The sequence below is a fragment of the Flavobacterium sp. Arc3 genome (assembly GCF_041431375.1).
Taxonomy (GTDB): Bacteria; Bacteroidota; Bacteroidia; order Flavobacteriales; family Flavobacteriaceae; genus Flavobacterium.
The window spans coordinates 57,672-115,342 of sequence record NZ_JASMRI010000014.1 but is presented as its reverse complement, the minus strand read 5'-3'; the positions used below and the strand labels follow the sequence as shown (position 1 = coordinate 115,342).

Here is a 57,671-nt window from a genome sequence, read left to right as displayed (position 1 = left end):
CCGCAGGACGCTACTCCAGAAATAAAAACAATTTGTACTTACATTTCACATATAAATGGTGGTAAAGGAGCTGCTCGTGATGTTATCGAGCAGGTTATGAAGGTACAAGGAAAATGGATGTCTTATTTTGACGGGAAACTTGATTAATAGAAACAACCAAAATTGAAGTTCCAAATTCCAAAACTTTCTAAAAGACCGTAAATCAAGTATGAAATACCTGAAAATCATTAGATACCAAAACTTATTGATGCTTGCTTTTATGCAATTGCTCTTTAGGTACGGTTTTTTGAAATTGCAAAATATACCTCTGGCATTAAGCGATTGGCAATATGGATTATTGGTACTAAGTACCGTTTTAATCGCGGCAGCCGGTTATGTTATCAATAACATTTTTGATCAGGATACAGATCTAGATAATAAACCGCATCAGGTCATCATTGGTAAAAGTATTTCTGAATCTAGAGCCTATAACATTTACGCCGCGCTTAATATCAGTGGAGTTGCAATAGGTTTTTATTTGTCTAACGTAATTGTTAAGCCCTCCTTTGCAACTATTTTTATTTTGATCGCTGCCAGCCTTTACATCTACGCAACGAGTTTAAAGCAAATGATGATATTAGGCAATATTATTGTAGCGCTACTAGTAGCCTTTAGCGTTGTGATTATTGGTGTTTTTGACTTATATCCTGCGATTGACGCAGCGAATCAGCTTGCAATGGCCAACTTGTTTTCTATACTTTTAGATTACGCCTTATTTGCATTTATAATTAATTTTATTCGGGAAATAGTCAAGGATTTAGAAGACATACAAGGAGACAACAACCAAGGAATGAAAACCCTAGCCATAGTTCTAGGAATAGAAAAAACAACAAAAGTAGTTTTTGTATTAGCCGTGCTATCAATAATCACGCTCTTCGTTTATACTAAAACGTATCTCGTGGCTAACGATTTATTTATTGCCACACTTTATGGCCTTTTATTTGTTTTAGCCCCCCTTATTTTCTTTACTATCAAAATTTGGACAGCTAAAACTAAAGAAGAATTTCATACCTTGAGTACCCTACTAAAATGGATTTTATTTTTCGGAATTCTATCTATAGTGATCATCACCTTAAATATAAAATACAATGCTTAAAGATAAATTAAAACAATACAAATTGATTCTGGCATCTGGTTCTCCCAGGAGACAGCAATTCTTTAAAGACCTAGAATTGGATTTTGAAATTCGATTAAAAGAAATCGAAGAAATATATCCACCACATCTAAAAAGAGAAGAAATAACAAATTATTTGGCCAACTTAAAAGCCAGTGCTTTTGAAGGTGGATTGCAGGAAAATGAAATACTTGTTACAAGCGATACCATTGTTTGGCATAACAACAAAGCTTTAGGGAAACCAACCGACAAAGAGGATGCTTTTGCTATTTTAAAGTCACTGTCTAACGCTACTCACGAAGTAATTACATCTGTTTGTTTTAAAACTAATTCAAAGACAGAGCTACTATACGAGGTAACAAAAGTTACTTTCAACGAACTCAGTGATGATGCAATTAATTATTACATTGAGAATTTTAAACCTTTTGATAAAGCCGGAGCTTACGGAATACAGGAATGGATTGGTTTCATAGGTGTATCAAAAATTGAAGGTTCTTATGCTAATGTGATGGGAATGCCTGTAGACAAGGTTTACGAATATTTAAGTAACTTAGCTTAAAACAGAAAAACATGTCTTTTTTTAACGATTTTACCAAAGAAATAGTTGCGAGTGGGATTCTAATACTACTTGTTTTTACCTTGCGAATAATCATTTCAAAACTAGTCAGACGTTTTGCAAAGATGACCCATATTATAGAGCATCGCACTAATTTAGTTGTAAAATACCTGCATATACTGGTCAATATTCTGGCAATAATTGCTTTGATACTAATCTGGGGAGTTCAACCTAAAGATATTATCATTGCTATTTCCTCCATCACCACGGTGGTTGGTGTAGCGATGTTTGCTCAATGGTCTATTTTGAGTAATATTACTTCAGGTATTATTCTGTTTTTTAACTTTCCCTTTAAAATAGGAGATGTAATCAGAATCCATGATAAAGATTTCCCCATCGTCGCTGAAATTGAAGATATAAAAGCATTCCATGTTTCTTTAAAAACGAAAGAAGGCGAAATGATTATTTACCCAAATAACTTACTTTTCCAAAAAGGTATTTCCATAATGAAACATCATTTTGATGATAAAGACTTTATTGAGTAGATATATTCTAAAGTTAAGGGCTACAAGTAGCAATTATATAACAAATAATAAAAAAACTATAACCTAAAATTATAGTAAAATTTTCATATTTGTTTCTTAAAGAATTAATACTTTACATTAGAATTTCAATCCCAGAAATATGAGCAATACTATCAAATACCCCTTTTACATTAGGCTAGCCTTTTCATTAATTAGTTTAATAAGTATTACGTATATTTTCTTCATTGGAAAAGGAGTCATAATCCCCATATTAATGGCTTTTTTGTTTGCTGTTTTACTATTGCCTATAGTTCATTTCTTGAGTGATAAAATCCGAATCCCACATGTACTTGCCGTATCTTTAACAGTCCTCTTTTTTGTATTAGTCATAATTGCAATCCTTGCATTCATTTCGTACCAAGTTAGTGACATTGCCAGTGATTTTGCCCGCATAAAAAAGAATATCAACCTTTTTATTACAGACATTCAAAGCTTCATACGTACCTATTTTCATGTAAGTGTATGGGAGCAAAAAAAATATATTGCTAATGTAACACAGGATTCTGTAAAAAAAGGCACGGAAACAATTGGGACAACTTTGATATCTGTTACTGATACTATAGTTGATATGACTTTAATACCTATATACACTTTCTTGATTCTTTTATACAGAACACATTTTATTTTATTTTTTGCAAAATTGGTCAAAAAGCAACACCATCAAAAGTTACAAGAAATATTGTCACAAATAAAAGTAGCTATAAACAGCTATATTGTTGGCTTAATTATCGAAATGGTAGTAGTATCAGTTCTAACTAGTATTGGTCTTTATTTCATAGGAGTAGAATATTTCATTCTACTGGGAATTATAACAGGAATTCTAAACCTAATTCCGTACATAGGTATTTTAATTGCTGGTGCAGTTACTATATTATCTTCATTGACAGGAACACCTGAATTATCAGTTATGGTAGGTGTAATCGTTGTAAATGTAGTTGTACAAATCATTGATAATAATATCCTTGTTCCGATGATTATCAATACCAAGGTTGAGATAAATGCATTCGTTTCCATTGTGGGAATTATCATTGGTGGCGGTATTGCAGGTATTGCAGGTATGTTTTTAGCAATTCCATTACTAGCCATACTTAAAATAATATTTGATCGAATAGAATCTTTAGAACCATGGGGGTACCTGATGGGAGATAATTTACCCAAAACATTTATCTGGAGAAATAAAAAACCAGTGACTTCAGAAAAAGAATCGAACAAAAATCACGGACAAATTACAATTTCTGATGATGACATTTCAGAAACAATAACGGAATCGAATACTGATTAAAAAATCGAATACTAGTTCCATTCCTTTTCGACAATAAAACACCGTAGAAGTGCGTTATAGTAAACCAAAAAACATGTTGCGCTTTAATTCTTATTGTAAATATTTTTAAATGCAATCACAACAAAAAATAGTACTGCTTATTTTGATGTTTTTTTGCTGTCAAATTTCTTTTTCGCAAATTAAAAAAACGGAAAAAGACAGTACTGACGTGTACCAAAGCCTACAAACGTATTCCAAAAAAAATAAATTTACTAGATTTTTACACTCAGTAATTTTTGAACCCATCAATTCAAAAAAGAAGAAACAAGTGATTAAGCGACCTCAAAAAAAACGGTCTGTTGAAGGTAAAATAATCCGGAAAATCAATATCGTAACCTTAGATCCTTTTGGACATTCTGACCTTGACACCACTGTAAACCCTCATAATTGGGCCGAAAGAACAGGAAACAGAATACATCTTAAAAGCAAAAAAATAGCCATAAAAAACCTATTGCTTTTCAAAAAAAACACACCCTATGATGCTTTATTAATAAAAGAATCCGAGCGTATCATAAGGTTGCAAAAATTTGTAAACAGAGTCACAATCACTGTAGAAGAAGCTACTGTGCAGTCTGATTCTGTGGATATATCTATTCGGGTGTTAGATTCTTGGAGTACCGTCCCAAAAATTGCAGTTTCAGGCAATAAAACATCATTAGGTATTAATGAAAGAAACTTTTTTGGTATCGGTCATCAGTTGGACTACATATACACGCATCGAACCAGTGATGGAAAAAACGGTAATGATTTAGCTTACACCGTACCGAACCTCAGGAATACCTTTGTTAAAACACAATTTAAATACAAAAATGATCTGGACAACTATTATGCTAAAAGTATAGAAGTGGAACGCCCTTTCTATTCTCCATTGGCAAAATGGGCTGGCGGCATTTATTTAGATCAGCAATTTAGAAAAGATACTTTACAAGGAGCAGATTTAAGCTATGTAACACAAAATTTTAAATTTAGTTCCCATGATTTTTGGCTAGGAAAAGCATTTCAAATTCTTAAAGGAACTACAGTCATTGATCAAAGTACAAATCTAATTTTATCAGCACGATTTTTAAACATCAGTTATCTTGAAAGCCCAAGCATCGAATATGATCCTGCTAATTTCTTTTCGGGAGAACAATTGATTTTATCCGGAATAGGGATTAACACCCGTCAGTTTGTTAAAGATCAATATATTTTTAGAAATGGAATAACTGAAGACGTTCCCACTGGAAGGATTTACGGCCTAACATACGGCTATCAATATAAAAATTCCAAATGGAGGCCCTATTTAGGAGCTCAGGTATCTTTTGGAAAATACCATAAATGGGGATTTTTAAGCACTAATTTTGAAGCAGGAACTTTCTTTAGTGATTCAAAAACAGAGCAGACTACTTTTTCTTTTCAAGCCAACTATTTTACAAAACTGTTGACAATGGGAAATTGGAAATTAAGGCAATTTATCAAGCCGCAAATAATCATTGGAAATAATCGTCAGAATTCAGTAGGTGACCGATTGACGATTAATGAAAATTATGGAATTCAAGGCTTCAATAGCGCAATATATGGTACCCGTAAAATGTTAATGACTTTGCAAACGCAAGCCTATGCACCAAAAGATTTTGGAGGATTTAGAATGAATCCCTATTTTAATTATTCCATCGCCTTACTAGGAAATAAAGTGGGTGGAACAACAACAAGTAAAGCATACTCAAAAATTGGTATTGGTGTAATCATCAATAATGATTACTTAGTCTTTCGTTCCTTCCAATTATCACTTTCCTATTACCCTACAATCCCTTTCCAAGGAGATAATGTATTTACAACTAATGCTTTTCAAACATCAGATATAGGGTTACAGAATTTTGAATTAGCAAAACCCAAAACAGTTGAGTACAAATAATAAAATCTAATACACATTTAAAAGTAGAAAAATACGCAACCTTACAGCTGAGAATTCCTTAATAAAACTGTGAATTTTGTAAAAATAGTGATTAATTATACAATTCCAATTAACAAATTGTCATTACCTTTGTAAAAATAATCAACTCAAATTAAAACCTAACCAAGATGAAAAAATTAAGTTTCTATTTAATGATAATGGTATTATCATTATGCGCTGTTCCCTCTACATTAGTAGCGGCTGAAAAAAACCCTGTTGCAAAAGAAGTTCCTGCTGAAGTACAAACCATGCTTAATCGTTTAGACGAAATCAAAGAAATGGATAAAAGTTCTTTAAAATCTTCAGAGAAAAAAGAATTACGAAAAGAAGTTCGTGAAATCAAAAAAGAATTAAAAAGATCTGGACAAGGTGTTTATTTTTCTGTAGGAGCAATTATTATTATTATTCTTTTATTGATTTTATTATTATAAAAAATCACCATTAAGGTTAGAAAAAAAGAAACGTAAACTACGTTTCTTTTTTTTTGAATAGACATAAATGAATGTTAACAAAAATAGTATGGCACAATAGTTGGCTACAACTATCGTGTATTAAAGTACTAATACCACAAAATAAATATATCAAAATGAAAAAATTTAAATTACTTGCTCTGGGAATAGTTCTTTTAATAGCAGGATCAGCAAGTGCACAAGTTTCTGTGAATATAAATATTGGTAGTCCTCCTTCATGGGGACCTTCAGGATATGCGGAAACAGAATATTACTACCTACCAGATGTGCAAGCTTATTACGACATTAGACAGTCTCAATTTATATATTATGGAAATGGTAATTGGGTACGATCACGATATCTACCTACACAATATAGAAACTATGATTTATATAGTGGATATAAAGTGGTATTAAACGATTACCATGGTAGAACTCCTTATACCTATTATAAAAAACACAAAGCAAAATATTATAAAGGATATAAAGGTCGTTACCAAAAAACAATTGGGCATAGAGAAGACAACCATAAAAATTACAACGATAATGAACATAATCGCGGTAAAGGAAATAAGGACCATGGAAACAATGGTCATGGAGACAAAGGCCATGGAAAGGGAAAACATTAATTTCACTTTCATAGTTATAAAAAAGAGAAACGCAGTTTGCGTTTCTCTTTTTTTTTGCACCTACATTAAAATTTAAACCTATGTTAATAAAATCATCTTGGCACAGTTGTTGGTTTTACGATAAAAGTACTGTGCTAGCCAGTACAATATTAAATATAAATAGAAAAAAAAAACAGAAAAGATGAAAAAATTAAAACTATTAGCCGTTGGAATAATTCTACTCGTATCCAGTTCAATTCAAGCACAAGTTTCAGTAAATTTAAATATAGGTACAGCTCCTGCCTGGGGACCTTCAGGATATGCAGCAGCAGAATATTATTATTTGCCAGATGTTCAAGCTTATTATGACGTTAGATCTTCCTTATTTGTTTATTTTGGAAACGGAAGATGGGTAAGATCACGATACTTACCCAGACAATATAGAAACTATGATTTATACAGTGGGTATAAAGTAGTCTTAAACGGCTATCACGGTCAGAGACCTTATGCGCACTACAACAATCACAGACAAAGATATAGCCCACACTATAGAAGTCAACGTCAAAGAACAATTGGGCAAAGATATGACAATCATAGAGACGCTAAAAGAAGCCATACAAGGTCAGGTAATCATAGATACGCTGTTAACCGTAGATCATCAAATGACCGCAGGTATTCTGGAAGCCACAAAAATTCTGATAATCATAAAAAGTATGATAATCGTAGAAGCAACAGCAATAAGAAAAGTCATGAAAAAAACAGCCATGGAAAACGTTAATCCTAACGATTAACACCGCTTAAAAAAAGGGAACACTATAACAGTGTTCTCTTTTTTTTTTACAAATCTACTGCTACCTATTCAAACAAAGAAAATAAGAAATCTTTTAAAAAAAAATATAATTACTACATTTGGTCTAATTGCAAATTAAATTATAAAAAAATGCTCAAAAATAAAATTCAATATATTTTAATTCTTCTTTTTTGTTTCCAAATTCTATCAGCCCAACAGCCACAAAAACCAAATTCAGTTGAAATTTTCAACCAAATTGAGAAATTAAATTTCTTGGGATCTGTACTCTATATTGCAGCACATCCTGATGATGAAAATACACGGTTAATTTCTTATTTATCAAATGATGTGAAAGCAAGAACGGGATATTTGTCTTTGACGCGTGGTGACGGAGGCCAAAATTTAATAGGGCCTCAATTAAGGGAATTATTAGGAGTCATTAGAACGCAGGAACTACTTGAAGCTAGAAAAATAGATGGTGGTGAGCAGTTTTTTTCCCGTGCCAATGATTTTGGTTTTTCCAAAAACCCTGATGAAACACTTGAAATTTGGGATAAAGAAAAAGTTCTTTCTGATGTAGTTTGGGCCATACGTAAATTTCAGCCTGATGTTATCATAAACCGATTCGACCATCGTACTGCAGGTACAACGCACGGACATCATACAGCTTCAGCAATATTAAGCACCGAAAGTTTTAATTTAACCAATGACGCGACCGTTTTCCCTGAACAATTAAAATTAGTGCAGACTTGGAAACCCAAACGTCAGTTTTTCAATGCTTCGTGGTGGTTTTATGGTAGCCAAGAAAAGTTTGATGCCGCTGACAAAAGTAATTTAACTACCATCAAAACCGGAGTTTATTATCCCAACCTAGGAAAATCAAACCAAGAAATCGCAGCCTTAAGCAGAAGTAGCCATCAATCACAAGGTTTTGGAAGTACAGGAGTTCGAGGTGAAGAATCAGAATATTTAGAACTTATCAATGGAGAGAAATTAAACAACAGCACCGATATTTTTGAAGGAGTTGATACTAGCTGGAATCGCGTTTCTGGTGGAAAACCCATTGGAGAATTACTTGGAGAAATAGCTTCAAAATACGATTTTTCAAATCCCTCAGCAAGTATTTCTGATTTGACCAAAGCTTATTTAATGATTCAGTCATTGAATGACAATCATTGGAAAGCATTAAAAATGGGCGAGATCGAACAAATAATTGCGGCTTGTTCTGGTTTATACCTTGAAGCTGTATCCTTGAATCAGGAAGCTACTCCTGGTAGTGTTGTGAAACTAAAGCTCGAAGCCATAAACAGAAGCAGCATTGATATGCAATTACTAAGCGTAACCACCTTGCCTAACCAGAAAAATACGGTATTCAATACACCTTTAAAAAACAATAGTGATGAAAACATAACGCTTGATTTTCAACTACCAACAACAATAGAATACACGCAACCCTATTGGTTAAAAGAGAAAGGAACCGTCGGGATGTACACTGTTGCTGACCAGAGAAACATAGGTATTCCAGATATAATCAGAGAAGTAAAGGTGATCTTTAATGTTCAAATTAATGGAATAAAAATTCCATTTGAACGCGCTGTCGTTTACAAATACAATGACAATGTAAAAGGTGAAATGTATAATTATCTTGATATTGTACCCGAAGTTACTACAAGTATCCTAGATCATGTTTCGTTCTTTAACAATGGAAATAAAAAACCAATTGCCGTAAGTGTTAAAGCAGGAAAAGATAACATAAAAGGAAATTTGCAATTAGAATTACCAGGAAATTGGTCAGTTTCGCCAGAATCTATTCCCTTCTCCTTAGATAAAAAAGGAACGGAACAAGTGTTTTACTTTGAAGTAACTCCGCCAGCAAAGCCTGATGAAGCTATTGCTAAAAGCGTTGTTATAGTAGATACTAAAAGATATGATAAAGATCAGGTCATAATAGATTACCCTCATATAACCAAGCAGCAGATATTGAAACCTGCGGAAGCAAAATTTATTAAGTTAGACCTTAAAATAAACAATCAAAAAATTGGTTACATTATGGGTGCCGGCGACGAGGTTCCTGAAGGACTTACGCAGATGGGGTATAAAGTGACCTTATTAAATCCTGATGAAATCACGCCAGCAAAACTAGAGTCATTTGATGTTGTTATCACGGGAATTCGCGCTTATAATGTGCTTCCTTCATTAGAAAACAAACAAAAAATCCTTCTTGATTTTGTGAAATCCGGCAAAACAATGATTGTTCAATACAATACACCTGACGGGTCACTTCCTGCTGATATTGCACCTTACCCATTAAAAATATCCCGTGACAGAGTAACCGAAGAAAATGCCGAAGTCCGATTTCTAGCCCCTAACCATCCTATTTTAAATTATCCCAATAAAATCACCACTAAAGATTTTGAAGGTTGGACTCAAGAACAAGGTTTATATTATCCTAACGAATTTGACAACACCTTCACTCCTATTTTGTCTTCTAATGACAAAGGAGAAAGTCCAACAAATGGAGCCTTGCTAGTTGCGCCTTATGGAAAAGGATACTATATTTATACCGGATTAAGTTTTTTTAGAGAATTGCCAGAAGGAGTATCAGGAGCTTATCGCCTTTTGTCGAATATGATTTCGTTGAAAGCGCCAATCACAGTTTCTTCACAAAACTTAAAAAACTAAAGAAATAAATATGGAACCAAAAAAAACAAAACCTTGGAAAAAGGATTATACAATGGTACTTATAGCTAATGCTATTTATATTTTAGTTTTTTATCTAATAATGAAATTATACTCTTAAACTATGCAATTATTCGATTGGATTGTACTTACAGGCACCTTACTTTTTATTGTGGTTTATGGCGCCTGGAAAACCAAGGGAAGTAAAAATGTGGAAGAATATATTCTCGGCGGCAACGAAACGCCCTGGTATACTGTGGGCCTATCGGTTATGGCGACGCAAGCCAGTGCGATAACCTTTCTGTCGACACCTGGACAGGCTTATCATGACGGAATGGGTTTTGTGCAGTTTTACTTTGGTTTACCTATTGCCATGGTGGTCATCTGTCTGACCTTTATCCCCATTTATCATAAATACAAGGTCTTTACGGCCTATGAATACCTGGAGAAAAGATTTGATTTGAAAACGCGTTCCCTCGCCGCCATTCTGTTCTTGTTCCAGAGAGGTTTGGGTACCGGCATTACCATTTATGCCCCCGCAATCATCTTATCGGCCATATTAGGATGGAATCTTAATTATATGACCATTGCCATAGGAGTTCTGGTTATCATCTATACCTTTTCAGGGGGGACAAAAGCGGTAAACGTGACCCAAAAACAGCAAATGTTCGTGATTATGTCGGGAATGTTGATCACTTTTTTTCTCATCCTTCACTTTCTGCCCAACGAAATGACATTTAGCAATGCTTTGCATATTGCCGGGGCAAACGACAAGATGAATATCGTCAATTTTTCCATTGATCCGGAAGAAAAATACACCATTTGGAGTGGGATAACGGGCGGTTTCTTTCTGGCACTCGCCTATTTCGGGACGGACCAGTCACAAGTGGGTCGCTATCTGTCCGGCAGATCGGTTCGTGAAAGCCAAATGGGTTTAATTATGAATGGGCTTTTAAAAGTACCTATGCAATTTTTTATCTTGTTGACTGGAGTTATGGTTTTTGTTTTTTTCCAATTCAATCCTGTACCTTTAAACTTTAATCCTAACAATAAAGTTACTGTCGATAATTCGCAATATAAAGATGAATATCATGCTTTAGAAAAGAAGTTGGATGCCCTCTCCGAAGATAAAAAAGTAATAAACCTGCTGTATATCGATCAGCTCAACCAAGATTACGATAATCCGATTCTGCGAAAGGAATTGGTTGGGCTGTCGGCAAAAGAAAAAGAATTGAGAGACCGTGCTAAGGAAATCATTCTAAAAGCGGATAGCAGCAGCGAAACGAATGATAAAGATTACGTCTTTTTCCATTTTATTTTAAATTACCTGCCCAAAGGACTTATCGGACTCTTGCTGGCCGTGATTATATCGGCAGCGATGTCTTCAACGGCTTCCGGTCTTAACGCTTTAGCCTCCACGACAGCCATCGACATTTACAAACGTAACCTGAAGGAGGAGAAATCAGAAAAGCACTATCTCAACGCGACAAAGTTTTTTACCTTGTTTTGGGGCGTTGTAGCCATTCTTTTTGCCAGTGTCGGTACCCTATTCGAAAACCTGATCCAACTGGTCAACATCGTCGGTTCAATTTTCTACGGAACGGTACTGGGAATTTTCTTAGTCGGATTTTACATCAAATTCGTCAAAGCCAAAGCCATCTTTTACAGTGCCCTGGTCAGCCAAATCACCATTTTCTTTATATACTACTATGCCATTTTTGTTTTCCCTGCCGGCGAAGCCAAGCTGGGTTATTTATGGCTAAACTTCATTGGGGCAATGCTTACGATCGTGCTGTCTTCCATACTTCAACTGTCTGTTTTCAGAAAAGAAAAAGCATAATATTTTATGACTATCGCCTAGATGAACTAATAATTATTTAGTTATGAATTTTCACTAATTCTGTAATAGTTAAAATATATTTTTACTTATTTTTTTAAACTAAAAGTGTAATTCGTAGCAGAAAATAAAACCTGCATACCATTAAAATTTCGCCATAAATTTCACTAATTAATTTGTAGAATCTAAAGCAAAATATTAAAGTGTATCGTTTGAATTCTAATTTAATACCAATGAAAAATCCCGTCTGACAGTACTTGTCGAGACGGGATTTTTTATAATAAATAAGACGTTTTTTTATTTACTCCATTCAGAAATACTATCTTTATTCATCTTAACATAATCATTATTACCAGCTGCTTCCGCTGCTTTAAGAGATAGTTTTGCAGTTTCAATAGCTCCTTTTTTATCTCCTTGTTTTGCCAGAATCAATGATCGTTGACGTAAAAAATAAAATGGTTTATCGGCACTTAATTCTAATGCTTTATCAATATAGGTTCTCGCAGTGTTAATATCTCCGTTAGATTGATAAAAATACTGAGCGGCTGAAAAATAATCTCCAGCTGCAGGACCAGCCAATACTTTTTCTATACTAGCAATTGCATTTTTTTGACTAGGTACTTCAAATTTTAAAGAAACACGAGAATTTTCCCAATACATTTCTAAGTAAGCGAAATTTGTATCTAACCCATTTATTCCAATTGTAAAACTCTCCACTGCTTTTGGTACAGCTTCTTCTTTTACAACGGTACGCAAGGCTACATTAGCTTCGTTAAATTCTTTTGGAGTCCCCCAATTGTCTGTCGCAGTATAAAAAATAACTTCCCAACTTTGAATATTTGGAATAGTATATAGAGCATATTTTCCTTTCTTCAATGTTTTACCATCGATGATCACGTCATCACTAAACGATATTGTAGTGTTTTCATTAGCTCCTGTTCTCCATAGCTCACCAAAGGGAACCAAGTTACCAAAAACCGCTCTACCTCGTGCAGATGGTCTCGAATAAACAATTTCTACATCAGTAAGACCTACAACTTGATCAATAGTTGTCTTCGGACTTGCCTGTGGTGTTTTAATTTGTGCCTCAAGTGTAAATTGAGTGATAATGATAGCTAAAGCAATTAGTATTTTTTTCATAAGATGGTGATTGTTTGTGATTTTCAAAATTACAAATTCAGATAGTGTTATATGTTAATTATTCCCTAATTTGGATTGAATAGATGCAACTTTTTCGAAATCTAATTCCGAAAAATGATTTATTATCACATCTGCTTCAGATAAATCTTGCATTTTAGAATGAATGCTATTGTATCCTATGCAATATATTCCGGCCGCTTTAGCCGCTTTTACACCGCTATTACTGTCTTCTATAATTATACAATTGTCTTTTGGAGCGATAGATAAAGAAGCGGCATGCACAAATATTGCTGGATCTGGCTTCGATTTTGGAAAGTCCTCGCCGCTCACAATATGAGTGAAGTAGTTATGCAACTTAAAGCGCCCAAAAACACGCTCAATAGTTACTTTTGAAGCAGATGAAGCTAAAATTAACTGCATTCCTTTAGCATGAAAATCCATGATTAGCTTTTCTACTCCTTCCAATAATTCTAAATCTTCTTTATTGTCGAAAGCATCATTGAAAATAGCTCTTTTTCTTTGAATCAAATCTTCAACATCGTGTTCTAAATTAAAAATGGCTTTTATTTTTTGAAAAACATTACGAGTCGAATTTCCCGTAAATGAAGTAAATTGCTCTTCAGTGACATTAATATTTAATTCGTTAAACTGCTGAAAATAAGCATAACGATGTACCGGTTCGGTATCTACAATTACGCCATCCATATCAAAAATTACGGTTTGTATCATTTGTTTGAGTTAGAGGTTTGGAAAATGAGAATAAATAGTGATTACTCTTTTTTTAATAAATAGCGAATCACGGTTTCAGCAGCGTATAGTCCAAATAATCCAGGCATATAGCTATTAGTTCCATAAAAAGATCTTTTAAAATTAGAACCATCAGTCATTTTTAAACTGGCGTCATCTTGAATTTCAGATGAAAAAACCACTTTTAATTTATCAATTTTGACTTCTTTTAAACGCCTGCGAATTGTTTTTGCCAAAAAACAGTTTACAGTTGTACTGATATCAGACACTTTCACTTTGGAAGCTTCCATTTTTCCTCCAGCACCCATACTACTTATAATCTTTACTCTTTTTCTTTTGGCTGCAATGATTAAATTCAATTTAGGAGTTATACTGTCGATACAATCTAAAACATAATCAAATTCTTCGCTCACAATTTCAAATGCGCGTTCTGGCGAAAGAAATTCTTGTACACGTGTCAATTTCAATTCTGGATTAATATCCATCAAACGATCTCCTACAATTTTAATCTTTGCCTCTCCTACGGTAGAATGCAGTGCTGGTAATTGCCTGTTTATATTAGTAATATCAACTACATCTCCATCTACGATTGTCATGGTGCCCACTCCTGCTCTAGCCAAAAACTCAGCTGCAAAAGATCCTACACCACCAAGACCTACAACTAATACATTAGCATTTTGTAGTTTATCTAATCCTTCTTTTTTAAATAAAAGCTCCGCTCTTTCTGTCCACTCTGCCATTGCTGTTTTTTTTGTTTAAAAGTTCTAAGAAACTTCTCCTTTTGAATATTTGCTATTTTAAATCAAGTCCGTTTTAAAAACGGCTTGAAAATTACTGCTTATTTGTTTTTGGATTTTCTCCAAATTTACGCCCTTATACTTAGCCGCAAGAGTATATACGACATCTATATTTTCTTCAACAGTATCCGTTTCTAAAAAAAATCGATTATTTGGAATACTCGTAAAAACCGATTCCAATTCTGGATTCCTTAATAAATATTTTCCAAACGAAATATAAAATCCATTATCTACTAGTTGTTTAGCCAATTGTTGCTTTTTAGAATAGCCATGAATAATCATTGGAACTGAAATATTAAGTCTCTTTTTAGTATCAATTACTTCTTGAAAAGCTGCTACACAATGAATAACAATAGGTTTATTGTATTTTTGTGCCAAAAGCAATTGCTTCTCAAAAACCATTTGTTGCAACTCCAATGGTATTTCTATTCTTTTGTCTAATCCGCATTCTCCAATGGCAAGACAATTCGTTTCTTGTAGTTTACTTTCTATAATTTCTAAATCTGCTTCTACACGATCCTCCACAATATACCAAGGGTGAATCCCAATAGAATAAAACGGAATCGAAGCGTCGAACTCCTGTGGATATTGATTCACTAATTCAAGTACATCAGCTTGATTAGTGCATTTATGAGTATGGAAATTAAAGAATTTCATTAATCATGGAATTTTTTAACGCCCGCTTTTATTTCGACATTCAAATCATTTTCTAATGGAACCTTAGGACAAGAATAGATATGATTGTAAGCACAATAGGGATTATACGACGTATTGAAATCAATAGCAATCGTGTTGTCTTTAGGTATTTTTAAATCAATATACTTCCCTCCTATGTAGCTTTCGTTTCCAGAAGTAAGGTCTGAAAAAGGCAAAAACAAATAATCTTTGTATTTTTTCTGTTTGGAAAGTTCAATATTACGGTACACATTAAGTTTCAAAGCTTTTCCGTCAAGGGTAAATTCTACTTCTCCATATTTCACATAGACTGGTTTTCTGTCTGTTGACGTTTTCATCTCAAATGGTTTCTCCTTATCTGTTCTAGTAAACTTGGCTACAACAAAATATTTTTCGTTTATTGGATAAAAATCTAAGGTCTTGAAACTTGCTAAATCTCCTTTAGTTAAAGGACTTGTCTTAGCTGCTGCATATTCCCCATTAATTTCTTTTTGAAATTTCTCTGTAGAACTGATTTTAAATTTTTCTTGAGCAAAACCAAAACTTAACTGCACTAAAAAAAGCACTAACAAACTATTTTTCATCTTTTTCATTTTAGCAAAAATAGTTTAAAAGTTACAAAGGCACAAAGACTTAAACTTACAAAGTTTTTTATCTTTGTTGTCTACAACCAATTAAAATGTTCAAAACCGCTTTTAGTCGCTACATTAACAACTTCAAAGGATTTTCAAGAGAGATTTGGATTCTTACCATTATCACGTTTATAAACAGAGCGGGAACTATGGTACTTCCTTTCTTGTCTAAATATTTAAAGGAAGATTTACAATTTTCTTATGGTGAAGTGGGATGGATTATGGTCGCTTTTGGAATGGGATCTATGTTAGGTTCCTGGTTAGGTGGTAAACTTTCTGACAAAATAGGTTTCTACAAAGTAATGGTTTTTAGCTTATTCAGTAGTGGTGTTTTCTTTTTCATTCTACAATATATCACCACTTTTTGGGGGCTTTGCTTAGGGATGTTTAGTATTATGACTTTGGCTGATATGTTTAGACCTGCGATGTTTGTATCACTAGGTGCCTATGCAAAACCCGAAAACAGAACCCGTTCCTTAACCTTAGTTCGTTTAGCCGTGAATCTTGGTTTTGCCGCCGGGCCAGCTTTAGGGGGATTAATAATTATGGGAATGGGCTATCAAGGACTTTTTTGGGTCGATGGAAGCTCTTGCATTGTAGCAATTTTGATTTTTGCTATACTGGTAAAGGAAAAGAAAAAAGTATCACAACAAGACCCACATGCTACTATACTAGAGGCAGCCTCAGTATTTAAAGATAAAATATTCTGGTTATTCCTGTACGTTAGTTTTGTAACAGCCATGATTTTCTTCCAGCTTTTTACCACTCTACCCCTTTATCACAGTGAGATGTTTGGGTTAAGCGAGTTTCAAACTGGCCTATTAATGACCTTAAACGGACTGCTGATTTTTGCGCTCGAAATGCCCATTGTTAGTTATTTTGAAAGAAAAAAAGTGGAAAAACTAAAAGTAATTCTTTGGGGTTCGCTTTTAATGTCCCTCAGCTTCTATACCTTATTAATCAATGTTTGGGCTGGAATTTTAATCATTAGTATGATTTTTATTTCTATTGGTGAAATACTAGCTTTTCCGTTTTCAAATGCATTTGCGTTAAGCAGAGCACCAAAAGGCCATGAAGGACGCTATATGGCATTGTATACCATGAGTTTTAGTTTAGCTCATATTGTAAGTTCAAAAGCGGGACTTGAAATAATTGCCCGATTGGGTTATCAAAGCAATTGGATGTTTATGGGAACCCTAGGTATATCAGCTACTCTTTGCTGTATCTGGTTACAAAAGTTACTGAAAACCGAAAATAGCCTCGCCTAAATATCTACCTCCACTTCCTTTTCTTTTTTCCCTTTTTTTATTCTTAGAAAGGTAATTTTTTGCGTCCAAAACCTCCTTTAACTTAAAAAATAGTTAAACAACTGCATTTATAGTTTAATAACTACAAAAATAGTTGTAAGTTTGAATTGCGTTAAGGATAGTAGGCGACATCCTCGTAGTCCCGACCTTTAGGGACAACGAGATACAGCCGAATAGCCTGACCCGTAGGGAAACGCCCAAATAAAAAATAAGTTATGCAAAAGTTAACAAACAAAGAAGAGGAGATCATGCACATTTTATGGAAGTTAGAAAAAGCTTTTGTAAAGGAAGTAATGGCTGAAATCACTGAAGATCAACCGCATTACAACACGCTTTCGACGATCGTACGGAATCTAGAGGAGAAAGGATATGTTGCTCATAACGCTTTTGGAAATACGCATCAATACTATCCTATAGTAAGTATTGAGGACTATAGAAAACGCTTTATGACTACTGCGATTGATAATTATTTTAATAGCTCCTACAAAAACATGGTGTCCTTTTTTGCAAAAGAAGAGAAGATTTCTGCTGCCGAATTACGTGAAATTTTAGCTATGATTGAAAATCCAAAAGCAGAAAAATGATTTGTAACAAAACACTTTCATTAAAAAATTAAATTATGGAAATACTCTATATTTATCTTATCAAATCCAGTGGATTAGTTGCGTTATTCTTCCTAGCCTATTATTTTATGTTGCGAAAAGAAACTTTTTTCAGCAGTAACCGTTGGTTTCTTCTAGTTGGCTTACTTACCGCAGTGCTTTTGCCTTTATTAGTTTTTACACAAATAATTATGGTAGAAACAACGTCAAGTACGATAGACTGGTCCAATATTCCTGTATCCTCAACTGTAGAAGAGGATCATACTGAAGAGTATTTAGCTTTGACTTTAATGGGCATCTATTGCGCGGCAGTTATAGGTTTATTGGCCAAATTTGGTTTTGATTTTTATAGTTTAAGAATTGTATTAAAAAGAAAAGTAGTTCACAAACAAGGGGACTTTAAATTTATTGACGTCAAAGAAAATATGGCGCCCTTTTCTTTCTTTAGTACTATTGTTTACAATTCAGCTCTATACAGCACTACTGAACTTGAGAGTATAATCGAACATGAAAAAGTGCACAGTGAACAGCATCACACCATAGACGTATTGATTTCGCGTGTTTTTTGTATTGTTTTTTGGTTCAATCCCGTCGTTTGGCTTTACAAAAAAGCAATATTGCAAAATCTAGAATTCATTGCAGACAGCGCAGCTTCTAAAAAAATAGTAGATAAAAAAGCCTACCAAATCACGCTTTTAAAAATAACAACGCAAGAGAATTGCCTTGCCATCACTAATCATTTCTATCAATCATTAATCAAAAAACGAATCGTTATGTTGAACAAAATCCAATCGAACAAAAGAAATTCCTGGAAATATACAATTGTAGTTCCTGCATTAATTGCCTTTGTAATGTTGTTCCAAATTGAAGTTATCGCTCAGGAAAAGGAAAGTGAATTTACAATCAAAAGTTGTATAACAAAGTTAGCACTGAACGTCACTTCTACATCTAGTGAAAAAGGACTAAATGCAGAAAAAGATTTTTTCAAAAAAACATTTGATCTTGATTTAAAATTTTCCAACATAAAATTAGATAAAAACAACGAAATCATCGCCATTAAAGTTCTTTTAGAGAACAATGATGGTATTAAAAAGGTACACTCCGTAAAAGGAAATACCCCAATTAAACCCTTTGATATTTTTGTAGAAAAAGATGCTGAAAATAAATTAAGCTTTGGTTTTAGGGCTATTGTAAAAGACAATGCTCATTTAAAGAATCACTTTGATCTTTTGCAAGCAAAAGAAGGTAAACTTGCTATTGAAAAAGACACTGATTTTTGGAGCATTAACAATTTTAATAAGGATGGTTCCAACTATTTAATAGTAATAAATGGTACTAAGCAAACAGATAGTGAAATTATCAAAATCCCTATTAAAGAAGATATTTTATCCCAAGTTATTCTAGAATCCAAAGAAGCTATAGAAAAATATGGTTCAGAGGGAAAAAATGGCGCCATAGAAATCACTACTGGACAAAAAAAGGAGACTACTACTAAAAAATCTAAGGGTATTCCAGACGAAACTAAAGTTTATATTGAAGGCAAAAAAAGGAGTAAAAAAGAGTTAGATGAATTGGATCCTAATTTAAATGAAAGTATGGACGTCAGTAAAAATGGAACGGAACCAACAATTAAAATAATTACTAAAAATTATAACGATATTTCTGATAGCTCACAATTGATGATAGGCGGAGTTAATATGACCGAATTAAACTTAGAGAAAATTGATCCCAAAAACATCAATAACCTGCAAACTAATAAAACAACTAGAACTATTAAAATAATTGCCAAGCAAAAAAACGGAATTCCCTATGAAACTGAAATTTATATCGATGGCATAAAATCTGACAAGGCGGAATTAGACAAAATAGATCCAGGCATAATTGAAAGAATGGATGTAAATAAAACCAGCACCGGTGAAAAAATAATTAAAGTAACCACTAAAAAAGAAAAATAGTAACTCAATAAATGTAAAAAAGACGATCTGTCAGCAGATCGTCTTTTTTTATACCTTTGCACCAAATAAAATACTTATGTTCAAAATCTTAGCTCAAATCAATAAAATACTGTTACCGAGTTTCAGCAAACAGCGAATGGATTTAGCCAAAGCCAAAAAATGGCAAATGGCAATCATTGGTTACCGCTACTATGTTACTACTCGAGCTTTAGGTTAATACGTTATTGCCGCAAAAATATCATATCCCTTAATTTGGTCCCTTCCATTGAGGAAACTAAGCTCCATCAAGAAATTAAACTGAACGATTTCACCGCCTAATTGCTCCACCAATTCGCAAACCGCTTTGGCCGTAACTCCTGTAGCGAGAACATCATCATGAATAAGCACTCTATCGCCTTTACAGATAGCATCAGTATGAATCTCTAAAGTATCCGAACCATATTCAAGTTCGTAAGAAGCTGAAAGAGTGTCATAAGGCAGTTTATTGGGTTTTCTAACCGGAACGAAGCCCACGTTCAATTCTTGGGCGATTAGCATCCCAAAGAAAAAGCCACGACTCTCTACCCCGATGACTTTGTCTATTTTTTTATCTTTTAGCGATGAAACCAAAATTTCCAGGCATTCTTTTCTCGCTTTTGGATTAATTAACAAGGGAGTAATGTCTTTAAACAAAATTCCTTCTTTTGGAAATCCCTGAATATCACGTATATAATTTACTAATTGCATTTTTTTTTATTTTTATATGAATTTACACTTGCAATTTACACATTTATCCTTATATTTGCACCCGCAAACACGTTGACACAACGTTTATGAAAATAAAGGTTTGCAAAAAAAAGGCCTTGTGGCGCAACTGAATAGCGCACTTGATTACGGCTCAAGAGGTTACTGGTTTGAATCCAGTCAAGGTCACGAAACCCCAACAGATGTTGGGGTTTTTTTATGCGTTTTACCGAAAATTGCAAAGCTACAATCACATCACATCGATAATTTTTGATTTACTTTTGTTTTATGGACTCTTTTACTCAAATAGCTTTAGGAATTGCCGTCGCTGAAATATGTGCTGGCAAAAAACTTAAAAACAAAACATTTTTATACGGTTCTATTTTAGGTACAATCCCCGACTTAGATGTTGTAGTTGGTCTATTTTTAGATCCTGTAAATGCAGTCCTTATTCACCGAGGTATCAGTCATTCGCTTTTCCTCTTTTTATTCCTCTCTCCTATTTTAGGGTGGATTATTTCAAAAATAGAAAAAAACAAGATTAATTTCCTCCAAGCCTCAAATATGGTTTTTTGGTGTTTGTTAACTCATGTATTATTAGATATGTTTACCTCCTGGGGAACACAAATTTTATGGCCTTTAGACTATCGGTTTGCACTAAAAACAATCTTTGTAGTAGATCCACTCTACACTATTCCGCTTGTCATTGCTTTGATAATGGTATGGAAAACAAAAGATACCGTACTTCGCAAAAAATACATTACCAAAGGATTACTTATCAGTAGTTTCTACCTGGTTTTATCCTGCTTTATAAAACTATATGCTTTAAATCAATTTGAAAAAGCATTGCATAAACAAGGAATCCAATATTCTGAGATTATTGTAAAACCCACAGCTTTCAATATCATTTTATGGAATGCCAACGTAGCGACACCAGATAGCTATTTATTGGCCGACTATTCCCTATTAGATAGCCAACCGATTACTTTTACTACTTATAACAAAAACAAAGCTTTAGAATCGAAGTTAAATGGGAATTCAGATTTTGAAAAACTAAAGAAAGCTAGTGAAGGATGGTATATCATCTCTCAAAAAAATAAATTTTTATACTTCAATGATTTACGCTTCGGACTGTTAAATGATAACCCTGAAAACCCTCAATTTGCATTTAGCTATAAATTTATTGCAACAGAATCTGAATTAAAAGCAATTGAAGCTCCAAAAAGCAAAAGGGACGGAAAGCGATTGCTTATAAAAATAGCAAACCGAATAAAAGGAAACTAGGGGGTCTTGTAATTCTTTTTTTTTTAAAATTAATAACTCGTCAACTGGGCTATCACAATTATTCTGGTATTTCTTGTCCTCTAGTTAAGGTACCAAAAGCGCAGTAGATGTTGGTGTGTTTTTTTTATGGATTTTACTCAAGGAGCTCCTCTTTTTATCAGGAAATTAAAATAAGATATACCTAAAAAAAATCAAAAATGGCACATACTTCCAACACGTCATTTTCTATACCACTACCTCATTAAATCCAATACCACAATATCACTAAAAATGGGTATCGTGAAATCCCATTAAACCATCGTTCATTTATATAAATTTAGGTTTGAATACTTTATGCCGAAGATTTACTAACTTACATGCTCTATCCACGAGAAATTGAAAATGACTGCTTCGACCATTATGATTTGACCAAAGATTGCGTATGGTCATTTTACAGGTTATTGGAGTGGTGAAGACCCCGTATTTGTATTTTCAAAGTTATTGTAGCATATAGACAAAAAAACAAGAATGACAATTCAGTCGAATTACAAGAATAATAGTAGTAATTAATTTATATAACCGTTTTAAAATGATACATCTGCAGACTATCATATTTCTATTTTCTACATTCTTATTTGGATGTACAAGCGGCCCTGAAAAGCCTCAAATAGATATTGAATTAACAAGAACCAAAGCAGAACAGGCTCTTGCCTTTTGTAATACTCAAAACTTCAATACAGATTTCTGTATATTAATTGACATGAGCTTACACTCTGGAATTAAAAGGTTTTTCGTTTGGGATTTTAAAAACAAAAAAATCAAAAATAGTTTTTTAGTCAGTCATGGATGTTGCGATAATTCTTGGGGTAATGACGCTTCAAAAGATAAACCAAAATTTAGTAACACTAATGGTAGTCATTGCACTTCTCTTGGAAAATATAAAATTGGAGAGAGAGGGTACAGTAGTTGGGGTGTGAAGATAAAATATGTTTTGCATGGATTAGAACCAACAAACAGCAATGCTTTTAAACGCTTTATAGTGTTTCACTCATGGAATGCTGTTTCTAATGAAGAAGTTTATCCAAATGGAACACCTCAAAGTTGGGGTTGTCCGACAATTTCTAATAATAGCTTCAAGATAATTGACCCAGTACTAAAATCAAGTTCTAAACCAGTTCTTATGTGGATTTATAAATAGGGAACAGTAATGATAACCATTCTTCCTGTAATATATAATTTTTTAAAAAACAGCACTATGAAATGGATACATCCTTTATTTTTCAAAATCAAATATAGCTGGAAACGTTTGTACAGAATTTTAAATGTAAAAAAACGCTCTGAATTTGTCTAGAAGGACCTCATCAAGTATCATAAATATCTTGATTTTGGTCAATTTGATATTGACAAACACATCGGAATTTCTAAGGAAATATTGAAAATTAAGGGTAAAACGCCAGAAGAAATCTTTGGAAAACCAGATGACCTAAAACTGAAGTCTTGTATGACATTATTCAGTTTATTGGCTAATACGAACCATGTATTTAATCAGGTTTTGGTTAAATACTTCCATGGTGTACAAGACGCAAAAACAATTGAATTGCTTCACAGGGAGCAGTAGCTTTTTAGCCCCGAAAAGAAAGCTCCATAATCGGTACCACCGGAACCAATCCGCAAAATCATCAACACAAAACCTTCTAAACAGCAAACTCAATTCTAACTTTAAATCCTTTTTGAATCGCATTGTCAAAAGTAAGCGTTCCTCCTATGGCATTTATTCGGTTTTCTACGTTCAGTAGTCCACTCTTTAAGTTTATTTGCTCTATTTGTACTCCAATACCATTATCTGCGTATTCTATCATGATATTCTTCTCCATCTTTTTGAAAGTAATCACGACTAAACTGCATTGGCTGTGCTTCTTCATATTAACCAGCAATTCCTGAAGGATACGATAAACTGTAATCTTCTTGTTCGTTTCTAAAATTGTATTCTGCAATACATCTATACCGTTGACTATTATATTCACCTCATCATTACTGTAATTGGACATCATATCCCTCAGACTTGGTACAAAATCAGTTCCCGTATGAATCGCACTATTTTCTTTAGAAATATTTCGCGTTCTAGAATAGATATTATCCAGACCCTTAAGTAGCGTTTCTTTGTTGTTTTTAGTCGTTAAATCCTGCGTTTCTGCAAAAGTCATGGCATGATACACGTCATTTGCCAACTCATCGTGAAGTTTTTTGGAAATTCGAGTCTCGGTATCATAAGACACTCTGACCTTTTCTTTTTTGCTTTTATTATTTAAAAAATTAATGATTAAAGCAGTAATCCCTAGTAAAAACAATATTACAAAATACATTAAAAGTGTACTATTTTTCTCTTTTTCCAATAGTAGCGTAGTTTCTGCCTTTTGAGTGGATAGTTTTTGGTTTTGCTCTTTTTGGTTGCTAAAATCGTATCTGATATTAGCAAACTGATTCTTGTTTCTTTGTCGCACTTCAGAAATACTGTCATTTAATCTAAAATGAACCGTTGAAAAAGCTCTCGATTCATTTTCGGAACTGCTATTAACTAATATTTGAAGCGCATCGAGTCGTTCATCGATACTCTTCATTTTTGATGCATTTTTATACGCTTTTAGCGCGTATTGTTTAGCCAGTAAATTGTCCTCTTTTGACTTGTAATAGTTTGCTAATTGAATGTAACTTCCAATTAAACCGTATTCATCGTTTTGATCTTCTCTAATCGCTAATGCTTTAAGAAAATAACCAACTGCTCTGGAATCATTGACTTTAAAGTAAGCCAAACCTAAATTATTTAATATTTTAGATTTGATTTTTTCACTAACTACTTCGCTTTTTGCCTGTTCCAATTTTGATAATAATATAATCGCTTTTTGATATTCTTTATCTAAAATAAACACAGATGCGATATTATTATCAATAATTATTCTGGTAGACTCATCCTCAGCATATTGTCTTGCTTTTTTATAATAACCTAAAGATTTTTTATAATCATAAGTTTCTTTTAAAGAAATCCCCAGATTATTGTATGCACAGCTAAAATTGTAATTTCTGTTCGTTTGGTTAATAAAACTTAATACTTCTGTATTCACAGCTTCCATATCGTAATAATCGTCTTTATTTTTTAAAATACTAGACATCATCAACAAGGAATAAACAACGAGACTGCTGTCTTTTTTATATTCGAATTGTATTTTGGACTTATTGAAATAACTGAAAGCAATACTATCTTGTTGCTTAGCAGAATAGTAATCCGCAAGATTAAGAAAAGAATGCCCCATATAAAGAGTGTCTTTTTTTTGCGTCGCTACTTGCTCAAATTCTTTTAAAAAAGGAAGAGCAATGTCTGGGTTGTACTGGTTCAGCAACTCCCCTTTTCTATTCATAGTCTTAAAGATAACAGAATCTATATTTACCTTTTTAGCCAGCTGATAAGACTTATCTATGTAAGCCATTTTTTTTTCTGTTGAAATAGAGTCTGATTTACTCAGTTCTAAAAAGCTGTTTATAGTATCTATAGTCGCTTCGTCTTGCTGTGATGGTACACTTTTGTTTTTAGTGCACGATAGCATAAATACACAAAAAACAAGGATATAAAAAGGGGAATAAAAACTGTTAAATTTCATTCCCCGAATGTAGCAAAATAATAGTAACTTACTAAAAAACCACTTCTTAATTTTTATGATTTTGAATGGTATTATGCAATCATCAACACCTTAACTATTTAAATGGGATGTTGCTGTTTTAACGTCAGGCTGTCAACTCAATTTAAGTAGTACTATCAGTACGCGTTAAAATCATACAAACAATCACCTTAACATCACACAGTGAAGCAAATGCGGATAATCCGTTCCAAGCGATGGGACTTTCACGAGATAAAATAATTCATTTTTTTATTTTTATTAGTTTTACTATCACCTAAAACAAAAAGTATATCTTTCTAGTGCTCAACAAGAATTTACCCAAGAGCGATAGGTACTGATCCCCAACTTCGTCAGTACTTTCAACAATTAAAAACATAACGTCGTAATTTGTCGTTGTATCCGCTTATTTTTACAAAACAAATAATACGTTGCCCCTTTTGAATAAATTAAACATAATTTCAAAATCAACACATACAATAATTCTAATTCACATAAACTATGACTATTTTATATTTACACGGACTCGAAAGCAAACTTAGTCTAGCAAAACGATCCATTTTAGAACGTTTTGGAGCCGTCATTGCACCTGATCTTGATTACCATAACAACCCAAATGTTTTTGATATACTTATAAAAATGAGTGAGACGCATACCTTTGATGTGGTTCTTGGTAGCAGTATGGGCGGTTTTATGGGCTACTATTTCGCTAATACAATTAACCGCCCTGCCCTACTTTTTAATCCGGCTTTACCACATCGACCCGTTCCCCAAAATATTCCGGCAATAGATCCTGTAAATACCTCATCACTTTTGCATTTTGCATTAGGAGGACAAGATGACGTCATCAAAGCCAACGATAATCTAAAATGGCTTGCTGAAAACAGACTCTCTAATACAGATATAAAAATTTCAATCCACAACCAAATGGGACATCCAATTCCAGTGCGTATTTTAGAAATAGAAGTAACTGAATTCTTCCGTCAATTAGAATTTTTGAAATAAAACTGTTTTTTTTCACGGTGGCATTACTTGCTATTATCAATATCTTGCTTTGCAGCGAAAAAAAAATGATGCTAAATAAATAACCAACAGATTAAAGACAGATTATGAAAGAACTACGAATTATGTTGACTGATGATCAGCATGAAAAATTGATGAATAAACTAAGTAACGAGGGACAAAAAAATATGGAACATTCCACCCTTTCTGGTTTTTCGATAACCTTAAAAGAAGCCTTTCCGGGTATGTCCTGGTTAACGGTTGACATGAATGGCGAACTGGATTTGGGTGACGTAAATTGGGAAATAAAATAATCAACGCAGCTTATGATTCGGTATCCACACGAAGAATAAATTAGAGTTAAATCCAAAATAAAAATTAATACATTGGGTGAAGGAATCGAAATTAGAGGAAAATCAGAGGTATGTTGCTCGTGATTAAGAGCTAGGAATCCATGTTGTACAAAAAACAATTGGATTACTTATTTTTGAACAATTAGAAATCACTAACGATCTATTGAATATGAATCATTTTACTTTTACAGCAGCCCAATAGGATTACTCTAAATTCTTGACTGATACAAAACACCAATTTCAGAGTTTGGAAACGGTAAAAAGCAATACCCGTAAAACAAATCAAACTTGTTTGAGATAAGGTAAATAGCAACTTATTCCCAAAAACAGAAAAGAAAAGAAATTAAGTTCGTTTGAAATCACAAAACTAAAATGACTACCGCCATTTGTCAAACTGAACAAATAAAAGGTTTCTTAAACCCAAAATACTAAAACAAAAAGCTTCGTATTATTATTAAAGTCTTTTACATCACAGTCCATAAAACTGAAAATGTGACATATATTTTTTTTTTTTGAAAAATGATATTTCTCATGTTTTTTTACATTAAGTAAAAAGTACCATCATTACTTCTTTTATCACCATTACTACATTGCCTTTTAGTTACAAATTTGCATAATCATTTTAAATAAGGATCATTATGAAATTCCAAACTAAAAAGCTTTATTCCAAAGTAAAGTTAGTTACTCTCACCATACTACTTTTTTTTCAGCCATTATTAACCTTTGCACAAACAGACGAGGGTGTTAGTTTTTTTCCTAATAAATCTATAGGTTTTATTGGCTTATTAGTAGGATTAGTAATTGTTGCTGTTGCATTAGTATTTTTTTTAATATTAAAACTGGCGGGAAATACAAACCAATTTTTGGAAGATAAAAATGAGGTTAAGAAAGATAAATTCAAAAAATATATGAATAATTTGAATTCGTCAGAAATTGAAGTTTTAAAGAAAAAAAGAAGTCAGAACAACAACCGCATTTCAATCGTAGTTGTGGGTTTTATATCTTTAGTACCACAAATAATGTCTGCTCAAACTGCTCCTGCAAATAGAGAAGATCTTTTTTCTCAACCAGGAGTAATCATTACTTTAGTCTTGATTTTTATTCCGTTGTTTTTGGCTTTGGTCTATTTGGCTGCAAAAGTAAATACCGGTTTCAAAAATTACGTCAACAATCAAAAAATCAACGAAGCTAAAGAGTTTGCAGCCTATATTTCTGAAACAGAAAATATTCCAAGCGATGCGATTTTGGATGAAATCAAGCATAAATTAGAATACAATATTACGCCAAATGAACTTTCTGGTATCGAGACTCCAAATGATTCAAAAGGCTTATTAAAAAATATTAGTTCTGAAACGAACTATCGTTTTTTTGCTTCTAAAAGGCCACCCGTAAAACGCCCTAAAATTGATCCCGAATTGACCCGATTAATTTTATGGTATCTAGGAGCTGCGGTTTTTTGGCTCTTCGTTGGTAGTAGTGTTGGAGAGTATGTAGGTATAAAATTTATTGTTCCAGACGCTGATAATTACAGTTGGTTGAGTATTGGTCGACTTCGTGCCGTGCATACGAATCTAGTTTTTTGGGCATGGTCCACAATCGGAATTATGGGATTGGGTTATTATATCGTTCCTATGGTTAGTAATGCACCATTAAATAGTATTAAAAATGGATGGAAAGCACTTATTGCTGTAAATGCAGCCATGCTTGTAGGAGCTATTTCAATTATGGCGGGAATCAATAATGGTGGTGGTGAATACCGTGAAATAATTTGGCCTATCATGGCTGTTTGGGCCTACGGATTATTACTTACCGTAATCAACTTCATTAAAACAATTGCAAAGCGTACCACACTCGAAATATACATTTCTAACTGGTTTATCGTTGCGTCTTATATTTTCATTTTGATTGTTGCTACAATTGCTTATATCCCAATGGGACAAGACGGAATTGGTGAAACAATCGTGCAAGGATATTATATGCACCAAGCGGTGGGAATGTGGTTTATGTTCTCCATGTTAGGAGTACTTTACTATTTATTGCCGCAACAATTGAACAAACCTATATATTCCTATAGTTTAGGAGTATTAGCGTTTTGGTCACAAATTTTATTTTATACCGTTATTGGGACACATCACTTTGTTTTTAGTGCCTTGCCATGGTGGTTACAAACAGTTGCCATTGTAGGAAGTGTAGGGATGTTAATTCCGGTTACTTCTGGAACAATTAATTATTTGATGACTATGAGAGGTTCATGGAGTAAGATTAGTAATAGTTATTCGTTGCCTTTCTTCTTTGTTGGAATCATTTACTATTTCACTGGCTCTTTCCAAGGAACTGCCGAAGCTTTTCGTTCTACTAATTTAATCTGGCACTTTACTGATTTTACTATAGCACACTCGCATATTACGATGTACGGAATTATTACTTTTTTACTTTTTGGTAGTATATATGCCATTGTACCTCGCCTTACAGGAAAAGAACCACCACAGTTGGGAGTTGGTGCTCATTTTTGGTTGGCATTAATAGGATTACAATTTTATACTATTCCGCTAATGATTGGTGGTACTTTAAAAGGAATTATGTGGGCCGAAGGAAAACCATTTATTGATAGCGTGGTACTAATGGGACCGTATTGGTTATGGAGAGCAATTGGAGGAACTTTAATGTGGTTGTCTCATATCGTTTTAGCTTACAATATGTACAAAATGATGCGCCCTTCTACTGATGTAGATGTTAAAGAAAAGGCATTCGAAATAATCAATCAAAATTTGGAAGCTAATTCAGTTGAACCTAAAATATAAATACGATGAGTATATTTCACGATCATAAAAAACTTTTTACGTTAGCTACTGCCCTATTCGGCACATTAACTCTTTTTGTAGCGGTATTTCCATCATTGTATAATGAAGAAAATAGTGCTCCTCTATATGGTAGTGTACCACTAACAGAGCAAGAAGAAGCAGGAAGACAGATTTATATAAGTAACGGCTGTGTAGGTTGCCACACGCAACAAGTACGTAATGTAGACATGGATAAAACTTGGGGAAGTCGCCCAGGAATCGCCTCAGATTATGCTTATAGCACCAGAAAAAGCATTTGGCAAAATTCAGGTACTTTAATGGGAACTGAAAGAACAGGACCTGATTTAACAAATATTGGAGACAGACAACCCAGCCAAGATTGGCATCTAGTCCATTTATACAATCCCAGAACGGTAATGCCTCAATCAATAATGGCGCCTTATCCTTGGTTATTTGAAATTAAAGATAAAGTAGAAAAAGGTGACGTAAAAGTTAATGTTCCTCAAGAGTTCCTGCACGGTCAAAAAGGAGTTGTCGTGGCTACACAAGACGCTTTAAATCTAGTGGCTTATTTAAAAAGTTTAAGACAAGTTAAATTACCTGACGGAACTCCAGACCCTGCCTTTTTATACAAAATAGAAAAAGCAGAAGCTACTGCTGCAGCTACTGGAGCTCCAGTAGAACTTAATGGAGGCGACTTATATGGTGCAAATTGTATGGCGTGTCACCAACAAAATGGAGAAGGACTTCCGGGTGCTTTTCCTCCTTTGAAAGGTAGCAAAATTGTATTGGATGACAATTCAGAAATAATGGTTGGAATTATCATGAACGGTTACAACGCCAGAGAAGAATACGGTGAAATGCCAGCCGTAGGAACTAACGCGAACCTATCTGCAGAAGAAATAGCCGCAATCATGAACCATGAGAAAACGAGTTGGGGAAATACTGCCAAAAAAGTAACACCAGAACAAGTTAAGAAATTAATGGATCTCGCCAAGTTAAGTCCACCTCAACAATAAAAAATAAGGAATATGAAAAAGTCAATATACACAGTACTACTTGCCGCATTTTCGGTGGCAACATACGCCTGTCCCATGTGCGAGAAACAACAGCCTAAAATTTTGAGAGGAATTGCGCATGGAGCTGGTCCTGAAAGTAATTTAGATTATGCAATTGTTTGGGGCATGGTTGCATTTGTTGTAATAACGCTGTTTTATGCGGTGAAATACCTGATAAGACCAAAAGAAAACAATGATGATCATATAAAAAGAACCATTATAAACTTTGAATAATATGGACCATAAAAGTAAAGTGATTATATTTGTTGATGATGATCTTCAACCAATAGGAGAATTTGATACACCTGTGAATTTTGAATTGGATACTCGTAAATTGAAAGATGGATTTCACCAATTAAAAATAGTTAGTAAAGACCCCGCAGGAAAAGAAGGCGTACGAGTTATTCCCTTTAAAGTTAGGAATGGTCCTGCTATTGCTGTCGAAGGATTAAAAGACAATGACGAGGTTGATGGCGTTTTACCATTAATGATTAATGCGTATGGAAAAGGAAATCAAAAACATTTTTTGATTGATGGTAGTGAAACGCCTAAAAGTGTTCCTTCCTGGTTAATCTCTGGTATCATTGCTTTTGTCGCTTGGGCAATCTATTTTACAATAACTTCTTTAGGGTAAAAATAATATGTGCGAAATAAAAAACATCAGTTGTAATGAAGTTGCTCAAAATGAGTCGAGATTTGCTATTTATACTACTGCTGATTTTTTAAAATTCATGCAAAAACTAAATGTTCCACATCGGCATAATTATTATATGATTTTGCTAAATGAAAAAAATCAGGGTTCACAATTAATCGATTTCGTCGAATGTCACATTGCGCCCTTATCAATAACATGTTTGCATACGGGTCAAATTCATCAATGGCTAGACTATAGCAAAATTGAAGGCTTTGTTTTGGTATTCGAAAGTGATTTTTTTGCCTTGAGGTATCAAAATTATCAACTGAGTGAATTTTCATTCTTAACGTATCGCCACAAGCAACCTTATATAAAAGTTTCAGAAGAAAATTTTAATCATATTAAGTCCATTGCACTTTGGATGCTAAAAGAGTTTAATGGAAAACAGAACAATTTAGAAAAATGCTTACGTTCTTTACTCAATATCATGTTGATAGATCTTAATCGATTATTTGAACCTAATACCAAAAATGCAGAGTTTAGTCAATCACTACAGCTTATCCACCACTTCGAAGAGTTAATTGACAAATATTACAAAGAGAAGCATTTTGTAAAAGACTATGCTTCGCTTATGCATGTTCGGCCTAATTATCTCAATGCTGTTTGCAACGAGGTAACCAACAGTTCTGCCGGTGATTTAATACGAAATCGCATTCTTATTGAAGCCAAACGATTGCTCATTCACGAAAAAAAGACAGCATCTGAAATAGCATACGAATTAGGTTTTGTAGACAACTCTTATTTTGGACGCTTTTTTAAAAAATATGAAAATTATACACCAGACGGTTTTAAGAAAAAATATCTAAAAAATTAGTCTCTTACTTCGTAGAAAAAACGAAATTATAGAACCACAATGTAACATATGTCACAGTACAACTGCTCCTTAATAAATACCTTTGTAGTATATTAAATATTTGGATTTTGTTAGCAAAACAGCGTATTGTTTCAATAAAAAAAGATCCAATTTTAAAAATAACTACTCTTTTCATACTGCTCTTATTAGGGAGCAAAACAAACTTGAAAATCGCATAACGTTCAACAGGAATGAATAAATCAATTCAAAATAGTTTTATCTTTTTAATCATAATTAGCATTGTATGTTTTAATTTGAAAACGACTATTTTACAATTTGAATATTCTTTTTTTAATGAAAGTTTTACGGAGCAGTTTTGCCAAAACAAAGCAAAACCGGAATTAAAATGCAACGGTAAGTGTCATTTGAAAAAGATAAATAAAGAACAGGACAATCAGGATTCTTCAAAAAAATCATTTGCAGATCGTGACGTTTTATTTTTTAACGACTTCGTTCAACACCCAATTTCCTATCTAATTCCTTCACAAAAGAAAAAGATCTATTCTAAAAAAGACTTCTTTCAGGTTAAAATAAATTACCCTTCAGAACATCCTCCTCAAAATTTGGTTTAACATCGCAACAGCTTAATAGCTAGAATGTTTAATCAAAATTATCAAAATGAAAAAAATTATTTGTGCCTTAACTATATTAGGCACGCTAAACGGTTATGCTCAAGAAGCAACAAAAAAAATAGACACGACCAAAGTGACCCTTTTAAATGAAGTACTTGTTACGGGTTCGTCCATAAAAAACCCTGCCCAGGTTATTGTTAAACAGGATTTCTCTGAAAAAGTAGTACAGCCTAAAAATTCTGGTGAATTATTTGAAGATATCAATGGTTTTCATCTCATCAAAAGAGGAAATTATGCTGTTGACCCCGCTTTTAGAGCTTCTCAATACGAACAGTTAAATGTTCAAATAGATGGTGGAACTAAAGCGTTTCATGCCTGTCCCAACCGAATGGATCCTGTAACTACATTGGTTAATCCAGAAGAAATTACTAAAATCGAAATCATAAAAGGCCCATTTTCGGTTCGTTATGGAAACACTTTTGCAGGACTTATTAATTTAGTTTCAAAATCTCCAGCTAACAACACTAAGCTCCTTAGCGGGAGTCTTTCTTCTGGTTATGAAAGCAATGGAAACTCTATGGTTAACATGTTTACTTTAGACAGTAAAATTAAAAAGTTTGACTTTTCTGGAAACTTCAGTTATCGCGATTATGGAAACTATAAAGATGGAAATCAAAACGAAATTCCGTCCTCGTTTAGAAGTATTAGTTATGGATTAAAAACGGGTTACCAAATTTCAGATAACCAACGTTTGCAAGCTACTTTACGTCAAAATTTTGGTCGTGATGTGCTTCACGCAGGTTTGCCTATGGATACGGATGAAGATAATAGTACCATGGCTAATTTAGATTACAAATTAGAGACAAACAACACCTATTTTAAAGGATTAACTTCTAAGGTTTACTACTCGTATGTAGATCATATTATGACCAATTCACGAAGAGCTTCTTTTGCAAATTCAGAAGCCGTGTCAAAAGTAAATGCTTTAACTTATGGTGGGAAAATTGAAACAGAATGGAGTTTAGGCTCCAAAGTCAATTTGTTTACTGGAATCGATATGGTCAATTTATCTAGAGAAGGTGGCAGAGATCGTTTAGTCAAAGTTAATATGATGGGAAATACGCTTACAACACCTTTAGCTTATTATGATAAAGTTTGGCAAGACAGTTACTCCAATGATTTTGGCTATTTTGCAGAAACTAAAATTAAAGCTTCAGAGAAATCATGGTTAACTATTGGTTCCCGTTTGGACTTTATTACTTCTGATGCGAATGATTTAGATCCCACTTATGCTGCTTTGTATCCTAATTTAGAAAAAAGAAATGAAACATTGTATAGTGGCACGGTTTCGTATCAATACCTTTTCAATCCCAATTATAAAATAGAAGCTTCTTTTGGTCGAGGAACTAGAGCAGCTAATATTGAAGAACGATTTATCGCCTTCTTTAACATTGGAAGAGATGCTTATGAATATGTCGGAAATCCAAATTTAAAACCGGAAGTAAACAATCAATTTGAATTAAGTTTTGATGGAAAAACAAACTTAAAAGGCTTCTTTAATTCAGTTCAATATGGAACTTCAGTATTTTATTCTATTTATGAAAACTATATTCTAGGCGTTGTAGATGCCTCTTTAACTCGAAAATACAACTCGACTTCACCACCAATTCACCCAAAAGTTTTTAGAAATATTGACAAAGCATTAAAAACTGGTTTTGAAGCTTACGGAAACATTACATTCCATGAGAATTTTAATTTTGGAACAGAGGTTTCGTACACCTATACAGAAAACAAAGATTTTAATGAAAGTTTACCTCTAACTCCGCCATTAGTAACGCGATTAAAATTGAGTTATGAATACAAGAAGTTCTGGGCCAAAGCATTGTACACTTTGACAGCAAAACAAAACAAAATTTCAACTAGCTATGATGAAATTGCTACCGCAGGATATGAAGTGATGGATTTAAACATTGGTTACAAACCTATAAAATCAGTATCCATTGGAATGGGGCTTTTAAATGTGTTTGATCAATATTACAACAACCATTTAACCTTTGCTTTCAACAATGTAGCCGGTTTTGGAAGAGTTCCTATTACGGAACCTGGTCGAAACTTTACGCTATTTGTAAACTATAAATTTTAAAACTCAAAAAAGCCTCAAGTTATTCTTGAGGCTTTTTGATTTTAGGGAAAAATCGGTTTACTTTTTTCTTATACTCCTTGTAATCAGAAAATTTTTTAAGTAATTATTGTTCTTCATAATTTGTTTTAAAGTAAAATAAAAGCAATAAAATTAGAGCAATAACTAATTTTAAAAATGAAACTTTATAAAAGGCATATCCAAACGTAAACAAGATGAGTCCTGTATAAATAGGATGTCGACTGAGTTTGTACATTCCAAAAGTGATTAACTCAGAATCTGTTTTGGGTGTTGGAAAAACAGTTAGATTTTTGTTGAGTTGCAAAACCGAAAGTGCTGAAATAAGAAAACCTATGATGGCCACCACTAATCCAATATATTTTACTGGTTGGGGAAGTTCAAAATGTGGTAAAAAATCAAAAGCATACAATCCAAATAATAGGAATTGTATGCTTACAAATAAATAATCTTTCCACGATTTTATCATTTTTTCTTACCTATAAATCGAATAACGGATCCCTTCCCTTGGTGAAAAGGGCCTTCACTTAATTCGATAATTTCTGTTTTTAAGAAATCAAATGCTATGTTTTTAAATTCCTCTTTTACCTCCTCTTCCGAAAACAACATTTCAAGATCCCTTGGTCCGCCAGAAGGATATTCTAATTGTTCCTTACTAAATGCCTCAAAAATCACAACCCCATTCGGTTTTAGTAATCGTTCAATTTGATGGTGAATTGTTGCTCTAATAGCCTTTGGAAAATGAGAATAAATAAAGACAACTCCATCAAAAGAAGCTGGTTCAAAATCTAATTCTTCTAGTATTCCAACGCGATAATCAATTTTCACACCGTTATCATTAGCTAACTTATCCGCCTTCTTTTTACCTTCGATACTTGTATCAAAAGCAAGAACTTCAAATCCGTTTTTTGCTGCAAAAACGGCATTTCGACCTTCTCCTTCGGCAGGAAATAATATTTTTCCGTTTTCAGGCAATTTAGAAATCGATTCTACAAAAAATTGATTGGGCTGAATTCCGTAAGCATACTCGTTTTCAGCATATCGTTCATTCCAAAAATTACTCATAATGTATCTTTCTTTTTTGGTGAAGTTACAAACATATTAAATAACAAACCACCCATTAAACCACCATATAAAGTACTATTTATCGGCTTTGAGGTAATGGCACAGGTACCTGATGCACAGCCTACAAAATGATAATAGGCGTAGCCCGCAATTAAGCCCACTACTACTCCAACTCCCGTAAAAATATATTGTTTTTTCGTCATTTTATTTGCATTTTGATTCACCTCCACAACACGATTTTTCTTCAATCGTGGTTTCACCTTTAATTGGATATCCTTTCTGAACCCATTTTGAAAGTCCTTTTTTCATGTTCAACAAATTGTCAAAACCATAATCACGCAACAAATGTACCACCTGCAAACTTCGCTCTCCATTTAAAGACGCCACAATTACTTTCTCGGATTCTGGGATTTCGTTCATTCTTAAAGCCAATTCACTCATTGGAATGTGCAATACACGCGGAACATCAAATGAGAACTGATTAAATTCCTTTTCTTCACGAACATCGAGCAATAGATAATTGCATTTTATTAATTCTAATGTGCTTGTTGGGCAAACCTCTTTTATTCTTAACTCTTCCATAACTTATTTTTTATCGAATACAATACTCCACATTCCTCTTACTTCATTCTCACTATAACCCGTTGCCAAATCATGTGGATACAATCCTTTTATTTTCATTTGTACCTCTGGTTTTATATTTTCAGACGTACCATGACATTGCAAACACATGGCATTAGTTGGTATTGGGTAGTAAAAATGTACTTTATCGCCTTTCTCTACTATAACTGGTTTAGGCTCTTTATTAGCCGCTAAATCTTTCTTGAATTGCGCGATATAAATCAATTCTTCGGCATTTGCTTTATTATTTGGATTTCTATTTTTATCAGAAACACGTTTGATTGTTGCATTGTATTTAACGGACATACTGTCTGTTAATGGAATGGCCTGAATATTACAAAAAGCCATTGCTTCAATCGTTCCTTTCTTTTGGATGGTTCCCATTAGATTTTTACCTAAAACCTTTTGGGTTCCCAATGCGTATTCTAAACCTATATCTGCATAAGTTTTTTCTTTTGCAACAGCAACAAACTCTTTACCTGATTGTTCCCAATCCTTATTTCCGTGACCTTGCCAATGCTCCTTGAACCATGCTGGCGCTTCCACTTTATAATCATACATAAATGCGGCAATTTTTACGGTAGCGCTATCAGGGACAACTTGTTTTGGCATTACGCCAAATTTTCTGACCGCTCCATATAGTAACGCATTATCATCTGTAGGATTTGCTACAAATTCAGAAACTGCTTTTATAAACTCGGCTTTGTTGTATCCTTCCTTATCAATATATCGTGCTTTAATAGCAACAAATGGCGGCGCGACCCTACCTTCTACCTCATCTGCAGTGGGACTATGACAGGTATAACAATGTTTTTCCATTAAATCTTTGGCTTGCTGCGGTTGGTAAGCAAAACTTGGTGTTTTATCAATATCTTGATACGAATGCTTCTTTTTATTACAAGAAAAAAGTAGCACTACCGAAAAAAGTATAACGATTTTTTTCATGATGCGTTTTTAAGTTTTTGTAAAACTATTTATTAATAGCCAAAAGAAGTGTAACATTTATCACAAGAGGCTTTTTATATTAATAGCTTACATTAAGATATTTATAGCTAAAAACTATTAATTATAAAATTACGATGAATTTAATTAATACGACATAACTCTTGTCACATAAAATTTATTGAATCTATACTAACTTCGAGCTATAAAATAATCATCTAAACATATAAAACAATGGACGAACAAATAATTTGAATGCCAAGAATTGGTGATATGGCTCCAGATTTTGAAGCGGTAACCACTACAGGAAAAATAAAATTTTCAGAATATAATAAAGGAAGTTGGGTTATGTTTTTTTTCACATCCAGCTGATTTTACTCCAGTTTGTACTACAGAAATGAGTGGGTTTGCTTTAGAAAAAGATTTCTTTGCAAAACACAATACAAAATTAATGGGTCTAAGTATTGACAGCATTCATTCTCACATTGCTTGGGTAAATGCCGTAAATGAAAAAACAGGTGTTTTATTTGAATTTCCAATAGTTGCAGATATTAGTATGAAGGTTTCAAAAGAATACGGAATGCTTCAACCAGGAGAAAGTGAAACAGCTGCAGTAAGAGCCGTTTTCATAATGGATCCTAAAGGAAAAGTACGTTTAATCATGTATTACCCTTTAAATGTAGGTAGAAATAGGGCAGAGACTAAACGTTCTCTACTCGCTCTACAAACATCAGACGAGTATAGTGTAGCTATGCCTCTTGACTGGCAACCTGGTGAAAAAGTGATTGTTTCTGCTCCAAAAACAGTAGAAGAATTAGCCGAAAGAAAAAAGAGTAATTTAGAAATGGTGGATTGGTACTTAGCCAAAAAATCTATTTAAATCTCCTATTTTAAAAAACTTAAAAACCATTCTTTAATAGGGTGGTTTTTTTGTAAATTACACTCAATTAATAACTTAAAAATAAAAAAATGTATTTTAAACACATATACGACAAGAGTTTATCTCAAGGAAGTTACTTCATTGGATGTCAAAAATCAGGCGTAGCAGCAGTTATTGATGCAAAAAGAGATGTAGATACTTATATAGAAATAGCAAAAGAAAATAACATGCAAATAACGCATGTACTGGAAACTCACATACACGCTGATTTTCTTGCAGGTTCCAGAGAGTTAGCAAAAGTAACAGGCGCTGAACTATTTCTTTCTGCAGAAGGAGGTGAAGACTGGCAATATGAGTTTCCCCATAATGGTTTAAAACAGGGTGATATACTAAAATTAGGTAATTTAACATTAGAAGTTATACATACTCCAGGACACACTCCTGAAAGCATCAGTTTCCTACTTACAGACATTCCAGCAACAACAAAGCCAGTAATGCTGTTTACAGGTGACTTTGTCTTTGTTGGTGATGTTGGTCGCCCAGATCTATTAGAAAAAGCCGCTAATATAGTGGGTACTGCTAATGCTGGTGCCTTACAAATGTATAAGTCCATTCAGTTATTTTCAGAGCTAGGGGATTATATCCAAGTTTGGCCAGGCCACGGCGCTGGTTCCGCTTGCGGTAAAGCATTAGGTTCTGTGCCAAGCACTACTGTGGGTTACGAAAAAATAAGAAACTGGGCGCTACAATATGCTAATGATAGGGATGGATTTGTAAAATATTTATTAGAAGACCAACCCGAGCCTCCTAAGTATTTTGCCATGATGAAAAAGTTGAACAAAGTTGACAGACCGCTATTAACTGAAGTTCCAACACAAAAATTACTAGCTGCATCAGCATTGAAAACAGCTATCGAAAAAGGAGTAAAAGTAATTGACGCTAGAAATAAACTCGCCTTTGCAGCAGGATTTATTCCTCAAACTTTAAATATTCAAGGAAATAACTCATTTGCAACCTGGGCAGGTTGGTTCGTAGATTATGATGAAAAATTTATTTTAGTAGTTGAAAATGAAAGCCAAGTAGATGATCTTACTCGTAAACTAATGAGAATTGGTTTAGACAATGTTATGGGGTATGTCGTAGGAACAAAATCATGGACTGATTATGGTGGAAAATTAGAAACAGCAAAAAATATTGACCTTCACAAATTTAAAGAAGTTATGGACGATAGCGTTATAATTGATGTGAGAGGTGCTTCAGAATTTAATACTGCACACATAAAAGAAGCGCAAAATGTATTTGTAGGAACTATTTATGACCATCTAAATTTAATTCCTAAAGATAAACAAGTAGTCATTCATTGTCAAGGTGGAGACCGATCTGCAATTGCATATTCTATTTTAGCAAAAGAAGGATATACAAAAATAGCAAACTATTCTGCTGGAATGAACGAATGGGTAAAAGACAATCCTACAATATCACACGAAAAATAGTGAAACTAATTAGATGAAATTTGAGCTGTGACTTACTTTTAATTCTAATTAAACTTCTCTGAATAATTCCAAGAATCCGTCTCCATACCATTTTTGAGGCGGTTTTTTTATCCATCTAAATTATTCCTTTTCCACTATAGCTCTTAAAAAATATTTACATTTGGTTAACTAATCATTTACATAATTCGTGAGAGTATTTTTTTTATAATTCAATATTGATTTTATCAGTATCATCCCCCCTTACGCAAAACAACTCCAATCCTTCCAAACTAAATTAGAGAATTAGCAATGGATATAGTAAGTTTGCAGGCATTAGATTAAAAATGTAGTTAATCCACAAAAAGATAATTTTATTTCCATTTTATTTCCTTTATACCTTAAAAAATGTCTGAATACAGCCTTGACTTACAATACAAAGACATCACTTATGGTGAAGAACAAGTCAATTTCAAGGAATTTGAATCTTGCACATTTACCAATTGTGATTTCTCCCAATGTAATTTTATTGCTGTCACTTTTATCGACTGTCACTTTAATTCTTGCAATTTCAATAGTTCAAAGATAAATCATGTTGCCTTTAGAACGGTCTTTTTTAATACATGTAAAATGACCGATGTAAACTTTGCAATGTGTGATAAATTCATTTTTGAAGTTCATTTTAAGGATTGTATTTTGGATTTCTCCAAATTTTACACCTTAAAAATGAAAGGGACAACATTCACAAATACTAGCCTTGTTGCAGTTGACTTTATGAGTACTAACTTAACCGAAGTCCTATTTAGCAACTGTGATTTATACCGTTCTGAATTTGATAAAGCAATTGCCGACAAAGCCGACTTTAGAACAAGCTACAACTATTCAATCGATCCCACCAAGACAAAACTTAAAAAAGCTCAATTTTCTATTGAAGGCTTAAAAGGCTTATTAACCAAGTACGATATTATCGTTGAATAAGGTTTTTTGGCAAAAAAAAGAGCCGGAAAAAATTCCCGACTCTGATTCTAAATTAAATTATTGGTTATCTCCAACCGCCTCCAAGATCTTTATATACATTAACAACGGCATTCAATTGGTCTTTTTTAGTTTCTATTAATTCCAATTTTGTTTCTAATGCATCACGTTGTGTCAGTAAAACTTCTAAATAATCTACTCTAGCCGACTTAAACAAGTCATTTGAAACATCAATAGATTTGTCTAAAGCAGCCACTTGTTTAGATTTTAGATCATAACTTTTTTCTAGGTTATCAATTTTCGAAAGTTGGTTTGACACTTCTAAATAAGCATTCAAAATAACACGCTCATAGTTATACATCGCCTGAATCTGTCTGGCATTAGCACTACTAAACTCGGCTTTTAAAGCATTTCTATTAATTAATGGAGCTGCTAATTCACCCGCCAAAGAGTACAATAATGAAGCAGGTGATTTAAACAAGAAAGAGGTTTTGAAGGCATTATACCCTACTCCTGCTGAAATCCCAAAAGAAGGAAAAAACTCTGCTCTCGCAACTTTTACATCTAATTTGGCTGCAGCCAACTCTAATTCGGCCTGTTTAATGTCTGGACGATTCGTTAGCAACTGTGAAGGAATCCCTGCTTGAATAGATTCAGGAACGACACTTAAAATAGCGGTTCTGTCTCTTGGAATTTCCTGAGGAAAACGACCCAGGAGAAAATTGATTTTATTCTCTGTCTCCTTGATATTTTGATTAATATCAAACTCCATACTTTGCGACTTCAGTACCTCTGCTTGAAATTTCTGTACTGCTAATTCAGTTCCTCTTGCCGCTTCTTTTTGCAATTTCACAATCTCTAACGCATTCTTTTGAAGCGCAATATTTTGTTTTACAATTAGTAGTTGGTTATCCAAGGCCTGTAATTCATAGTACGAAATAGCCACTTCAGCAACAAGGTTAGTCAGTACAAAGTTTTTACCTTCTACCGTTGCTAAATAGCGCGTAACTGCAGCTTTTTTTGCAGTATGCAGTTTATGCCAGATATCTACTTCCCAATTGGCGTAAGCTCCAATAGTAAAATCCGTCAGTGGATCTGGAAATTCTTTTCCTGGTGCAATTTCGGTAGAAGCATCTCCAGCACCTTGACTCGTGTAACGACCCACTTTTTCTACTCCAGCACCTGCTTTAAGACCTACTGTTGGTAATAAAAATCCTTTTCTAATTCGTGCTTCATTTTTAGCTATTTCAATTTCCTGCAACGTAATCTGCAACTCTTGATTATTTTGAAGAGCTGTATCTATCAAGCTTTGTAGGTTCTTATTAGTAAAGAAATTTCGCCACTGCATACTTGCAATAGTAGTGGTATCCGTACTAGTAACAAATGCATTTGGAACAGCTACTTTAGAAGCGCTTTCTACAACTGATGGCGCCTTACAGCCCACTATCGTAATACAGATAGCTATTGCAATACTATTTTTATTTATGAACTTCATTGTTATCAATTTCTTCAGTTAATGGATTTTCTTCTTCATTTTTAACCAACTTGTATTTTTCGGCTATTCGACCAAAGATGTAATACAATCCCGGAATTACAAATACTCCGCAAATAGTACCAATAAGCATCCCTCCTGCTGCGGCCGTTCCAATAGTTCTATTTCCAATTTTACCTGGTCCACTAGCAAACACTAATGGTAGTAAACCTGCGATAAAAGCAAATGAAGTCATCAAAATAGGGCGGAACCTTGCTTTTGCGCCTTCCATTGCAGCCTCTAACACTGATTTCCCTGCGGCATGTCGCTGAATGGCAAATTCCACAATCAAAACGGCATTTTTACCCAGCAACCCGATCAACATTACCATCGCTACTTGAGCATAGATATTGTTTTCAAGTCCAGTTAATTTTAATAAAAGAAAGGCTCCAAATATACCCGCTGGTAAGGATAGAATTACAGATAAAGGCAGAATAAAACTTTCATATTGTGCCGCTAAAACCAAGTATACAAATCCTAAACAGATAAGGAATACCCAAATGGCCTGATTTCCTTGTGAAACCTCATCGGCAGAAATACCGGCCCAATCAATATCATATCCTCTTGGTAATTTTGCAGCCGCAACTTCTTGAATCACTTTAATCGCAGTACCACTACTATATCCTGCAGCAGCAGAACCACTAATCTCTGTAGAAGTGTACATATTATGTCTTGTAATCTCCGATAATCCATATACTTTTTCTAACTTCATAAAAGCAGAATAAGGCACCATTTCATCTCGGTTATTTTTCACGTAGAGTTTCAAAATATCCTCTGGCAATGCGCGGTATTCAGGAGACGCTTGAACGATTACTTTGTAATTAATTCCATATTTAATAAAACTAATCTCGTAATTACTTCCCACTAAAGTAGATAAGGTATTCATTGCATTCTCAATGGATATTCCTTTTTGTTGTGCTAAGTCATTATCTACTTTCATCATATACTGAGGAAAACTAGCGCTATAGAAACTGAAAACATTAGATAATTCTTTGCGTTTGTTGAGCTCTTTGACAAAATCATTATTAATAGCCTCCATTTTTTTGTAATCACCTGAACCCGTTTTATCTAATAAACGAAGCTCAAATCCTCCGGCAGCTCCATATCCTGGTACGGCAGGCGGTTGGAAAAACTCGATGTTTGCTCCTGGAATGTCTTTAGATTTTTCTTCTAATTCTGCCATAATCTCCACAACAGAATGCTTTCTATCGTCCCAGTCCTTAAGATTAATCAAACAAGTTCCTGCATTAGATCCAGTACCTTCAGTCAGAATTTCATACCCTGCTAAGGAAGAAACCGATTTTACTCCTTCAACACCTTCTGCAATTTTTTGCAGTTTTACTGAAATATCATTGGTTCGTTCCAATGAAGATCCCGGAGGTGTTTGAATAATGGCGTAAAACATCCCCTGATCCTCATTTGGAATGAACCCAGAAGGAACCGTACTACTAATAAACCAAGTTCCTGCACAAAATCCCAAAAGCGCAATAAAAGTAATCGCTCTTCTGTTTATAATTTTCCCAAGTAAATTTTGGTATTTACCTTGAGTAAGGTTAAACAGGTTATTAAAACCATCGATAAAGCTATTTATAGGCGTTTTCTTTTTAGGCTTACCATGATTGTTTTTTAACATCATCGCACAAAGTGCAGGTGTCAATGTCAAGGCTACGATTCCCGAAAGAATAATTGCTGTCGCCATCGTAATAGAAAATTGTCTATAAAACACACCTACGGGACCAGACATAAATGCAACTGGAATAAATACTGCTGCCATCAAGAAAGTAATAGCCACAATAGCTCCAGCGATCTCATGCATTGCTTTTTTAGTCGCTTTTAATGGGCCCAGATGTTCTTCTTCCATCTTAGCGTGAACGGCTTCAATAACCACAATGGCATCATCGACGACGACTCCAATAGCTAAGACCAAAGCAAACAACGTAATTAAATTAAGTGAAATATCGAATAATTGCATGAACATAAAAGTTCCCACCAGCGATACTGGCACCGCAATTGCCGGAATTATTGTAGAACGCCAATCCCCCAAGAATAGAAACACTACTAATCCTACTAAAATGAAAGCTTCGATTAAGGTATGAATTACTTTATCGATCGAGGCATCTAAGAATTTAGAAACATCATACGAAATTTCATAATCCATTCCTTTTGGAAATTTTTTCTTGATGGTTTCTAATTTGGCTTTTACATCTTCGATAACCTGATTTGCATTACTACCAAAGGATTGTTTTAATACAATTGCTGCAGATGGTTTTCCATTTAGATTCGAATAAATATCATACATCGAACTTCCAAATTCAATATTTGCAACATCTTTCAATCTTAATATTTCGCCATTAGCATTAGATCGTAATATTATATTTCCATATTGTTTTTCGTCTGTAAACCGACCTGAATATTTTAATACATATTCAAATGCTTGCGAACGTTTCCCTGAGGCTTCTCCTGTTTTACCTGGTGAAGCTTCTAAACTTTGACTAGACAAAGCTTCCATTACCTCATCGGCAGAAATTTTATAAGCCAGCATACGATCGGGTTTCAACCAAATACGCATCGCATATTCACGAGTTCCTAAAATATCTCCAGATCCAACACCATTTACCCTCTTTAATTCAGATAAAACATTGATATCAGCATAATTGTACAAAAACTTTTGATCAGTCCCTTTGTCTGTACTAAAAAGGTTTACATACATCAACATACTTGGAACCTCACGAGTAATTTTCACACCTTCTCTTACCACTAATGGAGGTAGTTTATTAACCACCGAGGCCACACGGTTTTGAACGTTAATAGCCGCTTGGTTAGGATCAGTACCTAAATTGAATACGACTTGAATACTTGCTTCACCATCATTTCCAGCATCAGAAGTCATGTATTTCATTCCAGGAACACCATTTAACGCTCTTTCTAAAGGAATAACAACTGATTTGATCATCAATTCTCCATTAGAACCTGGATAATCTGCTGTAACATTCACCATTGGTGGCGAAATAGAAGGGAATTGGGTAATAGGTAAATTCATCACCGATAACACCCCTAAAAAGACAATTATTAGCGATATTACTATCGACAAAACGGGTCTTTGAATAAATTTATTAAACATTTGTGTAGTTTTTTATATGATTAACTTATTCCGCTTTTAATCTCAAATGTGTAATCACATCATTAGCATTGATTACTTTATATTGAATTTTATCATTCTCTTTTACTTTTTGAACACCTTCTAATAAAACCTTATCATTAGCAGTTATACCACTTTCTATTACGTATAAATCTGGTATTTCTCCTTTAATTTTAATTTCCTGAGAGTGCACCACACTATTTTTATCTACTACAAAAACATATTTTTTGTCTTGTATTTCATAAGTCGCTTTTTGTGGAATTACTACGGCATTTTTTAGCGGAACAGTCATTAAAACTTTACCTGTTTCTCCATTTTTAAGTAATTTATCTGGATTAGGGAATCTGGATCTAAAAGCAATGTTTCCTGTTTCACTATCAAATTCACTTTCTACAACCTCTACATTACCTTTGTATTTTAAAGGAACACCATTAGCTAATAGTAGACCTACTTTGTTATCAGCGCGGTTTTTAATATCCGTTTGATAGTCTAAATATTCAGGTTCAGACACATTAAAATAAGCAAACATTTGACTGTTATCTGAAAGGCTAGTTAATAAATCCCCTTCGTCAATAAGACTTCCTAATTTTTTAGGAATCCTATCAATAGTTCCTGAAAATGGCGCTCTAATCTCAGTAGCAGAAAGGTGGAATTTTGCCATTGCCATTTCGGCTCTTGCTTGTTCTAACCTTGCTTGAGCAACTGCATATTCGTTTTTAGAGACTACATTTTTATCAGAAAGTGATTTTGTATTTTGCAATTCAATTTCGGCTGCCTTTACTTCGGCTTTGGATTTTTGATATTCTGCATCATACATCGTAGGCATAATTTTGAATAACAATTGACCTTCTTTAACAAACTGACCTTCGTCAACATAAATTTTTTGTAGAAACCCTTTTTCTAGCGCTCTGATTTCGATGTTTTTAACCGAACGAATTTGGGAAACATATTCTTTTGTAAAGGAAGTATCAATTCTGATAGGATTAGTAACAGTATATGTTTCTGCTACTTCTTTTTCTTCTTTTTTGGAGTTACAACTCGCTAAACTTACTAGGGCTATTAGCCCAGATAAAATGGCAATTCTCTTCATGGTAGTTAATGAATTGAGTAATTGAATGTTTTGATTAAGATTTTTTGATGGTAAAATTGGACATCAGTAGACAGGACGCATTTAAGAAACGTCTATTGGAAAAAACGAAATGTTTTTCTCTTTTAGATAGTAGAAATCATGCCTTTATTAACTGATGAAGTCAATAATCAAATTCTTAAAACTCTTTGAATAATGTAGATTGGTTGTGAATAGCCAAAATAAGTTTGGAAGTTTTTAATGGCTATAAAGTCCTCTTTTAAAATAACAAAATGGGACAAGGTTAAATACCACTTTTTAGTTGTAGTATTTTTTAAAGGAATAAATCGATTTTGTGAATGATCTGTATCGAAGCTTTCTTCGCCTAAGTCTAAATCAGAAGCTTCTATAATTTGACTATTCGAATGAGAATTATCTATAAATTCTTGTTGACTTGTAGCTACATTTTTAGAAAAAGAGTATTCAGTGCAGCAAGAATCTGTACGTTTAACCGCGGAATGTTCTCCTCCATAAAGGAAGACCGTACTAAAGAATATAAAAAATATAATTACTCTCATTTCGGGACCAAATGTAGTCAAAGATTAAAAATGAAAATTAATTTTATGATTTTGTTAAGTAAAAATCAACGCAAACGTTTTCCTTTATAATAGTAGCAGCGACTTAATAATCATAAGAAGTTAATTAATAATAAATTAGCCCAAACAAAAGATATTTATTATAAAAATTCTGACGAAATATTTTCTCCTCATTACTAGATGTTTTGTCCATTTAAGAAACAAACATCCGGTGCAATGGTCTTTTTACTGCAAAACGCCAATATAATAATGATGCAATCTTTCTAAGAAAATCAATATATCCATTGTCTTTATCATAGTATGATACGATTGAGTTAATATTTATACTTTTAGAGTTAAATAGTGAGATAAATATTTAAGATTTTTGTAAAACAATATAATTTAAACAAATCTTATTTATTAACTAAAACCTCAATGTTATGTTACGATGGACAGTCATTTTTATAATTCTTGCAATAGTTGCTGGAGTTTTTGGGTTTGGAGGTATTGCAGCAGGAGCAGCAAGTATAGCCAAAGTATTATTTTTTATATTTATAATTCTTTTTATTCTTTCCTTAATTGGTGGTAGAAGAAAATCATAATATGTTTTCTATAGTCTCTAAATCGCTTCTTTCTAGTTCAGATTGAAGCTCAGAACGTTTCTCAAAATCTTTTAAACTATTTTGCTGAATAGGATTATCAATAGTAAGTTGTTCCACTTTTTTAAAATACGCGTTTGTATTCTCTTCAGCTTCATCAAAATGACTTAGAAAATTCTCGCTTCCGGTTACCAGAAAACCTCTCATACTAGTCTTTGCTTCCACGGCTTGTGCAGCGCCATCATTCAAATTATAAATCACTTCCTGAGTGTGATTAACTAATGAATTACTCTCTGATAAACTTCTTATACTTATAAAAGAGGCTATTGAACTCACCATTAGTATCAAGATAGATATTGACGAACTAATGTATAATTTCTTTTAAAGTTTTTTTCCATGTAAATTATATAAACGTATTACTATTCTAAATACTAAAGTCTAAAGGCAATACCATAATAAAGCTTGCTCCCTCTCCTACATTACTTTTTGCCGTAATAAGACCATTGTGTTTCTCAATTATTTTTTTTGCAATCGCCAGTCCAATCCCCGTCCCTTCATAAACCTTACGATCGCTGAGACTTTGAAAAATCATAAAAATTTTATTTAGATATTGCTCGTCAAAACCAATTCCGTTATCCTTCACTGTTATCTTGCAAAATTTACCAGAATCAGATTGCTCACTATTAAAATCCCTACTTTCAATTAACTCACAACTTACTTCAATAACAGGTAGTTCTTCTTTCTTCGTGAATTTTAATGAATTGCTTATTAAATTTTGAAACACCTGCCTTAATTGGGTTGGTATTCCTTTTATCGTTGGTAAGTTGTTAACTTTGACAGTGGCTTTCTTTTCCGCTATTAAGTAATCAAAATCACCTATAACTTCATTTACTAAATTATTTAACTCCGCTTTTTCTAGGGGTACATTAGCTGACAATCGAGAATATTCTAGCAAGTCAGAAATTAAATTTTGCATCCGTTCAGCTGATTTAATTGTTCGATTTATATAATCTACTGCTTTGTCATCTTGAACTAAATATTTATCCTTGATAATGTTATTAAAAATCTGAATCTTTCTAAGAGGTTCTTTAAGATCATGAGAAACGACCCAAGAAAACTGCTGTAGTTCATGATTTCGTAATTCTAGTTCTTCATTTTTAACTACAAGCTCGTTCGTGCGTTCCTTAACTATAATTTCAAGATTCTCTTGTGCTTCCTTGCGGATTTCGATTTCCTTTGACAATAAGTCTCTAATGGATTTTAACTCATTTTGTTGTTGAAATATTTTAAGAAAGGTTTTAACTTTTAGAATCAACAAATCAGAATCAACTGGTTTTGTAATATAATCTACTCCACCTGATTCATAGCCTTTAGATATAAACTTTTTTTGTTTATTAGCTGCAGATAAAAATAATACCGGTATATCTTTAGTTCTATTACTTCCTCCTAAGATTTCTGCTACCTCAAAACCATCCATAACAGGCATCTGAACGTCCAAGATGATCAGAGAGTAATTATTCTTCAATATTTTCTTTAAAGCCTCTTCACCAGATTCTGCCGAATCGACCTCTAAATTATGTAGCTCTAATGTTTTTTTTAGAGCTATAATATTGGCCTTTATATCGTCGACAATTAATATCATAATTTTGTATTTCTTTCCTTTTGTATTGTCAAAAATACCACCTAAAAACAACTTTAAAATCGAGTGAATTCCGACTCCTTTTTAAGTCAAAATACAAGCAAATAAAAATCTTTAAATCAAGTGAAAAAAATCAGCTCCGAAGAATGCTTTTATGTGAAATTGACAATCCAAAAATTAACTCACTAAAAATGTATTTTTTAGTGTTTCAAAATTAAAAAAAAGAAGTGGTTATTCTTTCTAAAAACGGAATAAATATCACGCTTTTTAGTAAAAATTATCAAAAAAAACATACACTAAAAATCTGATGTGATAATGTTATAACTTTATTATAAAATTGTATAATCGTTTTAAAAAAAAACCTCCAAACAGACTGTAAATACAAGAGTTAGCCTGTCTTTAAGCAATCACTGCCTGTTTTTAAAAAATATAATTTTAATGGATTTAAAAACAAAAATAAAGAAATAATTCCAATCTATTGGGTAAAAAAAAAGCTAAAATTTAAAGGTTATTTTTAGCTCCATTTTTGATTGATTTCTAGTTCATTTTTAGCCAAAAAAACTACTTAAAATTTAATCACTAATGGTAGATTTAGAAATCTAAATTTGTTATTTTAAAACGTTAAATTTTTGGCTCTAAAATCGATTTTTTTCAACCCAATTTAATAAATTTTAAAATGAGATATAATCTTACTATTAACCTTTTAAAAATGAACAATGAGAATACTTCTATTTTTAATTAAAGAAGTGCAACCCACAACCCTTGCTGGCAAAACTTTGTAACACACTGCAAAGAGTAAACTCAAGAAATCACCCTTCCGTCCTCCATTGTAATTATCCTATCTGTTTTACTAGCAAAGTCAGTATCATGTGTAACAATCAATATAGTCTGATTAAACTCTTGTGTCAATGTTTTAAAAATGTCAAAAACAACATCTCCGTTTTTCTTGTCTAAATTTCCTGTAGGCTCATCCCCCATAATGATTAAAGGATCATTTATAAGAGCTCGTGCTATGGCGACACGTTGCTTCTCACCACCACTCAATTGATTCGTCTTTTTTGTGGCATGTTTTTCTATACCTAAAGTTTTTAAATGCCCCATCGCACGATGCTCTAATTCCTCTTTAGAGTATTTTCCTAATTTAAGCCCTGGAAGCATCACATTGCCTAACACATCATATTCTGACAATAAATAATGAAATTGAAAAACAAAGCCTATTTTCTCATTTCGGATTCGTGCTAAATTTACATCTGGCTGGCCCGTAACCAGCTCATTATGGATTAATAGCTTCCCTTCATAATCCGTATCCATCGTTGAAAGTAAATACAACAAAGTTGATTTTCCTGAACCAGATCTTCCCACTATAGAAACAAACTCTCCATGATTGATGCTTAAATTGACATCCTTAATCACCTGAAACTTTGCAGGATTATAAAAATACTTGGTTAAACCAATAGTTTCTATGACTTTCTTATTTTCCATACCTATTTCCCTCTAATAATTTCTACAGGATCCACCCTACTTGCTTTTAAAGCTGGAAACAAACCTGAAATAATTGTCGTAAAAAGCGCAAAGGTTATCCCTATACTATAGTACACTATATTATAATCAATTGGATACGTTTTAACGGTTGGCAAAGAAGTCGTTTCAAAAGGGATAATGTCAATTATACTAGAAAAAATATAACCAAAAATTAAACCAAAAATGCCTCCCGCAACCCCTATTATTATTGATAATGATACAAAAATCCATTTTACATCGCTACCTGAAAAACCAGTGGCTTTAAGAATGGCAATACTGTCCATTTTTTCATAAATCATCATATTCAATATGTTGTAAATTCCAAAACCGGCAACAATCAGCAAAACGATTCCCACCGAATAAGAAATAATGCTTCGTACTGTACTTCCCGTTTCAAACTGTGCATTAGCTGTTCGATAATCCATAGCATCCAAATTGAAAGCTGTATGAAACTCTTTAGCCAGCCCAACAGCCGATTCTTTATTATAAAGATTAATTTGGATATCGGTAATATAGCTTTTTGGCTGACCTAATATTTTTTGGGCTGTAGCCAATGAAGTATAACTCATCACATTGTCAATTTCGGCAATTCCTATCTCAGAAATCCCTACTATTTTTAAGGAAGCGAGATTACCGCTAGAAGTTGATATTTTTATAATATCCCCTTTCACAAGTAACATCTTGTCAGACAGTCCCTTTCCGATAATAATGCTGTTGTTCTGACTTAGATCTGCCACCTTTCCTTCTCTTATATAATCGCTAATCTTAAAAAGCTTATCCTCAGCAATCATATCGATTCCATTTACAAAACCTGCGATTTCAATCGTTCCTGAATTGAACAAAACAGAGGCGGTCACTTTTGGCGCTACATCGATAATGCGTTTGTCTTGCTTTAAGCTTTTAATAATCGACATGCTGTTGTATATAGATTTCCCTCTGTCTTTTGGTTTGATGGAGCGAATAAAATTTGTACTTCCCTTATAATCCTCGGATAACGATAAAGGTTGATTATCTGAAGGTTTTACTTCATTATACAAAAGGATATGTGGGGTTCTGTTGAGCATTAAACCGTCTAGCATTTCATTCAATCCGCTCATAAAGCTGACTAAAGCGATGAACATAGCAATCCCAAAGGTGACTCCCACGGCAGCAACTATAGTTTGTTTAAGTCTAGCTCTAAGCAAATGAAAAGCAATATTTAAAATCAGTTTATAATTCACTATTTTGGCATATAAATGGTTTCATCCTTATTCAATCCTTCTAAAATTTCCACTTTTTGATAATCACTCAAACCTATTTTCACTTTCCTTTTCTCACCATTCTTCAAGACAACATATTCATTGTCTACCAGATAATTTCTAGGAATTGTAATCGTATTTTCTTTTGTTTGAATAAGTATATTTGCTTCGGCCGTTAGATTGGGATACAATTTTTCTGGTGCTTTAACAAAGTGTGCTTCAATTTTAAATGTACGGGAACGGGCATCCATAATGGGATATATTTTATCAACGATCGCTTCAAAAACTTCTCCCTTATAACTGTCCATCGTAACTACAGCTTTCTGGCCCAGAACTACACGAACCATATCATTCTCATCTACTTCGAGTTCCAATACAAATAAATTTGACTTTCCGATTATCGCAAGTGGAGTCTGAGTAGTTACTAAGGTTCCTTCATCAACTAAAACATTATACAATTGTCCAGCCATAGCACTTTTAATACTAAAATCACTTTGGGCATTTTGACTGTATTTAAGATTGATGTTGTTGCGATCTTGGTCATTCTTCAATTGTGCTCTGAGTTGTGCCAATTGCTTTTTTACCGACTCATAATTAAGCTTTGAACTTTTATAAGCTAATTCAAATCTTTCAAAATCAACTTCTGAGATTCCTTCAAGAGATCTGATTTTGTTATTTCTATTATAAATAGATTCATCGAGATTCAGCTTATCCTTTGCAGATTGTACTTTTAACTCCATCTCTGCAATCTTATCCTTGATGTAAAGACTATTTCCTTGACTTAGCTGGTACGCTAGTCTAGCATTTTGAGTGTTTAATTCTGCTTTTTCGCTTTCGAGTTCAAAAAGCAATTGACCTTGGCTTATGTTCTGTCCCGCAATAACTTTTATTTTTTGTAAAATACCATTTACAGTGGAGTAAACGGTGTACTGATCATCTGCTTGTATGATTCCTGATGCATATACACTTTCGGTTATGGTACCAACAGTTGGTTTTATTCCTTCGTTTTTTTTCGAACAGGACAAAACTAAAAACAGAACAGTTAATATAGTATAGTTTGCAAATTTCATTTCAATCGATTTATAAAAACAAGTGACAAATAAACACTTAAATTTACCGTTTTTTAATCACAATTAATCTATTAAAAAGGTTTTATAATAGAAAAATTTAACTGTTTTATTCAAACAATACAAAAGAAGAAATAACTACAATTGTTTTTCTAACTTATAGTCTTCCATTAAATAACCATAATCCAATTCTATATCTTCTTCTCCAACAACTTCAAAACCTAATTTTTGATAGAACGTCAATGCTTTATTAAATCGGTTTACATTCAAGGAAAGGATTTTAGAATGATTCTCTTTTGCATAGGCTACGACAGCATCAACTAACAACCTTCCTGCTCCTTTACCTTGGGCTTCAGGAACCAAATATATTTTATGCAAACGTGTTACCTTATCATCTAAATAATCATGCTGAAAAGAAGCAAAACCAAGACAAACAGCTCCATCATAAGCTAAAATAAAATGATGTCCGTTATTAGCTACATTATCCCTTAATACCTCTTCAGAATAAAAAGCTTTTAACATATAATCCAGTTGCGCTGCGGAAAGAATTTCCCCATATACGTCCGGCCATGTTTTATAGGCGATTTCGCGAATTATTTTAAAATCCTTAGAAGTAGCTTCAGATATAGTTATCATAAAATTAGTATTAGAAATTCAATAAAGATAAAACAACCTAATTTAAAATGGCGCTAATTAAGTATAAGAAATGTGCTATAGTCCCTCTATTATTACATCAATAAAGAAACTAGACGACATTTTTTGGAATATAAATAGAAAATCGAGTACCAATTCCCGGATCTGAATTCACCTTTATAAAGCCGTCATGGTTCTCGACTATTCTTTTACAAATTGCTAGCCCTAATCCTGTACCTGAATATTTACTATCTTTTTCTAAACGTTGAAATAAAACAAATATCTTCTCGGCATATTCTTGTTTAAAGCCTATCCCATTATCAGCCACAATAATTTTATAGTAATTCTCATCACTGATAATTTCACCTTCATGAACATCATTATCGCCAATATCATCCAGAAAAATAGCTATTTGGGGAACAGTATTTTCTTTACTGTACTTTAGAGAGTTTGAAATCAAATTAACGAAAAGCTGCTCAATTTGAAACGGAATTACTTTAATTACGGGTAATGTTTCTAAATTTATTATTGCTTTTTTATCTTCTATATTTAGCGATAAATCATCGATAACCTGACGCAATACAATGTTAAGATCTGTTTCAACAAACACTTTATCTCCTTTTATTGTTCGGGAATAATTAACTAAATCAATAAGAAGCGCTTGCATTTTATTTGCAGAAGTACGTATTTTAGAAAAATACACTTTTCCTTGTTCTGTTATTAATTCCATTTCTTTAGCCTCAATTCTTGAGATGAACATTTGGATTTTATGAAGCGGCTCCTGCAAATCATGACTTACAATATTATTGAAAGATTCTAACTCTTCATTAATACTCTTTAACTCTTTATTATTCTCTTCGAGTTCTATTGTTTTCTTATACTGATTACTAATATCATAATTTACACCTGTTTTAACCAGTTGTCCTTTACTGTTTCTGGTAAATGTACCCACAGACATGATATAACGATAATCACCATTGGGCAATACATATCGAAACATCATTGAGGTCGCTTCCTGCGTCAATAGTGATTTTTTATGCACATCCATGACATAATCTAAATCATCAGGATGAATATATTTTACAATATTTTCTAAATTAGGTTTAAAAGAATTAGGCTCTGCTCCTAAAAGACGAAAAAAATTATCTGAAAAAGTATAAGCACGTGTTTCTAAATTCAACTTCCAATGACCAAAGCCTGCTATCTTTTCGGCATAATTGAAAGAACGGTTAACAAATTTAAGTTCATCATTTGTCTTTTTCAATTCATCAATATCAACATTCATTTTATTAAACGATAATAATAAAATCAAGAGACTCAAAATAACCAATAAAAATGCACTTATAATGGAGTCTTGTAATTCAAATTGATGATTTTCGTTATGAATTTTTAACTTATCTCCTTCTGCATTGATTGTTTTATAAACAAAGGTTTTCATTTTTTCTGTAAACTCGCTACTTTCGTGGAGTTTTGCATTTAATAAGGCACTGTCGTTATTTGGGCTTTTCGCTAAAAGCATTGTTTCCCTAAACAAAGCAAATCGATAATCGATCATTCGTTTAAGTTTATCTACATCCTTACTTCTTGCAGGATTATTAGCTACTAATTTTTTTATGCGAGTAAAATTACGATCGATTTCTCCTCTCCTCAAAAAACGATGCTCTAAGTAAGAATCATCCTTAGTAATGATATAACTACGTAAATTAGTTTCGTAAATGCTGATGATTGAAAGTACTCTTTCTAATTCTAGCTGGGTTTCTGTAGAGTTAGTTATTAAGTTAACTGAAGATTCTAAACTTTGCATCTGTGTATAAAAAACAGATGCAATGTATCCTACTACAACAATTGCTATTACTAAAGCAATCTTAAATACTTGAGAGTTCTTAAATAAGTTTACTAACTTCATTAAAAAGAGGAATTTTAAATACTGAAGAAAAAAGTTTCTTTATTTAACCCTGAGGAATGAAATTGCCAGTTAATGTTTAATACTTCTTTTATTACTTTTTTTAGCTTATTGAAATCATTTGGCTTTTTTATGTAAATATTTGCTCCTTCAACAAACGTTTCTTCAATATCTTTTTCAGAAGACGAAGTGGAATATATGGCAATCGAAACGTCCTTAAATCTGCTATCAGATCTAATTTCTTTTAAACATTCAAATCCAGATTTATAAGGCATATTTAAATCTAGAAACAATATATGTGGCATAATAATATCAGGACACGCCAAGTATTCCATCAAATCTTTACCATCATTAAACAATGTTAACTTATTATTCATTTTAAGTTCCATCATCGCATCACTAAAGAAAGCACGGTCATCTTCATCATCATCTGCAATCAAAATATGTATTGAATCCTTGTGTGTAATCATAATTATAATCGTTTATTTTTATTAATTTGATAGGCTTCGCCTTTTATCTACAATTCTCTTGAATGCAGACGGAGTCAGTCCTGTCACCTTTTTAAATTGACTTGATAAATAGGCTACACTGCTGTAACTTAATTTATACGAAACTTCTGTTAATGTCAATTCATCTTCAATAATTAATTTTTTGGCTCTTTCTATTTTCTGAATAATAATGAAATTCTCAATAGAAGTATACGTATATTCTGAAAAAGTATTCGTTATATAACCATAACTAAAATTTAATTTTTCAGACAAATATTGCGAAGTTGTAACTGATGGTAATTTATCTTTTTCATAAACCATCTCAACAATCGCATCTTTTATTTTTTGAATTAATTGACTTTTTTCATTACTAACAATAAATATAGAATACCTATTAAGTGTATCTTGAAGCTCAGCTAAACTATCTTTCGAAACGCTATTACTAATTTCAATTTCACCTAACTCTAAAAGTTTATAACTAATTCCTAATCTCTCTAATTGTTCCTGTAAGATTACCTTACAAGCTACAATGCCATCATATTTTATATAGAGTCTCATCCTAACCTTAAGTTGTTGTTAATACAAAGATTTTATAAATATATACCAAAATTAGTAATCCAAAGAAAAAAAACAAGGATTAAACAAAAAATAAATAGCAGTATGATTTTCTACTTTTGTAAACATCTGATTTTTAATTCTATTAAAATTACCATCAAAATTATTTTTACATCTTTAAAAAAAGAGCTTTCCTTTATCCATGTATAGTTTCATTTTTACCATAGTTTTCAATAACTGAAGCTTCAAAATCAATCCATTCTCTCCAGCGCTTCTCCACATCGATTCCCGTTCCATATTTTCTGGCATATGTAATGAATGTAGTATAATGCCCTGCTTCACTTTCCATTAAACCTCTATAAAAAACAGCTAATTCTTCATCCTGAATGTTTTCTGACAGGACTTTAAAACGCTCACAACTTCTGGCTTCTATCATTGCCGAAAAAAGCAATCGTTCTACCAAGCTGGAAACTCTACTTCCATTCCCATTCTTTTTCATATACAAATACAACTCATTTACATAGTGGTCTTTGCGCTCGCGTCCTAACTTCAACCCCCGTTTAATGATAATATTGTGCACTTGCTCAAAATGATCAATTTCTTCTTTGGCCAAAGCCAAAAGATCCTGTACTAAATCCTGATGCTCCGAATTATTGGTAATTATAGTAATCGCATTTGTAGCCGCTTTCTGTTCGCACCAAGCATGATCAGTCAAAATTTCCTCGATATTTTTCTCTACAATATTAACCCATCTAGGATCTGTAGGCAATTGCAATCTTAATACACCCATTTTTTTTGTTTAAAGTTTATAAAAGTTTAAAGTCAAAAAAAAAGTTTAAAGTTCAAAACATGTGA

At 33.2% G+C, this 57,671-nt stretch carries 56 protein-coding genes, 1 tRNA gene and 1 pseudogene (1 of these 58 only partly in view); 32 read left to right on the top strand and 26 right to left on the bottom strand.

Features of this window, described 5'->3' with window-relative positions; all coding sequences use genetic code 11:
• From QO200_RS11925 to QO200_RS11875, 11 genes are all read left to right on the top strand, one after another.
• A protein-coding gene (locus QO200_RS11925) for a KdsC family phosphatase (RefSeq protein WP_371540424.1) crosses the window boundary here: on the top strand, positions 1 to 147 show its end. The gene continues 381 nt to the left of window position 1, outside the view; only the last 147 of its 528 coding nucleotides appear in the window; its start codon lies off the left edge, out of view; it ends in the stop codon at positions 145 to 147.
• Between the two features lie 61 nt (positions 148 to 208).
• Positions 209 to 1,135 (top strand): geranylgeranylglycerol-phosphate geranylgeranyltransferase, encoded by a 927-nt coding sequence (locus QO200_RS11920; RefSeq protein ID WP_371540422.1) that lies wholly within the window; start codon positions 209 to 211, stop codon positions 1,133 to 1,135.
• The gene (locus QO200_RS11915; protein ID WP_371540420.1) at positions 1,128 to 1,712 is read left to right on the top strand and encodes a Maf-like protein; all 585 of its coding nucleotides are present in this window, start codon (positions 1,128 to 1,130) and stop codon (positions 1,710 to 1,712) included. Before QO200_RS11920 ends, QO200_RS11915 begins: the two co-directional genes overlap by 8 nt.
• 11 nt (positions 1,713 to 1,723) lie before the next feature.
• The gene (locus QO200_RS11910) at positions 1,724 to 2,254 is read left to right on the top strand and encodes a mechanosensitive ion channel domain-containing protein (RefSeq protein WP_371540418.1); all 531 of its coding nucleotides are present in this window, start codon (positions 1,724 to 1,726) and stop codon (positions 2,252 to 2,254) included.
• Between the two features lie 139 nt (positions 2,255 to 2,393).
• Positions 2,394 to 3,575, top strand: a complete 1,182-nt coding sequence (locus tag QO200_RS11905; protein WP_371540414.1) for an AI-2E family transporter — start codon at positions 2,394 to 2,396, stop codon at positions 3,573 to 3,575.
• 307 nt (positions 3,576 to 3,882) lie between these two features.
• Complete coding sequence (locus QO200_RS11900) at positions 3,883 to 5,508, top strand: hypothetical protein (RefSeq protein ID WP_371540411.1); 1,626 nt, start codon at positions 3,883 to 3,885, stop codon at positions 5,506 to 5,508.
• Between the two features lie 167 nt (positions 5,509 to 5,675).
• The gene (locus QO200_RS11895) at positions 5,676 to 5,978 is read left to right on the top strand and encodes a hypothetical protein (protein WP_371540408.1); all 303 of its coding nucleotides are present in this window, start codon (positions 5,676 to 5,678) and stop codon (positions 5,976 to 5,978) included.
• A 155-nt stretch (positions 5,979 to 6,133) separates the two neighbouring features.
• Positions 6,134 to 6,625 carry a hypothetical protein gene (locus tag QO200_RS11890; protein ID WP_371540406.1) on the top strand — a complete coding sequence of 164 codons (492 nt, stop codon included), beginning with the start codon at positions 6,134 to 6,136 and terminating at the stop codon, positions 6,623 to 6,625.
• 181 nt (positions 6,626 to 6,806) lie between these two features.
• Positions 6,807 to 7,382: a hypothetical protein gene (locus QO200_RS11885; RefSeq protein ID WP_371540403.1), complete on the top strand. Its 576-nt coding sequence runs from the start codon at positions 6,807 to 6,809 to the stop codon at positions 7,380 to 7,382.
• Between the two features lie 162 nt (positions 7,383 to 7,544).
• On the top strand, positions 7,545 to 10,076 hold the full coding sequence (locus QO200_RS11880) for a PIG-L family deacetylase (protein WP_371540399.1): 2,532 nt from the start codon (positions 7,545 to 7,547) through the stop codon (positions 10,074 to 10,076).
• 121 nt (positions 10,077 to 10,197) lie between these two features.
• Positions 10,198 to 11,913: a sodium:solute symporter gene (locus QO200_RS11875; protein ID WP_371540396.1), complete on the top strand. Its 1,716-nt coding sequence runs from the start codon at positions 10,198 to 10,200 to the stop codon at positions 11,911 to 11,913.
• A gap of 294 nt (positions 11,914 to 12,207) precedes the next feature.
• Here the strand turns inward: QO200_RS11875 and QO200_RS11870 are convergent, their stop codons facing one another.
• The 5 genes from QO200_RS11870 to QO200_RS11850 are packed head-to-tail and all read right to left on the bottom strand — an operon-like array spanning position 12,208 to position 15,853.
• Complete coding sequence (locus tag QO200_RS11870) at positions 12,208 to 13,050, bottom strand: DUF2911 domain-containing protein (RefSeq protein WP_371540393.1); 843 nt, start codon at positions 13,048 to 13,050, stop codon at positions 12,208 to 12,210.
• Between the two features lie 54 nt (positions 13,051 to 13,104).
• Positions 13,105 to 13,779, bottom strand: a complete 675-nt coding sequence (locus QO200_RS11865) for an HAD family hydrolase (RefSeq protein WP_371540390.1) — start codon at positions 13,777 to 13,779, stop codon at positions 13,105 to 13,107.
• A gap of 41 nt (positions 13,780 to 13,820) precedes the next feature.
• Entirely contained in the window at positions 13,821 to 14,537 is a 717-nt protein-coding gene (locus QO200_RS11860) for a ThiF family adenylyltransferase (RefSeq protein WP_371540386.1), read from the bottom strand.
• 57 nt (positions 14,538 to 14,594) lie between these two features.
• Positions 14,595 to 15,251, bottom strand: a complete 657-nt coding sequence (locus QO200_RS11855; RefSeq protein ID WP_371540383.1) for a TatD family hydrolase — start codon at positions 15,249 to 15,251, stop codon at positions 14,595 to 14,597.
• On the bottom strand, positions 15,251 to 15,853 hold the full coding sequence (locus tag QO200_RS11850; RefSeq protein WP_371540381.1) for a DUF1684 domain-containing protein: 603 nt from the start codon (positions 15,851 to 15,853) through the stop codon (positions 15,251 to 15,253). The genes QO200_RS11855 and QO200_RS11850 overlap by 1 nt, the downstream gene beginning before the upstream one ends.
• A gap of 95 nt (positions 15,854 to 15,948) precedes the next feature.
• On the opposite strand from QO200_RS11850, the gene QO200_RS11845 reads away from it, so the two are divergent.
• The 4 genes from QO200_RS11845 (at position 15,949) to QO200_RS11830 (ending at position 19,982) form a co-directional block, all read left to right on the top strand.
• Entirely contained in the window at positions 15,949 to 17,169 is a 1,221-nt protein-coding gene (locus tag QO200_RS11845) for an MDR family MFS transporter (protein ID WP_371540378.1), read from the top strand.
• Positions 17,170 to 17,423: 254 nt separating this feature from the next.
• Positions 17,424 to 17,792, top strand: a complete 369-nt coding sequence (locus QO200_RS11840; RefSeq protein ID WP_371540376.1) for a BlaI/MecI/CopY family transcriptional regulator — start codon at positions 17,424 to 17,426, stop codon at positions 17,790 to 17,792.
• 35 nt (positions 17,793 to 17,827) lie between these two features.
• Entirely contained in the window at positions 17,828 to 19,765 is a 1,938-nt protein-coding gene (locus tag QO200_RS11835) for a M56 family metallopeptidase (RefSeq protein ID WP_371540373.1), read from the top strand.
• Positions 19,766 to 19,841: 76 nt separating this feature from the next.
• Positions 19,842 to 19,982: an SsrA-binding protein gene (locus QO200_RS11830; protein ID WP_371540371.1), complete on the top strand. Its 141-nt coding sequence runs from the start codon at positions 19,842 to 19,844 to the stop codon at positions 19,980 to 19,982.
• On the opposite strand, the gene QO200_RS11825 is transcribed toward QO200_RS11830, so the two are convergent.
• Positions 19,979 to 20,491, bottom strand: a complete 513-nt coding sequence (locus QO200_RS11825) for an adenine phosphoribosyltransferase (RefSeq protein ID WP_371540368.1) — start codon at positions 20,489 to 20,491, stop codon at positions 19,979 to 19,981. The two genes, QO200_RS11830 and QO200_RS11825, sit on opposite strands and share 4 nt — an antisense overlap.
• Before the next feature lie 112 nt (positions 20,492 to 20,603).
• Between QO200_RS11825 and QO200_RS11820 the strand changes: the two genes are divergently transcribed.
• From QO200_RS11820 to QO200_RS11805, 4 genes are all read left to right on the top strand, one after another.
• Positions 20,604 to 20,677: transfer RNA gene (locus QO200_RS11820), tRNA-Arg, on the top strand.
• A 99-nt stretch (positions 20,678 to 20,776) separates the two neighbouring features.
• On the top strand, positions 20,777 to 21,772 hold the full coding sequence (locus QO200_RS11815) for a metal-dependent hydrolase (protein WP_371540364.1): 996 nt from the start codon (positions 20,777 to 20,779) through the stop codon (positions 21,770 to 21,772).
• 568 nt (positions 21,773 to 22,340) lie between these two features.
• Complete coding sequence (locus QO200_RS11810; RefSeq protein WP_371540360.1) at positions 22,341 to 22,949, top strand: murein L,D-transpeptidase catalytic domain-containing protein; 609 nt, start codon at positions 22,341 to 22,343, stop codon at positions 22,947 to 22,949.
• Positions 22,950 to 23,111: 162 nt separating this feature from the next.
• Positions 23,112 to 23,369 carry a DUF1810 family protein gene (locus QO200_RS11805; RefSeq protein WP_371540453.1) on the top strand — a complete coding sequence of 86 codons (258 nt, stop codon included), beginning with the start codon at positions 23,112 to 23,114 and terminating at the stop codon, positions 23,367 to 23,369.
• A gap of 76 nt (positions 23,370 to 23,445) precedes the next feature.
• Here the strand turns inward: QO200_RS11805 and QO200_RS11800 are convergent, their stop codons facing one another.
• Positions 23,446 to 25,233, bottom strand: a complete 1,788-nt coding sequence (locus QO200_RS11800; protein ID WP_371540358.1) for an ATP-binding protein — start codon at positions 25,231 to 25,233, stop codon at positions 23,446 to 23,448.
• 687 nt (positions 25,234 to 25,920) lie between these two features.
• Here QO200_RS11800 and QO200_RS11795 point away from each other — a divergent pair.
• The 9 genes from QO200_RS11795 (at position 25,921) to QO200_RS11755 (ending at position 34,895) form a co-directional block, all read left to right on the top strand.
• Positions 25,921 to 26,424: a YqiA/YcfP family alpha/beta fold hydrolase gene (locus tag QO200_RS11795; RefSeq protein WP_371540355.1), complete on the top strand. Its 504-nt coding sequence runs from the start codon at positions 25,921 to 25,923 to the stop codon at positions 26,422 to 26,424.
• 104 nt (positions 26,425 to 26,528) lie between these two features.
• Positions 26,529 to 26,735: a hypothetical protein gene (locus QO200_RS11790; RefSeq protein WP_371540352.1), complete on the top strand. Its 207-nt coding sequence runs from the start codon at positions 26,529 to 26,531 to the stop codon at positions 26,733 to 26,735.
• A 677-nt stretch (positions 26,736 to 27,412) separates the two neighbouring features.
• Complete coding sequence (locus tag QO200_RS11785; protein WP_371540349.1) at positions 27,413 to 29,575, top strand: cbb3-type cytochrome c oxidase subunit I; 2,163 nt, start codon at positions 27,413 to 27,415, stop codon at positions 29,573 to 29,575.
• Positions 29,576 to 29,580: 5 nt separating this feature from the next.
• Positions 29,581 to 30,594, top strand: a complete 1,014-nt coding sequence (locus tag QO200_RS11780) for a cytochrome c (protein WP_371540347.1) — start codon at positions 29,581 to 29,583, stop codon at positions 30,592 to 30,594.
• A 12-nt stretch (positions 30,595 to 30,606) separates the two neighbouring features.
• A complete protein-coding gene (locus tag QO200_RS11775) occupies positions 30,607 to 30,867 on the top strand; it encodes a hypothetical protein (protein WP_371540345.1) in 261 nt (86 codons plus the stop codon).
• Position 30,868: 1 nt separating this feature from the next.
• On the top strand, positions 30,869 to 31,267 hold the full coding sequence (locus QO200_RS11770; RefSeq protein WP_371540343.1) for a cytochrome C: 399 nt from the start codon (positions 30,869 to 30,871) through the stop codon (positions 31,265 to 31,267).
• Between the two features lie 7 nt (positions 31,268 to 31,274).
• Positions 31,275 to 32,141 carry a helix-turn-helix domain-containing protein gene (locus tag QO200_RS11765; RefSeq protein WP_371540340.1) on the top strand — a complete coding sequence of 289 codons (867 nt, stop codon included), beginning with the start codon at positions 31,275 to 31,277 and terminating at the stop codon, positions 32,139 to 32,141.
• A 230-nt stretch (positions 32,142 to 32,371) separates the two neighbouring features.
• Complete coding sequence (locus QO200_RS11760) at positions 32,372 to 32,752, top strand: hypothetical protein (RefSeq protein WP_371540337.1); 381 nt, start codon at positions 32,372 to 32,374, stop codon at positions 32,750 to 32,752.
• Between the two features lie 46 nt (positions 32,753 to 32,798).
• On the top strand, positions 32,799 to 34,895 hold the full coding sequence (locus QO200_RS11755; protein ID WP_371540334.1) for a TonB-dependent receptor domain-containing protein: 2,097 nt from the start codon (positions 32,799 to 32,801) through the stop codon (positions 34,893 to 34,895).
• 103 nt (positions 34,896 to 34,998) lie between these two features.
• On the opposite strand, the gene QO200_RS11750 is transcribed toward QO200_RS11755, so the two are convergent.
• The 5 genes from QO200_RS11750 to QO200_RS11730 are packed head-to-tail and all read right to left on the bottom strand — an operon-like array spanning position 34,999 to position 37,541.
• Positions 34,999 to 35,379: an isoprenylcysteine carboxylmethyltransferase family protein gene (locus QO200_RS11750; protein WP_371540330.1), complete on the bottom strand. Its 381-nt coding sequence runs from the start codon at positions 35,377 to 35,379 to the stop codon at positions 34,999 to 35,001.
• The gene (locus tag QO200_RS11745; protein ID WP_371540327.1) at positions 35,376 to 35,975 is read right to left on the bottom strand and encodes a class I SAM-dependent methyltransferase; all 600 of its coding nucleotides are present in this window, start codon (positions 35,973 to 35,975) and stop codon (positions 35,376 to 35,378) included. The genes QO200_RS11750 and QO200_RS11745 overlap by 4 nt, the downstream gene beginning before the upstream one ends.
• Positions 35,972 to 36,178, bottom strand: a complete 207-nt coding sequence (locus QO200_RS11740; protein WP_091434755.1) for a DUF6132 family protein — start codon at positions 36,176 to 36,178, stop codon at positions 35,972 to 35,974. Before QO200_RS11740 ends, QO200_RS11745 begins: the two co-directional genes overlap by 4 nt.
• A gap of 1 nt (position 36,179) precedes the next feature.
• Positions 36,180 to 36,557: a rhodanese-like domain-containing protein gene (locus tag QO200_RS11735; protein ID WP_371540323.1), complete on the bottom strand. Its 378-nt coding sequence runs from the start codon at positions 36,555 to 36,557 to the stop codon at positions 36,180 to 36,182.
• Between the two features lie 3 nt (positions 36,558 to 36,560).
• Positions 36,561 to 37,541, bottom strand: a complete 981-nt coding sequence (locus QO200_RS11730; RefSeq protein ID WP_371540321.1) for a DUF3365 domain-containing protein — start codon at positions 37,539 to 37,541, stop codon at positions 36,561 to 36,563.
• A 252-nt stretch (positions 37,542 to 37,793) separates the two neighbouring features.
• Here QO200_RS11730 and QO200_RS11725 point away from each other — a divergent pair.
• The 3 genes and pseudogenes from QO200_RS11725 (at position 37,794) to QO200_RS11715 (ending at position 40,865) form a co-directional block, all read left to right on the top strand.
• Positions 37,794 to 38,418, top strand: a pseudogene (locus tag QO200_RS11725) (peroxiredoxin).
• An 89-nt stretch (positions 38,419 to 38,507) separates the two neighbouring features.
• The gene (locus QO200_RS11720; protein WP_371540316.1) at positions 38,508 to 39,911 is read left to right on the top strand and encodes a rhodanese-like domain-containing protein; all 1,404 of its coding nucleotides are present in this window, start codon (positions 38,508 to 38,510) and stop codon (positions 39,909 to 39,911) included.
• 384 nt (positions 39,912 to 40,295) lie between these two features.
• Entirely contained in the window at positions 40,296 to 40,865 is a 570-nt protein-coding gene (locus tag QO200_RS11715; RefSeq protein WP_371540313.1) for a pentapeptide repeat-containing protein, read from the top strand.
• A gap of 64 nt (positions 40,866 to 40,929) precedes the next feature.
• Here the strand turns inward: QO200_RS11715 and QO200_RS11710 are convergent, their stop codons facing one another.
• The 4 genes from QO200_RS11710 to QO200_RS11695 form a co-directional block, all read right to left on the bottom strand.
• Positions 40,930 to 42,357, bottom strand: a complete 1,428-nt coding sequence (locus QO200_RS11710) for a TolC family protein (protein ID WP_371540311.1) — start codon at positions 42,355 to 42,357, stop codon at positions 40,930 to 40,932.
• Positions 42,341 to 45,514 carry an efflux RND transporter permease subunit gene (locus QO200_RS11705; RefSeq protein ID WP_371540304.1) on the bottom strand — a complete coding sequence of 1,058 codons (3,174 nt, stop codon included), beginning with the start codon at positions 45,512 to 45,514 and terminating at the stop codon, positions 42,341 to 42,343. The genes QO200_RS11710 and QO200_RS11705 overlap by 17 nt, the downstream gene beginning before the upstream one ends.
• A gap of 25 nt (positions 45,515 to 45,539) precedes the next feature.
• Complete coding sequence (locus tag QO200_RS11700) at positions 45,540 to 46,622, bottom strand: efflux RND transporter periplasmic adaptor subunit (RefSeq protein WP_371540301.1); 1,083 nt, start codon at positions 46,620 to 46,622, stop codon at positions 45,540 to 45,542.
• A 167-nt stretch (positions 46,623 to 46,789) separates the two neighbouring features.
• Positions 46,790 to 47,176: a hypothetical protein gene (locus tag QO200_RS11695; protein ID WP_371540298.1), complete on the bottom strand. Its 387-nt coding sequence runs from the start codon at positions 47,174 to 47,176 to the stop codon at positions 46,790 to 46,792.
• Between the two features lie 437 nt (positions 47,177 to 47,613).
• Between QO200_RS11695 and QO200_RS11690 the strand changes: the two genes are divergently transcribed.
• A complete protein-coding gene (locus QO200_RS11690) occupies positions 47,614 to 47,775 on the top strand; it encodes a DUF1328 family protein (RefSeq protein ID WP_371540295.1) in 162 nt (53 codons plus the stop codon).
• On the opposite strand, the gene QO200_RS11685 is transcribed toward QO200_RS11690, so the two are convergent.
• The 10 genes from QO200_RS11685 to QO200_RS11640 form a co-directional block, all read right to left on the bottom strand.
• Positions 47,770 to 48,111: a CHASE3 domain-containing protein gene (locus tag QO200_RS11685; protein WP_371540292.1), complete on the bottom strand. Its 342-nt coding sequence runs from the start codon at positions 48,109 to 48,111 to the stop codon at positions 47,770 to 47,772. The genes QO200_RS11690 and QO200_RS11685 overlap by 6 nt on opposite strands.
• Before the next feature lie 85 nt (positions 48,112 to 48,196).
• Positions 48,197 to 49,414 (bottom strand): response regulator, encoded by a 1,218-nt coding sequence (locus tag QO200_RS11680; RefSeq protein WP_371540287.1) that lies wholly within the window; start codon positions 49,412 to 49,414, stop codon positions 48,197 to 48,199.
• A gap of 798 nt (positions 49,415 to 50,212) precedes the next feature.
• Positions 50,213 to 50,893: an ABC transporter ATP-binding protein gene (locus QO200_RS11675; protein ID WP_371540280.1), complete on the bottom strand. Its 681-nt coding sequence runs from the start codon at positions 50,891 to 50,893 to the stop codon at positions 50,213 to 50,215.
• A 2-nt stretch (positions 50,894 to 50,895) separates the two neighbouring features.
• Positions 50,896 to 52,152 (bottom strand): ABC transporter permease, encoded by a 1,257-nt coding sequence (locus QO200_RS11670; protein ID WP_371540273.1) that lies wholly within the window; start codon positions 52,150 to 52,152, stop codon positions 50,896 to 50,898.
• A complete protein-coding gene (locus QO200_RS11665; protein WP_371540269.1) occupies positions 52,152 to 53,240 on the bottom strand; it encodes an efflux RND transporter periplasmic adaptor subunit in 1,089 nt (362 codons plus the stop codon). The genes QO200_RS11670 and QO200_RS11665 overlap by 1 nt, the downstream gene beginning before the upstream one ends.
• A gap of 135 nt (positions 53,241 to 53,375) precedes the next feature.
• Entirely contained in the window at positions 53,376 to 53,873 is a 498-nt protein-coding gene (locus tag QO200_RS11660) for an N-acetyltransferase family protein (RefSeq protein WP_371540263.1), read from the bottom strand.
• 109 nt (positions 53,874 to 53,982) lie between these two features.
• Positions 53,983 to 55,776 (bottom strand): ATP-binding protein, encoded by a 1,794-nt coding sequence (locus tag QO200_RS11655; protein ID WP_371540257.1) that lies wholly within the window; start codon positions 55,774 to 55,776, stop codon positions 53,983 to 53,985.
• A gap of 14 nt (positions 55,777 to 55,790) precedes the next feature.
• A complete protein-coding gene (locus QO200_RS11650) occupies positions 55,791 to 56,243 on the bottom strand; it encodes a response regulator (protein ID WP_371540253.1) in 453 nt (150 codons plus the stop codon).
• Positions 56,244 to 56,264: 21 nt separating this feature from the next.
• Positions 56,265 to 56,819: a helix-turn-helix domain-containing protein gene (locus tag QO200_RS11645; protein WP_371540249.1), complete on the bottom strand. Its 555-nt coding sequence runs from the start codon at positions 56,817 to 56,819 to the stop codon at positions 56,265 to 56,267.
• 193 nt (positions 56,820 to 57,012) lie between these two features.
• Complete coding sequence (locus tag QO200_RS11640) at positions 57,013 to 57,606, bottom strand: tRNA-(ms[2]io[6]A)-hydroxylase (RefSeq protein ID WP_371540246.1); 594 nt, start codon at positions 57,604 to 57,606, stop codon at positions 57,013 to 57,015.
• Positions 57,607 to 57,671: the final 65 nt, after the last annotated feature.

Excerpts from the sequence above, each read along its gene's own strand:
- QO200_RS11645 (WP_371540249.1), bottom strand. The coding sequence starts at position 56,819 with ATGAGACTCTATATAAAATATGATGGCATTGTAGCTTGTAAGGTAATC.
- QO200_RS11880 (WP_371540399.1), top strand. The coding sequence starts at position 7,545 with ATGCTCAAAAATAAAATTCAATATATTTTAATTCTTCTTTTTTGTTTC.
- QO200_RS11780 (WP_371540347.1), top strand. The coding sequence starts at position 29,581 with ATGAGTATATTTCACGATCATAAAAAACTTTTTACGTTAGCTACTGCC.
- QO200_RS11650 (WP_371540253.1), bottom strand. The coding sequence starts at position 56,243 with ATGATTACACACAAGGATTCAATACATATTTTGATTGCAGATGATGAT.
- QO200_RS11735 (WP_371540323.1), bottom strand. The coding sequence starts at position 36,557 with ATGGAAGAGTTAAGAATAAAAGAGGTTTGCCCAACAAGCACATTAGAA.
- QO200_RS11885 (WP_371540403.1), top strand. The coding sequence starts at position 6,807 with ATGAAAAAATTAAAACTATTAGCCGTTGGAATAATTCTACTCGTATCC.
- QO200_RS11890 (WP_371540406.1), top strand. The coding sequence starts at position 6,134 with ATGAAAAAATTTAAATTACTTGCTCTGGGAATAGTTCTTTTAATAGCA.
- QO200_RS11835 (WP_371540373.1), top strand. The coding sequence starts at position 17,828 with ATGGAAATACTCTATATTTATCTTATCAAATCCAGTGGATTAGTTGCG.
- QO200_RS11705 (WP_371540304.1), bottom strand. The coding sequence starts at position 45,514 with ATGTTTAATAAATTTATTCAAAGACCCGTTTTGTCGATAGTAATATCG.
- QO200_RS11745 (WP_371540327.1), bottom strand. The coding sequence starts at position 35,975 with ATGAGTAATTTTTGGAATGAACGATATGCTGAAAACGAGTATGCTTAC.
- QO200_RS11655 (WP_371540257.1), bottom strand. The coding sequence starts at position 55,776 with ATGAAGTTAGTAAACTTATTTAAGAACTCTCAAGTATTTAAGATTGCT.
- QO200_RS11770 (WP_371540343.1), top strand. The coding sequence starts at position 30,869 with ATGGACCATAAAAGTAAAGTGATTATATTTGTTGATGATGATCTTCAA.
- QO200_RS11785 (WP_371540349.1), top strand. The coding sequence starts at position 27,413 with ATGAAATTCCAAACTAAAAAGCTTTATTCCAAAGTAAAGTTAGTTACT.
- QO200_RS11815 (WP_371540364.1), top strand. The coding sequence starts at position 20,777 with ATGGACTCTTTTACTCAAATAGCTTTAGGAATTGCCGTCGCTGAAATA.
- QO200_RS11660 (WP_371540263.1), bottom strand. The coding sequence starts at position 53,873 with ATGATAACTATATCTGAAGCTACTTCTAAGGATTTTAAAATAATTCGC.
- QO200_RS11715 (WP_371540313.1), top strand. The coding sequence starts at position 40,296 with ATGTCTGAATACAGCCTTGACTTACAATACAAAGACATCACTTATGGT.
- QO200_RS11790 (WP_371540352.1), top strand. The coding sequence starts at position 26,529 with ATGAAAGAACTACGAATTATGTTGACTGATGATCAGCATGAAAAATTG.
- QO200_RS11860 (WP_371540386.1), bottom strand. The coding sequence starts at position 14,537 with ATGGCAGAGTGGACAGAAAGAGCGGAGCTTTTATTTAAAAAAGAAGGA.
- QO200_RS11855 (WP_371540383.1), bottom strand. The coding sequence starts at position 15,251 with ATGAAATTCTTTAATTTCCATACTCATAAATGCACTAATCAAGCTGAT.
- QO200_RS11845 (WP_371540378.1), top strand. The coding sequence starts at position 15,949 with ATGTTCAAAACCGCTTTTAGTCGCTACATTAACAACTTCAAAGGATTT.
- QO200_RS11840 (WP_371540376.1), top strand. The coding sequence starts at position 17,424 with ATGCAAAAGTTAACAAACAAAGAAGAGGAGATCATGCACATTTTATGG.
- QO200_RS11760 (WP_371540337.1), top strand. The coding sequence starts at position 32,372 with ATGAATAAATCAATTCAAAATAGTTTTATCTTTTTAATCATAATTAGC.
- QO200_RS11865 (WP_371540390.1), bottom strand. The coding sequence starts at position 13,779 with ATGATACAAACCGTAATTTTTGATATGGATGGCGTAATTGTAGATACC.
- QO200_RS11740 (WP_091434755.1), bottom strand. The coding sequence starts at position 36,178 with ATGACGAAAAAACAATATATTTTTACGGGAGTTGGAGTAGTAGTGGGC.
- QO200_RS11765 (WP_371540340.1), top strand. The coding sequence starts at position 31,275 with ATGTGCGAAATAAAAAACATCAGTTGTAATGAAGTTGCTCAAAATGAG.
- QO200_RS11810 (WP_371540360.1), top strand. The coding sequence starts at position 22,341 with ATGATACATCTGCAGACTATCATATTTCTATTTTCTACATTCTTATTT.
- QO200_RS11665 (WP_371540269.1), bottom strand. The coding sequence starts at position 53,240 with ATGAAATTTGCAAACTATACTATATTAACTGTTCTGTTTTTAGTTTTG.
- QO200_RS11910 (WP_371540418.1), top strand. The coding sequence starts at position 1,724 with ATGTCTTTTTTTAACGATTTTACCAAAGAAATAGTTGCGAGTGGGATT.
- QO200_RS11755 (WP_371540334.1), top strand. The coding sequence starts at position 32,799 with ATGAAAAAAATTATTTGTGCCTTAACTATATTAGGCACGCTAAACGGT.
- QO200_RS11795 (WP_371540355.1), top strand. The coding sequence starts at position 25,921 with ATGACTATTTTATATTTACACGGACTCGAAAGCAAACTTAGTCTAGCA.
- QO200_RS11830 (WP_371540371.1), top strand. The coding sequence starts at position 19,842 with ATGTTCAAAATCTTAGCTCAAATCAATAAAATACTGTTACCGAGTTTC.
- QO200_RS11775 (WP_371540345.1), top strand. The coding sequence starts at position 30,607 with ATGAAAAAGTCAATATACACAGTACTACTTGCCGCATTTTCGGTGGCA.
- QO200_RS11690 (WP_371540295.1), top strand. The coding sequence starts at position 47,614 with ATGTTACGATGGACAGTCATTTTTATAATTCTTGCAATAGTTGCTGGA.
- QO200_RS11700 (WP_371540301.1), bottom strand. The coding sequence starts at position 46,622 with ATGAAGAGAATTGCCATTTTATCTGGGCTAATAGCCCTAGTAAGTTTA.
- QO200_RS11800 (WP_371540358.1), bottom strand. The coding sequence starts at position 25,233 with ATGGCTTACATAGATAAGTCTTATCAGCTGGCTAAAAAGGTAAATATA.
- QO200_RS11680 (WP_371540287.1), bottom strand. The coding sequence starts at position 49,414 with ATGATATTAATTGTCGACGATATAAAGGCCAATATTATAGCTCTAAAA.
- QO200_RS11915 (WP_371540420.1), top strand. The coding sequence starts at position 1,128 with ATGCTTAAAGATAAATTAAAACAATACAAATTGATTCTGGCATCTGGT.
- QO200_RS11685 (WP_371540292.1), bottom strand. The coding sequence starts at position 48,111 with ATGGTGAGTTCAATAGCCTCTTTTATAAGTATAAGAAGTTTATCAGAG.
- QO200_RS11875 (WP_371540396.1), top strand. The coding sequence starts at position 10,198 with ATGCAATTATTCGATTGGATTGTACTTACAGGCACCTTACTTTTTATT.
- QO200_RS11870 (WP_371540393.1), bottom strand. The coding sequence starts at position 13,050 with ATGAAAAAAATACTAATTGCTTTAGCTATCATTATCACTCAATTTACA.
- QO200_RS11675 (WP_371540280.1), bottom strand. The coding sequence starts at position 50,893 with ATGGAAAATAAGAAAGTCATAGAAACTATTGGTTTAACCAAGTATTTT.
- QO200_RS11720 (WP_371540316.1), top strand. The coding sequence starts at position 38,508 with ATGTATTTTAAACACATATACGACAAGAGTTTATCTCAAGGAAGTTAC.
- QO200_RS11695 (WP_371540298.1), bottom strand. The coding sequence starts at position 47,176 with ATGAGAGTAATTATATTTTTTATATTCTTTAGTACGGTCTTCCTTTAT.
- QO200_RS11905 (WP_371540414.1), top strand. The coding sequence starts at position 2,394 with ATGAGCAATACTATCAAATACCCCTTTTACATTAGGCTAGCCTTTTCA.
- QO200_RS11710 (WP_371540311.1), bottom strand. The coding sequence starts at position 42,357 with ATGAAGTTCATAAATAAAAATAGTATTGCAATAGCTATCTGTATTACG.
- QO200_RS11895 (WP_371540408.1), top strand. The coding sequence starts at position 5,676 with ATGAAAAAATTAAGTTTCTATTTAATGATAATGGTATTATCATTATGC.
- QO200_RS11920 (WP_371540422.1), top strand. The coding sequence starts at position 209 with ATGAAATACCTGAAAATCATTAGATACCAAAACTTATTGATGCTTGCT.
- QO200_RS11850 (WP_371540381.1), bottom strand. The coding sequence starts at position 15,853 with ATGAAAAATAGTTTGTTAGTGCTTTTTTTAGTGCAGTTAAGTTTTGGT.
- QO200_RS11750 (WP_371540330.1), bottom strand. The coding sequence starts at position 35,379 with ATGATAAAATCGTGGAAAGATTATTTATTTGTAAGCATACAATTCCTA.
- QO200_RS11730 (WP_371540321.1), bottom strand. The coding sequence starts at position 37,541 with ATGAAAAAAATCGTTATACTTTTTTCGGTAGTGCTACTTTTTTCTTGT.
- QO200_RS11825 (WP_371540368.1), bottom strand. The coding sequence starts at position 20,491 with ATGCAATTAGTAAATTATATACGTGATATTCAGGGATTTCCAAAAGAA.
- QO200_RS11640 (WP_371540246.1), bottom strand. The coding sequence starts at position 57,606 with ATGGGTGTATTAAGATTGCAATTGCCTACAGATCCTAGATGGGTTAAT.